The following is a 57,671-nucleotide window of genomic DNA, read 5'->3' on the forward strand; positions in this document are numbered from 1 at the left end:
GGTTTCATAAACACCGCGGGCTGGCATTAGGCATATTGGGCGCGGCTTTCTCCTCCGGCCAGTTAGTGTTCACCCCGCTGCTCATGCAAATCAATGTTCATGAAGGCTGGCGAGCGGCGACGCTGTTTATCGCCGTAGCCTTAGGTTTAGTGGTTTTACCTTTGGTGCTGAAATATTTAAGAGACGATCCCGAATCCAAGGGGTTGCAGCCCTTTGGCGCCAATGGCGTTCATGGAACAGTACTTAAGCCCGATCGACATCCCATGCGATCGGCCATGAGCAGTCCGCAATTCTGGCTGTTGGCTTCGAGTTTTGGCATTTGCGGATTAACCACCTCCGGATTGTTTCAAACCCATTTGATTCCACACGGTATCGAACACGGCTTTACCGAAATGACCATGGCGATGTCGTTAGGGGTCATGGGCGCGGCCGATGTGTTCGGCACTATTTTATCCGGCTGGTTATGCGACCGGTACGGCAAGCGCTGGCCGCTGGCGTTCTATTATGTCGTCAGAGGCGCGACGCTGATCGTTCTGCCGAGCATAGATACGACCGGACAATTAATGCTGTTCTCGATTATTTACGGCATGAATTGGTTGTCCACTATTCCGGCAACCTCAGCTTTGACAGCGGATTTATTCGGGAAACAAAACGTTGGCGTGGTGTTCGGCTGGATCTGTTTTGCCCATCAAATCGGAGCGGCCATTGCTGCTTACAGTGCCGGGTACGTCCATAGTCTGATGGGTGACTACCACCTGGCTTTTGTGGCGTCAGGCCTGTTCGCTTTTGTTGCAACCGGCATCGTTGTTTTTATTAAAGAACCCGGCGGCTAAAAATGAAAATATTGCTGACATAGGCTCAAATGAGGTGACTGGCAGCAAGGCTCGTAACAAGACGCTCAAGTGCTGTTGCGATTTCCCGCCGGCGGTTGGTGTTTCTTGTAAGCGAGCGTTTAAAACGATGGTGGAGAGGCGGGGACGGGTTAGATGGAGCAATGCGGGCGGATCGGACGGTGCCATCGTTCGAGGGTGGCGGGCGGCCGACCCTCGAATGCAAATAGCCCGGAAAGCCGCCCGTCTGGGCTGATTTCCGGGCGAGGCGGTTTTATTCTCTAACCCGGATCAAGTCGTGGCAACTTTTGCACGACGCGCCGAGTTTACCGAATTGCGCTTTGATATCCGCAACATCGCCGTCGTCGGCGACCTTTTGCAATTCGTTGGCTTCCTTAATAAAAGTGGCTTCCAGTTCTTTGACTTCCGCTTGTTTTTGAAAATATTCCGGCTTCAGACGGGTGGGTTTCCAGCCGGTGCCTTGATCGGTGCCGGGGCCGTACAACTGTTCCAGAATGCCGGAATTGGCGGCGGCCGCGATGGCGTTGGCGGCGGCTATCACTTGATCTTTGTTGAAGGTTTCCGGGTGATCGACGGCCTGAGCCTTGATTTTCGCGGTGTTCCAGCCCAGGAAGGAATAGGCGGATTGGCGGAAACGGATTTGTTCTTCTATCGGCCCGGCCAGTGCCGCCGTGGTGACGGCGCTCAGCGCCAGTGCGATAGCCAGTTGGGATTTCATGCGTTGCTCCTATGGGTGATAAAAACTCGGTGTGGGGTTTCGTTCGGTGAAGCCGGGCCTGCGCCTCAGCGGCCGCCGGCTTGCGCCGACCGTACGCCGGCCAACGGCGGCAAATAGCGCAAGGGGTCGCCGCCCCAGACGCTCCAGACCACCGTCGCGGCGATCAGCAAACTGGCGGTCAGCCGCAAGACGCCGGCCGGACGTGCGTCGGCCGGGGCCAGCGAGCGGGGCAGGCGCTTCTTGCCGGTCAGCATCGGCACGACCAGATCGGCTTTTTTGACGCGTTGGTAAAACGCAATCGCCGCGACGTGGGCGCCGACTAAAAACAGCAGGACGTTAACGCTACGGATATGCCAGCCGCTGAGTTTGTCGCTGAAATCCTTGTCGATCAGATCGAACAGCGGGCCTTCGAAAGCGATGTCGTCGTTGGCGAACAAACCGGTACCGACCAGCACCGCCAACACCGTCAGCAACGCGAACACCGCCAGCGCGCCGGCCGGATTGTGACCGACGCCTTGCCAGTCGCCCCGGACGTAAGCCAGCAGGCGGGACAGCGTCGGGAAAAAGTTGACGAAGCGGGCGTGGGTATTGCCGACAAAGCCCCACAGCAGGCGGAACACCACCAGGCCGAGGGTCAGGCTGCCGAAGCGGCAGTGCCAGTCGGTCCATTCGCCGCCGGCCTTGCCGGTCAAATAGGCACCGGTGACCGCCAATACCAACAGCCAATGAAACAGCCGTAATGGCCAATCCCAGACATGTACTTCCACTTTCACGGTAACCTCCGCGCGTTAGCTGTCGCGTAAATAAGCGTTGAAGAAGGCGACAGTGCGGTCCCAGGCCAGTTTGGCGGTACCGGCGTCGTAGCGCGGCGTCGTGTCGTTGTTGAAGCCGTGCTGGACGCCGGCATAGGTGTGGGCTTCGTAATTGGTGCCGGCTTTTTGCAGGGCCGCTTCGAAGGCCGGCCAACCGGCGTTGATGCGGTCGTCGACGCCCGCGTAATGAATCAGCAAGGCGCCCTTGATCTTGGCGACATCCTCGGCCGGCGGCTGGGCGCCGTAGAATGGTACGCCGGCGCTCAGGTCGGGCAATCGGGTCGCCAGGAAGTTGACGATGCCGCCGCCGTAACAAAACCCGACCGCGCCGAGTTTGCCGTTGCCGCCCGGCAGCTTTTTCATCGCTTGCGCGGCGGCCAGAAAATCGTTTTGGGTTTTGGCTTTGTCCAGTTTCTGGAACAGTTCCCTGGCCTTGTCTTCGTCGCCCGGATAGCCGCCCAGCGTGAACAGCGCGTCGGGCGCGAAGGCGATGAAGTTATCCAGCGCCAGCCGGCGGGCGATATCTTCGATGTGCGGGTTCAGCCCGCGATTTTCGTGGATGACCAACACCACCGGCAGTTTGCCCTTGGCGTTGGCCGGTTGCGCCAGATAACCGCGCACCTTGCCATTGCCCTGCGGCGACGGGTATTCCAGGTAACTGGTTTTGATGCGCGGATCGTTGCCGGCCACCTGCTGGGCTTGGGCGAAGCGCGGGTTCAGCGCATCCAGCAAGGCCTCGGCGGTCAGGCCGAGCAGCGCGTATTTGGGGACCGAGGACAGGAACTCGCGGCGGGAAATATCGCCGTGTACGTATTCGTCGAATTTTTTCAAGGCTTCCGGGTGGAAGTCGTTGGCGGTTTGGCGCGCCATGCAGCGTCTCCTAAAAACAAAAAGCCATCCCGGCGCCGTCGCAGTGTCGTTAAGTTAAGCCGTTCGTGGTCAGCTTGTCGAACCATGAACGGCTTAACCATTCGCCCTTCGACAAGCTCAGGACGAACGGTCAATCCTTAACTTAACGGCATTGAGCGCCGGCCGGGATGGGGGTACGGTTATTGGGGGGCGGTCAATACCGCCAGTTTAGTGACGCCGGCCCGTTCGATGGCGGCCATCACCTTGGCGACGACGCCGTATTGCACGCCGTCGTCGGCATTCAGGTTCAGTGCCAGTTCCGGATCGGCGGCCTTGCGGTTTTTCAATTCGGTTTCGACCGCATCGACCGCGTATTCCTGTTTATCGATGAAGACTTTGCCGGTGGCGTCCACGCTCAGGTAGACGGCGGCTTTTTCCTCGGGCGGCGCGGTTTCGGCGGTCTTGGGCAGATTCACGTGGACCGCGTTGGTCAACAGCGGGGCGGTGACGATGAACACCACCAGCAGCACCAGCATCACGTCCACCAGCGGGGTGACGTTGATTTCACCCATCACGTCGTCGTCGCCGCCGTTGTCTTTGGTATTGATGGCCATCAGGCGTGCGCCTCCTTCGCGATTAAGTCTTCATGAGCGGCATCGCGGGTTTTTTTGCCGCCGCCGATTTCAGTCAGTTTGGCGGGCTTCGCGGCGCTGGCGCGCTCGATGACGAAGGCGTTTTTCAGGGCCAGATGCACGAAGTCGATCGCGAAGTCGTCCAGGAAGGCCCAGATCACTTTATTGCGGCGAATGAAGAAGTTGTAGCCGACCACCGCCGGTACCGCGACCGCGATACCGACCGCCGTGGCCACCAAGGCCTCGCCGATCGGGCCGGCGACCACTTCCAGACTGGCCGAGCCGCTTTTGCTGATGTTGGTCAGCGCGCCCATGATGCCCCACACCGTACCGAACAGTCCGACGAACGGCGAGATGCTGCCGATGGTGGCCAGCACGGCCAGGCCGCTTTCCAGCGAGCCGCGTTCTTTTTGCATTTGCTGGCGCAGACGCCGATCCAGCAACTCCTGACGATCCCAGGTATGTTCCAAATCGTGGGTCGAGGCGCCGCTGTCGGTTTCGATCAAGGTCGAAAAGCCGATGCCCGCCACGCGGGCCACCGGACCTTGCTGATCCTGCAATTGGGCGGCGGCCTGAATGTCCGGTGCGCCCCAGAAGCGCTTGCTGAAATTGCGGTTATGGTAGGAAATCCGGATGTGCTGGATGCCCTTGATCAGGATCAGCGCCCAGGTGATCGCGGAAGCGCCGATCAGAGTGTTCAAAGTGCCGTCGACAATGACGGTGGTGGCGATATCGGACATGAAGTACCTCAAGATAAGTTAAAAGTAATCGGAACGGTCACGTAGCCGGCGACCGGCGTCTCGCCGCGCTTGGCCGGCACGAAGGACCATTTGGAAACGGTTTTGACCGCCGCGTCGTCCAGTACCGCTTGGCCGCTGGATTTGACGACGCTGACGCTATCCGGCTTGCCGTTGGGTTGAACGTGGACCTTCATCAGCACTTTGCCTTCCCAACCGCGCTCCTGAGCGATTTCCGGGTATTCGGGCGGCGGGTTGTTCAGGTAGTCGGCGCCGGCCGTCGGCGGCGTGATCTTTTCCTCGACCACCGGCGCCGGCGGTGCCGGTGGAGCAGGAGTCGGCGCGGCGTCGACGATAGGCGCCGGCGTCGGATCGGGTACCGGCGCTTGCTCGACGACCGGCTTCAACACCGGCTTGGGTTTTTCCTTGGGCGGCTTGAGCGGCACGACCTTGGGCTTGGGCGGCGGCGCTTGCACGATCGGCGGCGGAACCACCGGGCGCGGCCGGCTCAAGGTAATTTGCAACTTGGGTTCCGGTTTGGGCGGTTCCACGAAATCCTGCTCCAGCGACGCGCCGCGAAATTGATCCATCGCCGCGCTGTGAATCAGCACCGACAGCACGCCCAGCAAGACATAGTCGAACCATTTGTGGTCGCTGCTCGCGCTACGGTATTGAAAGCCTTGCAAAGCGCCGGCCAGCGGATTCAGCGCCAGCTCGCCGGCCGCCGCGCCGGTCGGCTCCAGCGGTAACAAACCGCCGGCCTGCCAGTTCGACCCGGCCGCGAGCGGCTGAAAATTGTGGCGTGTCGCGAAAAGATTGCTCATGTCGATATTCCTCGTTCATCGGTACGCATTGCTGTGAAAGTCGGCGCGGGGCTGGGTTCTCTGGCCGAGACCTTGCCGGTACCCGACTCGCCGGGCGTTAGCTCGTTCGGCGCGGTGTGTATCACTCGCCACCGCATCGGCGCGGATTTCGGCCGACTTCGCAACGACTTTCGCACGAGGCGTGCCAGCTTGCGCGAATCGCCGCCGAGAGGACGGGTTTTGTTCGGCGGGTTTGGAGACAAGATATTGATTGTTAATGGATACTTTATCCTTGGCCGCTGCTGCGCCCACGGGGTCGGGCGACGCGGTGGAGCGGATCGCGGCTGGGTTCGGTGCTGAACAAGCACCAGATTTTGGGTCTTTCTGTTTGTCGGGTGTTGCTGGATCAACAGTTGTTCGGATCGGGGCTGTTTGACCGAATGAGGTCTGGTCGGTCGCGAATTTAAGCGCCCGGCGCGGGACAGGTTTGGTCGCCGCTAAAGTGCCGCCCATCTGAAAATGTCGGAAATATGCCCGCCAAGCGGTATTGCCCAATCGTCCGCTATTTCGCTAAAACACAAACTCGCTCGCGGGAGCGGTTTCAGCCGCGATTGAGGTCGGCCGGTATTGGACAAGGACTCAAAACGCCTCACGCGCGGCAAGCCAAACATGGGCAACGCATCAGCCCGCCATCCACGCGCTGTAAGTTGTTTATCTGTAAATTCGATTTAATTTTCGAAAATTAACGTTTTATTCGCTATATGGCCGGCTTGTATATTGATCCCGGAACAAGAATTACCGTTTCGCGGGTTTCGAACCGTTGCTCGAAAGTACCGGGACATCGGTGCCGGCATTTGCGCGGCGCGAAGGCGCGATTCGGGCGACTTGTGAACTATTTGATATGCGATGCAACGCTAGCCGGAATCCGGGGGACTTATGACTTTATTGGCTTTTGACGAACAACAATCGCGCTCGCTGGCCTTGTCGGTCAGGGCTAGCGCGTTGGTCTTCGAAGACCCGGTATCGCGGCGCTTGCTGGAACAAATCGAACGGATCGCGCCCAGCGACGCCACGGTATTGATCATCGGCGAAACCGGCACCGGCAAGGAGTTGGTGGCCCGGCATATCCACGCCTTGAGCAAGCGCCACCGGGAAACCTTCGGCGCGTTGAATTGCGCGGCCTTGAGCGAAAACCTGATCGAGAGCGAATTGTTCGGTCACGAACGCGGCTCGTTTACCGGCGCGCTGTCCACCAAGTTGGGCTGGTTCGAGACCGCCAACAAAGGTAGCTTGTTTCTGGACGAAGTCGGCGACTTGCCGCTGGGTTTGCAAGCCAAATTGCTTAGGGTCCTGCAGGAACGCGAAGTGGTCAAGGTCGGCTCGCGCCATCCGGTGCCGGTGGACGTACGCATCATCGCCGCTACCAACGTCAATCTGGAAGACGCGGTCGCCGCTCAGCATTTCCGCGCCGATTTGTATTACCGCTTCAACGTCGCGACGATCCAGTTGGCGCCGTTGCGGGAACGGCCGGGCGACATCCTGCCGCTGACCGAACATTTCCTGAAGATATACGCCGATCGCCTGGGTTACGGCGACGTCAAACTGGCCCCGGCAGCCGAAGTGGCGCTGTTGAATTACGACTGGCCCGGCAATATTCGAGAACTGGAAAACGCCGTGCATCGAGCCTTGCTGGTGTGCCCCGGCAATCGGCTGCGGCCGGAGGACTTCAAGTTGTCCGGGGTGCGTGCCGCCGAGCAAAGCCCGTCGATTTCCACGGTCTCGTTGGAAAACGCGCTGCAGCGTTTGTTCGACCAGACGCCGCCCAAGTTATTTGAAATCATCGAGGAAACCGTGATTCGCTCGGCTTTCGAATACTGCGAGCGGAATCAGGTGCAAACCGCCAAAATGCTGGATATCAGCCGCAACGTGCTGCGCCACAAATTGGGCTTGTACGGCATGCTGCCCGCCAGCCGTCGGGTCAGCGAGCAGGAAGTCGCTTAAGTCATTTTCCCCGGTTCGACGCCGGTGGTGAGCCCGTACATCCCGGACCGATCAACTTCAAAGGTGTTGGCTGGCGCGTTGACTTCCGGCGTGCGGGTCTACGGTTGAGAGTATGTCGGTCGGCATTTTGCGCGGCAGGTCGGGCCTAGATAACACAATCAGAAGCGCGGCGACGATGACGGCATATCGGCGGTGGAGAGCTATTTGGACGATCCGCACGGCGCTTGGGTTTGAGCGCAGGCCGGCGGTGGTGGAGGGCCTCGGTCGGTGGGCGGTCGCTCAGCACGTGCTGCCGATACGGCAGCAGGCGGCGGGTCAGCGGCTGCGGTCGTCGAGATCCGCGTAGAGAGTGTCCACCAGCATCTTAAACCAACGCGGGCGAAACAGCGATACGTACAAACCGATCGAACTGGTGATCGGAATCGGGCCGATGCTGAAGACCATGAACAGGATGAAGACCAGCGCGCATTTGATCCGGGTCGAGGTGGATGGGGTCATCGGCGTTCTCCGAAGTGGTCGATGTGATCGGGACACTACGCCGGACGCCAGCAAATAACAAGCGGCGCCTGGCTTCAGACCTCGGCCCACATTCTGAGCAGGTTGTGGTAGCAGCCGGTCAGATTGACGGCGGGCGCGGTATCGCCGCGGGTGGCGCGCAGTTCCAGGATTGCCATGTCCATTTCGAACAGCAAGCGGCGCTTTTCGGTTTCGCGCACCATGCTTTCTATCCAGAAGAAACTGGCGACGCGCGCGCCGCGCGTCACCGGTTCGACCCGGTGCAGGCTGGAGCCGGGGTATAGCACCATGTCGCCGGCGGCCAGTTTCACGGTGTGTCGGCCGTAAGTATCTTCGATGACCAGTTCGCCGCCGTCGTAACTGTCCGGATCAGTCAGAAACAGCGTGGCCGACAGGTCGGTGCGTACCCGTTGGCCGGTGACCGGACAATGGCGGATCGCATTGTCGATGTGGTCGCCGAAGGTATTGCGCTCGCCGGCGTAGCGGTTGAACAGCGGCGGGAAAATTTGCTTGGGCAGGGCCGCCGACAGAAACAGCGGGCTTTGGTTGAGAGCGTCCCGCACGATGGTCCGCAGCGCCTGGCTTTGCGGACTTTGTTCCGGTAGCTGATCGTTGTTTTTAACTTGAGCCGATTGGCTGCCGGCGGTAATCCGGCCGTCGGTCCACGGCGCGTCGGCCAACAGTTCTCGGCATTGTTGCAAGGCCTGGGCCGACAGCACTTCCGGAATTTCGATCAGCATCGCTTAGCCGCCTATCGCTTGCAGGATAAAAAACGTCGCGAGGGTTAACGAGCCGAAACCCAGCCCGGCGGCGGCCAAGCGGCTGCCGTGCAGGCGGGTCCACAGCAGCGTGCCAGTCACGCTCAGCAAGATCAGGCCGCCGGCCAAGGTATCGATCAACAATACCCAACCGACCCCCATGCCGGTACCTTTGTGCAGATTGTTCAAGGTTTGCAACAGGTTCGCGTCGCTTTGCTTGACCGTGACGAAAGCATTGCCTTCCCAATAGTCCGCCGACAACAGGTGCTGCGGGTTGCGGATGTTGATTTGCCAGGACGCCGGTTGTTGAACCGGCTGATCGTGCCAAATCAGGGTTCGGGCCGGTTCGCGGCGGATTCGGGCGTGGCGGGTGTCCACGCTCAAGGTTTGCCCCAACCACGCGGCCAGCGCCTTCGGGTCGGCGGGGCGGGGGTCGGGCAGCGCCAACTGGATTTCCCGAGGCTCCATGCGGCCGATCGGAATTTTCATCACGTCGCGGTGGTTCAGCAGGATGCCGGTAAAGCCGAACAATAGCCCCAGCGAGGCGCCCCACAGACCGAACCAGGCGTGGGTGCGGCGCAGCCATTTTAAAAAAGCGCCGCGCGAGAGCGAGTGGGGCAGGAATAAATAGCCGCCGTTCGGCTTGTGTTGCGGGCGGCGAGCTGGCGTTGCGGTGGTGTCGGCGGTGGTATTCATGGGCGGGTCGTCGTTAAATTGGAAAGGTTTGCGGATGCCGCCGCCGAACTTGGGTTGTCGAGCATTCGGCGGCGGCAAACAGGCGTATCTTGCGCCGGTCGGGCTGAATTAATACTTAAAACCGACCGTCAATTGTCCGGATACCGGCGTGCCGGGCAAGGCCGAGTTGGTTTGGCCGGATTCGTAATAGACGGTGTCGGTCAGATTGAATACGTTGAGCTGCACGTCGTAATGCTTTTGGTGGTAGGCCACAACCGCATCCAGGCGGGCGTAACCCGGCAATACCGCTTCGTTGACGCTGTCGGCATACCGATGGCTCGCGTAATACACTCCGCCACCGATTTCCCAGTTGTCGGTCAGGTGGTAGGTGGTCCAGGCCACCCCGCTGTGTTCCGGGACGTTCGTCGCGGTCATGCCTTCATAGGACTTCACCTGGCCGCTCACCGAGCCGGTGGCGGTGGTGCTGGATTTGATAATTTTCGCATCCAAATAGGCGTAGGTCAGCGACACATCCCATTTCGGTAGGATTTCGCCGGCCAGACCGGCTTCGAAGCCGTCGGTACGCTGTTCTCCGGCCAGCACTTGCAAGGCGGAGTCGAGCGGCGACGTGGTGCGGGCATTGGTCTTTTCCAAGCGGAATAACGCGGCGGTGGCCGAGAGCTTACCGTCGAACAAGTCGAATTTGGCGCCGATCTCGTAGTTGTTGTTTTGTTCGGGCGGCAGGTTGGCATTGTTCGCCGTTAGACTAAGGCTTTCGGCCGATGGGTTGAAGGATTTGCCGTAACTGAAATAGTAGGATTGCCAATTGGCCGGTTGCCAGACGATGCCGCCGCGCGGACTGAATTGGCTGTCGCTGCGCGAAAAGTTCAATACGCCGAGCCTGTCGTCTTGCTGGGCATCGAACACGTCGTAGCGAGTGCCGCCGAGCAATTTGATTTGCGGGGTGATGTCGAACTGATCCAGCACGTAGCCGGCATAGGTTTGGGTATGGGTTAGTCGGTTGGTGGCCAGTGTGCCGCTGAAGTCGAACGCCGTGCCGGCGGCGCTGGCGGTGACGACGGGATCGAAGATCGAGATGCGGGTGACGCCGGTCGAATTTTTCGATTTGAAATTGTATTCCTCCCAACCGAATTCGCTGCCGAACATCAAAATGTTGTCGTGGCCGAACAGCGGCTTTTTGTAGACGAAGTCGGTTTGGTTGTAGACGTTTTCCTGGGTATTCAAGCGCAAGGCCTGGCTGCGGGCGATCGTGCCGGCATTCGCGCCGCTGTAGGCCGCCGCGCCGGAATACAAATGAGTCAGATAGTTGCGTTCGTAATCGCCGTAGCGGACGGTATTTTTGACCGAAAAATCGCTGGAAAAACGATGGGTCAGCGCCACGGTGGCCACATTGACGTCGGTGTCCAACATCCGATTGTTGACGAAGCCATAATAAGTGTTGATTGGTACGCCTGCCGGCCGTCCTTTGTACATCGGCACGCCGTAGTCGAATACGCCGTCTTCCTGTTGATGGAGCAAATTCAAGGTCAGGTCGGTATCGGCGCTGATGTCCCATTTGAAGGACGGCGCGATGCCCCAGCGGTTGCTGTAGTTGTAGTCGCGGTAGGAATCGGCATCTTGATACATCACATTCAAGCGCGCGGCCAGGTCTTGGTATTTGGTTTCGGCGTCGATCGCGGTCCGCTTGAAGTCGTACAAACCATAGGTGAAGCTGCCGCTGACGCCGGTCTTGCCGGTCGGTTTTTTGAAGACCTGATTGATCACGCCGCCGGTGGCGCCCCGGCCGAACAAGATCGACGAAGCGCCTTTCAGCACTTCGGCGCGCTCGATGAAAAAGGTATCGCGGTTGTATTGGCCATTGTCTTTCACGCCGTCGAGATATTGGTCGGAATTGGCGGCGAAACCGCGCAGCGTGATCGAGTCGCCGGTGCGGCCGCCTTCGCCGGCGGCGATCGTCAAACCGCTGACGTTGCGTAGCGCGTCGCGCAAGTTAAAGGCGTTCTGCGATTCGATCAATTCTTTCTTGACGACGCTGATCGATTGCGGAATGTCGCGGATCGCCATTTCGGTTTTGCTGCCGGTGGTCGAGGTATCGGCCTTGAAGCGGCTCGTCGGTTTGTCGCGTCCGGCTTTGACCTTGACGTCGTCGAGGACGATTTCCTGCTCGCTATCGGCGGTCTGGCCGGCCGGCGGTTCGGCTAGCGCCATGCCGCTCAAGGCCGCGCCAAGTGGCAACAAGGCGCCCAGTCGCCATTTGGCGGCACTGGGCTGGTTTCGGTTTGGATGGGTATCGGGCATAAGTTCCTCTGCAATTGGCATCAAAGTGGTTGGCTGCCTGGCGAGGAACGCTGGGTGGCTAGAGTATTCGCGGCCCGAATCGGCGTATCGTCTCAAGGTCGGTCCGGGCAAAACTTTCATCGCAATTTCACCCGAGAACATCGGAAATCAATTGCTTTCAAATAATAACGATTCTCATTTTATGGGGTTTTCCCGGCTTGTCAACCGGCGTAGGCAGGTGCCTTCCGGGCTAATATGACGGGTGGAATACGGCGAATGAGCTTGGCGGGGGAGGTCAAAGCGTCCTTGACCGGATCCCTGTCAACTGTATTGGGGTCGTGTTTGGGTTGACCAAAACCGTAACATTCCGAGTGTTTTTCCCTATTCCCAAGGGATTTTTCCACATCGAACGTCGAATATCGCCAACCTGAGTAATGGCTATTATTTCAGCGGACTGGCTTCGCACTTTGCGAGCCGCAACGGCATTGCTTATTGAACGCGAATAGACCGTTTCATTAGAGGAGGCAAAAAAATGTCTTTACGTCTTAAATGAGAATAATTATCATCTATCCAACTTCTCAAATTGCCCTGTCACCGTGAAAAGATTTTTCTCATTTTTCAGCAAGACGGAAAGCGTCAAGCTCGCGATAGCGCCAGATGTGTTGGCGGTATTGGTGGAGAAGGGCGAATTGCACGCTACCGATTTCCGCTGTCTGGATTTGGGCTCGAAACAAATCGTCTGGAAGATGTTTTTATCGCTGGCGGTCGCCAAACTTTGCGACCGGCAAACCCGCCACACCTGATTTTTATCAAACCCGAGGAACGACCGATGAGCAAGAAACCCTGTAATCACGAATACCTGGCCGCCACCGAATTCGGCAAGGCGCAAATTTGCCGGGAATGCGGCGTCGTACACTTGCACGTGCAGAATTTGACAATGCGCTTCGAAGTCGCCGATTTTCTTGGATTGGCCGATACGCTGGCTGATGCAGCAATCCAGGCTAGAACCGGCGGAGACAAGGATAAGGCCAAGCTCGCGGCATTTACCGTCATCAAATCAAGCCAGCGCTTGAACTAGGCCTGGCTGATGCGCTACCACCCGCAAGCGTTGATCGTCGCGGCCTTGTCCGCGGCAATCGGCTCCAGCTTCGTCGTTAACATTCTGTTCCCGGAAACCCGCGCGAAGATCCTTGCCGCATTGGCTAGCGATGCCGCGCCCATTGTCTGGCTGGCCTTGCTGTCCGCGCTGATTGCATTGGTGTTTTTCGTGAAAGCCAACAAATCCATCATAGACAAGGTCTTGAGCGGCCGGGCGACGCCAGCCGAAGTCTGGCGTTCGTTCGTCAAGCCCGGCGCCACCCAATTCCGCAAGCGCGATTAGATTATCCCGGCGGACCTCGCCCGCCGGAATTGCTGCCTACCAGTTATAACGCAAACTCGCCAACACGTTGCGGCGGTCGCCGTAGTAGCACGAGCCTTCGCCGCAAGTCGCGACGTACTCGCGGTCGAACAAATTGCTGATATTCACGCCCAGCCGGGCGCCGCGCAGGCGGCGGTCCAGTTTGTCCAATTCGTAATGCACAGAAGCGTCGATCAGCGTGTACGACGGCGCTTTTTGGCTATTGCTCAAATCACCGTAATTGCTGCCGGTATAGCGCACGCCTCCGCCCAGGCCCAATCCTGCCAGCGCACCGCTCGGCTGGGTGTAATCCAGCCATAGCGAGCCTTGAGTTTCCGGTGTGTAGCTAAGTTTCTTGCCGAGTTGGTTGGCCTCGTTGGTTTTGGTGACTTGGCTTTCGATCAGCGCCAAGGCCGCCGTAACGTCTAGGCCCATCTCCAAGCGGGCCTTGCCTTCCAGTTCGATGCCGCGCGAACGCGCCGCGCCGGTCTGGATGCTGAAGCCGACGTGCGCCGGATCTGGGTCCGGCGTCACCACGTTTTGCTGGGTCAACTCGAATGCGGCCAGCGTAATCAAGGCGTTGACGCCGGGCGGTTGGTATTTGACGCCGATTTCGAATTGCTGACCGGTGGTGGGTTTGAACGGCGTGCCGGCGAAGGTGCTGCCGGCGGTGGGCTCGAAAGACTCGGAATAATTGAAGTAGGGTGCGACGCCGCTATCGAACAAATAGCTTAAACCGGTGCGGTAGGTAAACGCGGCGTCGTCCTGGCGGCTGCCGGAGTAGCGGGGCTTGGCGTAATCGACGCTGTCGGTATCCGCATCGTAATAGTCGGTGCGCAAACTGGTGTTGCTGGCCCAGTCGTAGCGTACCCCTATCGTCGCGATCCATTGCTTCCATTGGATTTGGTCCTGACCGTACAAGCCGATCTGGTCCTGCTGCTGGTTGACCAACGTCTCGATTTGCGGCTCGGCAAACGGCTGGCCATACACCGGGCTGTACATATCCAGGTCGCTGGGAGAACCGAAACCGCGCTGGCGGTCGCCGTTGATTTGGCGAAAATCCAAACCCAACAACGCCGTATGCCGCACATCGCCGATGGCGAAATCGGCTTGCGCGTGGTTGTCCAGGGTGAAAGTTCCGGCCTGGTCGCGGTAGAGCCCCGCCAGCCGGCTGACCGTGCGGTAATCGACCGGCACGCTGTCGTTGTCGGTGACAAAACCCAGCGCAAACGTCACCGGATAGTCGCTTTTGACGTCGGCGTAGCGCAGATTTTGCCGCACGGCCCAGTGTCGATTGAAGCGGTGTTCGAAGGCGTAACCGACCGCGAATTGCTCGCGCCGGTAGTGGTCGAAACCGGGCTCGCCGAGGAAGGTGCTGGTCGGCAGCCGGCCGTTGGGATTGCCGACTACGCTGCCTTGGTAAGGCAGAAACTGCATGGTGTTGCCGGCGTCGTCTTTTTGATAATGGCTCAGAAAAGTCAACGAGGTGTTGGCGTCCGGCTGCCAGGTGAAACTGGGCGCGACGAAATAGCGGTCGTCCTTGCTGAAATCGACCTGGCTGTCGCTGCCGCGGCCCAGCGCAGTCAATCGGTATAAAAATTTACCCTGTTCGTCGAGCGGGCCGCTAAAATCCAGCGCTCCCTGTACCCGGCCAAAGCTACCGCCCAACATTTGTAGTTCGTGAAACGGCTGCGCGGTCGGCCGTTTACTGACCATATTGATCAAACCGCCCGGCGGATTTTGGCCGTACAACACCGATGCCGGCCCGCGCAGCACTTCGATGCGTTCCAGGCCGTAGGGGTCTATGCGCAGATTGGCGTAGTTGGCGCCGGCCAGCCGGGTACCGTCCAGATATTGCGGGGCGTCGAAGCCGCGCAGATTGAAATAATCGTCGCGGGTGCTGGGGCCGAACATGCCGGTCAACAAGCCCGGCGTATACGCCACCGCTTGGGTGATGTTCTGCGCGGCGCGGGCCGTGAATTCGGCATTGTCGATCACGCTGATCGCCTGCGGCGTTTCGATCAGCGGCGTATCGGTTTTCGAACCGGCCGTACTGCGCTTGGCGACGTAACCGTTATCCGCCTCGGTTTCCGCTTGCGCTTTAACTTCAATGGCCGGCAGGGTCGTGTCGCTATCGGTTTCGGCGGCGTATAAGCCGGGTTGACTGTGTAAAAAAAGGAGCGTCGCGGCAACTGCCGGCGCGGCACCGTGTGCTTTGGTCAATGACATGGCTTGCTTCACCTTTGGTCGATTTAATAGGTTAGGCTGCCTGGCACGCGGCTGGGTGGCGGTGGCTTGTTGTTACATCGTTTTATTTTCTGTTATTTATGGCTGGATGCTAAACCGCGCCGGGTTTTCTGCTTTCCGGTCGTGGTTCGCAAGCTTACCGTCAGCGCATGTTATCACCAGAGGCAGGGTGGTCAAAATTGTTCACCATTTAAATCCAGTGGGCTCAAAAATCGTGTCCCTCCAGACTTTCCGTCGAAGGTATTCGCTTAGCCATATTCAAACAATGTCGATTTTAGTTTCACCGGCTTTTGATGACATGCGTCGTCGGATCGGAAGGGAAGAACCGTAGCGCGGTATTATTGTTGGAACCCGGCTGCTTGGAAATCGATGCCCAGTTCCGGCTTGCCGGGCCGATGGTCGGGAAGCCGGGCGGGGTTGGCGCAATGGCGCTGAATCTTGCTTTGTAAGCGATTGGAAAATCCAAGGCTGCCCGTGTGGGAACGGCTTCCGTCGCGGCGAAAGCCCCTCCTACGGCCGGTATTGTTCCGCGTCGGGGCGAATTCCGGTTGGTGGTCGCTAAGACGCGGAATACACCGGAAACCGCTTGCACAAAGCCGAGACTTTTTCCCGCACCGAGGCAATCACGCTGTCGTCTTCCAGGTTGTCCATCACGTCGCACATCCATTGGGCGATTTCGCGGACTTCGGCTTCCTTGAAGCCGCGGGTGGTTGGGGCCGGGGTGCCGACGCGGATGCCGCTGGTGACGAACGGCGATTGCGGGTCGTTGGGTACCGCGTTTTTGTTGACGGTAATATGGGCGCGGCCCAACGCGGCGTCGGCGGCTTTGCCGGTAATGCCCTTGGGGATCAGCGACACCAGCATCAAATGGTTGTCGGTGCCCCCGGATACCACGTCGTAGCCGCGTTCGATAAACACCGCAGCCATGACGCGGGCGTTTTTGACCACTTGTTCCTGATAGGCTTTGAATTCCGGGGTCAGCGCTTCCTTGAAGGCCACGGCTTTGGCGGCGATCACGTGCATCAGCGGGCCACCTTGGATACCGGGGAAAATGTTGGAGTTGAGTTTTTTCTCCAGTTCCGGATTGGATTTGCACAAAATCAAACCGCCGCGAGGGCCGCGCAACGATTTATGGGTGGTGCTGGTGACCACGTCGGCGATCGGTACCGGATTGGGATACAGGCCGGCGGCGACCAGGCCGGCGACATGAGCCATGTCCACCACCAAGTACGCACCAACCTTGTCGGCGATGTCGCGGAAACGCTGCCAGTCCCAGATACGGGAATACGCCGAGAAGCCTGCGATGATCATTTTCGGCTTGTGTTCCAAGGCCAGGGCTTCGACTTGCTCATAGTCGATTTCGCCGGTGGCTGGGTTTAGGCCGTATTGAATCGCGTTGTAGATCTTGCCGGAAAAATTGGGTTTGGCGCCGTGGGTCAAATGGCCGCCGTCGGCCAGACTCAAGCCCAGGATGGTGTCGCCGGGTTGCACCAAGGACATGAAGACCGCCATATTGGCTTGCGAACCGGAGTGCGGCTGGACATTGGCGTAATCGGCGCCGAACAAGGCCTTGGCGCGGTCTATGGCCAGTTGCTCGACGACGTCGACATATTCGCAGCCGCCGTAATAGCGTTTTTCCGGGTAACCTTCGGCGTACTTGTTGGTCAGCAAGGTGCCTTGAGCCTCCAGCACCCGCGGGCTGGCGTAGTTTTCGGAGGCAATCAATTCGATGTGATCTTCCTGGCGGCGGCGTTCGTTTGCGATTGCCTGGTTCAGCTCGTCGTCAAAGCCGGCAATGGTCATCGATGCGTTAAACATGGTTTTCTCCTAATCAGGTTCGAGTTATTCGTTGGGATGCAGCAGCAGGATTTGCAGGTCCGCCACATTGGTGCCGGTGGCACCGGTAATCAGCAAATCGTCGGCCGCTTGCAGCGCGGGGTATGAGTCATTATCGGCTAGCCGTGCCGCCGGGTCGAGTCCCGCCGCGCGAATTCTGGTCAAGGTGCCGCCGTCGACGATGGCGCCGGCGGCATCGGTCGGGCCGTCGCGGCCGTCGCTGCCGCCGCTCAACAGCGTCCAGCCGGCTGCCAGACCGATACGCTCGGCGCTAATCGCGAACGCCAGCGCCAGTTCCTGGTTGCGGCCGCCCTTGCCGCTGCCTTGCAAGGTGACCGTGGTTTCGCCGCCGGCGATCAACGCGACCGGCTCGCGGATTTCCGTCATCAGGGCTTTCGCTTTCAATGCCCATTCTTCGGCGACGGCGCTGGCTTCTCCGCACAATTGCGTGCTGTAAAGCTGGGTTCGATAGCCCAGTTCCGCGGCTCTCTGCATTGCCGCGTTCACGCTGATTGTGTTGCCGCCGATCAAGGCGTGGCTGGTGCGAATAAACAGTGGGTCGCCGCTTTTCGGGGTTTCCGGGTGCAAGCCTTGCGCGCCTTGTCGTAAATGGTTTTGGACCGCGAGCGGTATTTGCCGGCCGATGCCGAACGAGTCCAGGATTGCAATCGCATCGGCATAGGTGCTGTCGTCGGGGACGGTCGGGCCGCTGGCGATCGCGCTCAAATCGTCGCCCAGCACATCGGAGAGTATCAAGGCATGCAAGTCGGCCGGCGCGGCGAGTCTGGCTAGGCCGCCGCCCTTGAGTCTGGAAAGATGTTTGCGCACGCAATTGATTTGGCGGATGTCGGCGCCGCAGGCCAATAGCGCTTGAGTGGTGGTGATTTTGTCGGCCAGCGTAAGCGATTCGGCCGGGTAGGCTAGCAAGGCCGAGCCGCCGCCGGACACCATGACCAGCACCAGTTCGCCGGCCTGGGCTTGGGCCAGTCGTCTGGCGACGGTTTTGGCCGCATGCAGGCCCGACGCGTCCGGTAATGGATGGCCGGCACCGAACACCTGGCAGTTTTTCACCAGATCGACGTTATCGTAGTTGGTGACAACGATGCCTTTCTCGGCCAGCCAGGCGTGGGGGATGATTTCCTGGGCGGCATCAGTCATCGCGCAGGCGGCTTTACCGAAGCCGATCAAATGAATGTGCCGCCAGTTGCCGCTACGCAGACCTAAGAATAAGCGCTCGCCGTCGGTTTGCAGATGGCGCTGAACCGCTAGCCGGGGATCGGCGGCGATCACGCCGGCCCGAAAGATTTCGGAGGCTTGCGCGCGAAAGCGGTTGGCAAGAGCCGGCATGGACTGGCGGCGCCTGCTTACGCCATCACTTTGGCGAGGTCGAAAATAATTTCGGCGTCGAAGACCTGTTTGTTGCTTTCGAATAGTTTGGCGATGCAAGCGCGGTGCAAGGCCAGTTTCAGGGTGCCGAAGCCGATGGCGCCCCAGATGATCTTGCCGTGGCGCAATTCGCCTCGGTCCATGACTTCGGTGCCGCCGATACCGACCGGCGGGGTGGCGTTGGCGTCGGCGAGGATTTCCAGGTGCGGATTGTCTTGCCAATGCTCGGGCTTGAGCAGTTCGACGCCGGCCGCGCCGGTGGCCAGCACGATATTCGCATCCTTGACCGCCTCGGCGCGGGCGTCCAGGTCGGCAGCCTCGATAGGCGTCAGGTCAACGTCGAAACGCTCCTTCATCGCGAAGCAGGCTTTTTCGGCGTTGAAAATATGCCGGGAGGTAATCGATACTTGCGCGCCTTCCAGAGCCATCATCGCCGCCGCACGTTGGCCGACCGGGCCGGTGCCGGCCAGAACGACAGCTTTCTTGCCTTTCAGGTTGCCGCTACTGGCGATTTTGGCCACCGCCGCCGCCGCCGTGGTGTTGCTGCCGTTGCTGTCCAGCATCACCGATACCTGAAAGCCGGGGAAAAAGTGCTGTTGCACGGCCGCCAACAAGTTCTGTCCCGCTTCCATATTGCTGCCGCCAATGAAAATCGCGGTGTATTTTTTGTCTTTAGGGGCGCGGGTAAAAATGCAGCCGTCCACCAAGGCGCCGACGTTTTCCGGGGTGAGGCCGCCGTGGCCGATGACATGATCGGCGCCGCCGTCGTATGCGACAACGGTATCGAAAACGGAAGGATGGGTATCGGTATCGAATTGAAATAACAACTTTTTCATTAACCTGCCTGTGTATCGGGAAAGAGAGACGCGGCGCGGCGCGGAATCCGGCGGGCCATTATACAGAAAGTTGGCGGTGCCGCTCGAAAACGGCGACGGCGGCTAGGGGCGGGGAATTGCAGTTGTTTGCCCAAATACTTTATGTCATATTGAAAAGTCGAAAGTCGCCCTCCGGCGCGTGGATGACAGTCTAATAATAACGAGGACCGCGGATGAAAACCCCCATCGATATTGCCGTAACCGGGGCGGCAGGCCAAATCAGTTACTCTCTGTTGTTTCGGTTGGCGTCCGGCGAATTGCTGGGGCCGGAGCAACCCATCGTGTTGCGCTTGCTGGAAGTGCCTCAGGCCATGCAAACCTTGCAAGGTGTAGTCATGGAACTGAACGACTGCGCCTATCCCTTGCTGCAAAAAATTGTCATGACCGACGATCCGAAAGTGGCGTTCGATAACATCGATTATGCGTTTTTGGTGGGTGCCAAACCACGCGGTCCCGGCATGTTGCGCGCCGATTTGCTGAAGGACAACGCCGAGATTTTCCGGGTGCAGGGGAGGGCGCTGAACGAATACGCCAGTCGCCGCGTGAAAGTCTTGGTGACCGGCAATCCGGCCAATACCAACGCGCTGATCGCGATCAGCAATGCGCCCGACTTGGGGCCGGATTGCTTTACCGCGATGGCGATGCTGGATCATAAGCGAGCGATCGGACAATTGGCCGAAAAGTGCGGTGTAATCAGCCGCGACATCAAAAACGTCATGGTCTGGGGCAATCATTCCTGCACGCAGTATCCGGATTTGCATCACGCCAAGGTCAAGGGGTTGGATGCGTTGTCGCTGGTGGAACGCGAGTGGTTTGTTAACGAGTTCATTCCGACCGTGCAACATCGCGGCACGGAAGTGATAAAAGTACGAGGTCAGTCCAGCGCGGCTTCCGCTGCACATGCGGCGATCGAACACATGCGGATTTGGGCGCACGGCACCGAGATTGACGACTGGGTCAGCATGGCGGTGGCCTCCGACGGCAGTTACGGTATCGAGGAAGGCTTGGTGTATTCGTTTCCGGTGACCGTCGCGGACGGCCGGATTAGCATCGTCAAGGCTCTTGATCTCAACGAATTTAGTTTGGAGCGCTTGCGCTTGAACGAAGCGGAGCTAAAAGAGGAGAGACAGGCTGTCAAACACTTGCTGTAAATTTGGAGTCGGCCTGGGCCGGCTTCCGATCCGGCCGGGCGGCCGCCCGCTGAAGGTGCCGCCATCCGTGGCGGCTTTTGTTAACGCGGTGTTCGGGTGGCGCGACCCTAGGCGCTACCGTTAACTGTAACGCCTATAGAGAACTCAAGCGGCCGACAGGCGACGGCGGTTGACGCCGATCATGCCGGCGATCGCGCTGCCGAACAGCCAGACGGCGCCGGGGACTGGTACCGGTGATGTCGCAAGATCCAATTTGTAGCCCGCGACACCGCTATTCCAGCGGTCGAAACCCACGCCGCCCAGATACAGCGAGTAGACTTTGCCGGCTTCGGCGATAAAGGTGTAGCCGATGGTATCGGTGACGTTGTCGCTATGACCGATATTGGTCAGGCCGGTGGTGCCGAACGGATTTTCGGCGGTAAAGGGTTTTGCCGGAGTGCAACCTGGGCAGTTCCAGGAGCCGTGGTGGCTGTAGTTACCGGTATTGGTATCCATGCCTTCGAACACGGTGACGCCGAAGCGGCTGAACAAACTATTGGTCGTGGACAAGTTGATCGTAACTTTTTGGGTAACGTCGGAGCTGATCAGGCCGATGTCGGTTTGATGTCTCCAACCGGTTGGGCCATTGACAGTGGCTTGGCCTTGCGCATTCAAGCCGTTGTCGTTCCAGGCACCGCCGCCGGTGTCGATTTCAGCTTGCGTGAAGCCGGTAACGGTACCCGCGTACTTGGCGGAATCGGCGGCGGAAATCACCGCGCTGTCGCCTGCTCCGCTCAATTGCACGGCCCAGTTCAAGTGAGAGGAGCCGCTGTAACTATACGGCAGCGCATTGCCGGTGGTGCCTACCCAGGGTACCAATGTACCTTTGTTGCCTTGGCTTTCCGGACCGGTCGCCACGCTGTCAACGTCGGCGCCGTCGAACGTGCGAGTCCAGCCATCGGTCGCGGAAGTATCGGTGGTGGTAAAGGTGTTGTACATCGTTGTGGACGCGGCTGCCGAGCCGCTCAGAGCAGTGCCGGCGATGACCAATCCAATGGCTTTGGCTAATACGGATTTCATAAGACTTACCCTTGTTTTTTGCAAAATAAATTTAAGCGAATCTTGGTTGTCAAGGATCGGCTGATCGGAGCCTTGGCGTTGTTTCGCTTAATACATTAGGCAATCCTTATGCCAACCCCGGAAAGCCATGTAAGACGCGGCTTACAAGCGATCGGGGGTTGCCAAGAATTTTGAAACTGCGGCATATCACGCAGTCATGGCGTGATATGCCGCACTTTTTTAGAGGTAGTTCTCGTAATGAATTGCTGACTCATGTTAGCTGGCCGCTGGTTTTCATCAGGGACAAGGTTACAGGGTATCAGCAAGGACGGCGGCCGAGGGTGCGTTCGAGTCCTTGGGTCGCCGATGGGGGACGTCGATCTACCGGTCGCGCCGCCGGCAAGGCGTTAGAAGTCGCTCGACCGGTCGTTCGTAGCATGGAACGGGAGAACGCCGTCAACCTTGGAAGGTCGATTTCGCAGCCATCGTGTCAGCACAGGCTTACCGATCGTTTGCTGTTGCGTTGGCCGGCCGATTCGCGAGAGCGCTTTATCGCGCGGTTGTTCGCGGCGCGGCTTCGGTTTGAGCTTGTGCGTCCGGCACGATCTGCCAACCGCCGCCCAGCGCCTTATAGACTGCCGCCAGTGCGGTCGCGGTGGCGGTTTGGCTTTGCGCCAGCAGATTTTGGTTTGCCAGCAGTTGTCGGTCGGCTTCCAACACCGTCAAAAAGTCGGAGACGCCCTCGCGGTAACGCAAGCGCGCCAACTCTACGGCTTTTTCGCTGGCTTTGGCGGCGGTGGTCAATTCGGCGCGGCGGACCCGCTCCTGGTTATACGCGACCAACGCATTCTCGGTTTCCTCCAGGGCCAGCAACACGGTTTGCTGATATTGCGCCAGACTGGCTTCGCTACTGGCATCCGCGGCCTTGATCCGCGCGTAGACTCGGCCTAGATCGAAGGCCGCCCAACTGATTTTCGGGCCGACCGAATACGATTCCGACCCCGGCGCGACGACATTGGACAAGGTACTGGCTTCCAGAGACAGATTGCCGACGAAGGTTACGCGCGGGAACAGGTCGGCGGTGGCGACGCCGATTTGCGCGGTCGCCGCCGCCAGATTGCGTTCGGCGACCCGGATGTCGGGCCGGCGTTGCAGCAACTGGCCGGGGTCGCCGATCTGAATCGTCTCGGGCGCCGTCGGTAGCGGCTTGTCCGGCGACAGTTCGCCGGTCAACGCATCGGGCAGGCGTCCGGTCAACACGCTCAAGCGGTGGATAGTCCGGCTGATCGCGGCTTCCAGATTGGGTATCGCCGCTCGGGTGTTGGCCAATTGCGCTTCGGCTTGGTTGGTATCCAGTTCGGTGCCGCGGCCGTTGATCAGTCTAACCTGAGTCAGTTCCAGTGTTTGGCGTTGGTTTTCGGCGTTATCGCGGTTGATGGCTAGCTGGTGCTGCAAGCCGCGCAACTCGAAATAATTGCGCGCCACTTCGGCGATTAGACTGACGCCGACATCGCGTAGCGTGGCTTGCTCCGCCTCGGTTTGGTCGTTGCTGGCCTCGACGCCGCGCCGCACCCGGCCGAACACGTCCAGCTCCCAGGACGCGTCGAAACCCATGTTGTACAGCTTCAGTTCGCGAGGTACGAAGGCCCGGTTGTTCAGCGCCGAGGTGCTGCGCTTTTGCTCGGTGTAATTGGCGTGGGAAGTCACGGTCGGCAACAGATTTAGGCCGGATTCCAAATACAAAGCCCTGGCTTGTTCCAGATTGGCGCGGGCGGCCGCTAGGTCGTAATTGTGTTCAACCGCAGTATTGACCAAGTCCTGTAACTGGCTGTCGCCGAATAAGGTCCACCAGTGGACTTCGACATCGCCGGCGGCGAACTGCGGACCCTGGGCATTGGCGAAGCCGGCCGGCAGTTCGGTGGTCGGCGTTTGGTAATCCGGGCCGACCGCGCAGCCTGGCAAATAGGCGGCGAATAGCAAAGCGGGTAGCGGTCGCAAGACTATTGAGAAAATCGCTTTAGGCATCGTGTTCTCCCTGCGCGGGGCTAGAGGGGTGGGTCGGTTTCAAACGCTGGGCGATCGCTTGCACCGTCACGTAAAACACCGGCGTCAGCAGCAGGCCGAACACGGTCACGCCGATCATGCCGCTGAATACCGCGGTCCCCAACAGGCGCCGGGATTCCGCGCCGGCGCCGCTGGCGACGACCAGCGGAAACACCCCCATGATAAAGGCGAACGAGGTCATCAAAATCGGCCGCAAACGGATGCGGGCGGCCTCGACCGCCGCGTCGAAGCGGTTCAAGCCCGATTCTTGCCGGTGTTTGGCGAATTCGACGATCAAAATCGCGTTCTTGCTGGCTAGGCCCACCAGCACGATGAAACCGATCTGGGTGAAGATGTTGTTATCCATGCCGGCTAACCAGACTCCGGTCATCGACGACAGGATACACATCGGCACGATCAAAATGACCGCGAACGGCAAGGACCAGCTTTCGTACTGAGCAGCCAGCGCCAGGAATACAAAGACGACGCTGAGCGGAAACACCAGCAGCGCCACGTTGCCGGCCAAGACTTGCTGCAGGCTCAACTCGGTCCATTCGAAGTCGAAGCCGGGCGGCAGCGAGGACTTTAGCAATTGGCTCATCACCGAGATGGCCTGGCCCGAACTGACGCCGGGCAAGGTAGCGCCGTTGATTTCGGCGGCCGGATACATGTTGTAGCGGGTGATCTTATCAGGACCGCTGATTTCCTCGACCTTGGCCAATGCGCCGAGCGGCACCATGCCGCCGGTCTGGTTGCGAGTTTTCAGCTCGGCGATGTCCTTGGGTTTCATTCGAAACTCGGCGTCGGCTTGGGCGACTACTTGGTAGGTGCGGCCGAAAGCGTTGAAGTCATTGACGTATAGCGAACCCAGATAGATTTGCAGCGTGTTGAAAATATCGCTTAGCGGCACGTCCATTGATTTGGCGCGGGCGCGATCGACATCGACAAACAATTGCGGCACGCCGGCCCTGAAGGTGGTGAACAAGCCCACCAAACCCGGTTGCTGATTGCCTTGGCCTATCATTTCGTTGGCGGTTTGCTGCAATGCGGCTATGCCGGCGTTGTTACGGTCCTGGATTTGCAATTTAAAGCCGCCGACCGAACTCATGCCGCGAATCGGCGGCGGCTCGAACACCGCGATGTAGGCGTCGCCGATGCCGGACAAGCGTTGACCTAAGGTTTTGACCAATTTGCTGGCGTGCAGGTCGGGCCGGCCGGCGCGAGCGTCGAAACCGTCCAGCCGGGCGAACATTGTCGCGACGTTGGACTGGTTGGCGCCGGTCAGAATCGACCAACCGGCGTAGGCGTTGACGTGAGCGACGCCCTCGGTTTCCAACATGATTTTGGTGGCTTTTTGCACGACGTCCTGGGTGCGGCCGAGCGCCGCCGCATCCGGCAACTGCGCGTATAGAATCAGATAGCCTTGATCCTGCTGAGGAATAAAGCCGGTCGGCACTTTTTCGAAGGCCAGGAAGTTCAAGCCGTTCAGGCCGACGTATAGGATCAGCACCACCGCCGTGGTCCGTATCATTCGGCTGACCAGTTTGGAATAACCGACGCTGATCCGATCGAAAAAGCGGTTGAACGGTACGAAAAACCAGCCGAAGGTTTTATCCACCAAACGGGTAAACCAGTCTTTGTCGCCGTGGGCGCGGTCGAGCAACAGCGCACACAAGGCCGGACTTAAGGTCAGCGAGTTAAACGCGGAAATCACCGTCGAGACCGCGATCGTCAGCGCGAACTGCTTGTAAAACGCCCCGGACACGCCGGTGATGAAGGCGGTCGGCACGAATACCGCCACCAATACCAACGCGGTGGCGATAATCGGCCCAACCACTTCGCGCATCGCCAGTTTGGTGGCTTCGCGGGCGCGCAGGCCTTCGGCGATATGGCGCTCGACGTTTTCGACGACGACGATGGCATCGTCGACGACGATACCGATCGCCAACACCAAACCGAACAACGACAAGGTATTCAGCGATAAGCCCAGCGCGGCCATCACGCCGAAGGTGCCGATCAGCGACACCGGCACCGCCAGCAGCGGAATCACCGCCGCCCGCCAGTTTTGCAGGAACACGATGACGACCAACACCACCAGCAGCAAGGCCTCGAACAAGGTTTTGACCACGGCATCTATCGATTGCTGCACGAACACCACGGTGTCGTAAACCAGGATGTAATCCAGGCCCTCGGGGAAGCGGGTTTTCAACTCTTCCATCGCCTTGACCACCGCTGCCTTGGTTTCCAGCGCGTTGGAGCCGGGCAGTTGGAACATCGCCAGACCGACGGTGGGTTCGCCGTCCAGATACAGGCCGGCGTTGTAATCCTTGGCGCCCAACTCGATGCGGGCCACGTCTTTCAGACGGGTGATCTCGCCGTTCTTGTCCTGCTTGATGACGATGTCGCCGAACTGTTCGGGTTCGGTCAAGCGGCCCAGGGTACTGATCGTATATTGGTAAGCGGTCTCGCCGGCCGCCGGTTGTTGGCCGACCACGCCGGCCGCGACCTGGACGTTCTGCTCGCGGACCGCACTGACTACGTCGTTGGCAGTCAGGTTGCGGGCGGCGATTTGCTCGGGATTCAGCCACAGACGCATGCTGTAATCGCGAGCGCCGAACACCAAAATATCGCCGACACCCGGTAAACGCGCCAGCGTGTCGCGGATTTGCAGCAGGGCGTAGTTGCTCAGATAGACGCTGTCGTAGCGTTTGTCCGGCGAGACCAGATTGACGACCAGACTCAAATCGGGGCTGCGCTTTTTAACGCTGATGCCTTGCCGGCGCACTTCTTCCGGCAAGCGCGGCTCGGCCAACGCAACCCGGTTTTGGACCAGCACCTGAGCCTTGTCCAGATTGGTGCCGGGTTTGAAGGTGATGGTCAGAGACAAGTTGCCGCTGTTGGTCGAGTTCGACGACATATACAACATATCCTCGACGCCGTTGACCTCTTGTTCGATCGGCGTCGCCACCGTTTCGGCGACGACGCTGGCGTTGGCGCCAGGGTAGCTGGTGCTGACCACGACCGTCGGCGGGGCGATTTCCGGATATTGGGCGATCGGCAGGCCGATCAGCGCCAAGCCGCCGACCAACACGATCAAGATCGAAAGTACCGACGCGAATATCGGCCGGTCGATGAAAAAGCGGGTGAAATTTCCCATGGCTTAGGTTCCTTGTCCCGAGTTCAGGGCGATGCGTTCCGGATTAACCTTGGTGCCGGGCCGCAGCTTTTGCTGGCCTTCGACGACGACCCACTCGCCGGCCCGCAAGCCGTCGCTGATCACGCGCATTTCGCCGATCCGCGCGCCCGGCGTGACCTTGCGGTATTCGACTTGTTGTTCCTGATTCATCACCCATACGAAGCGCTGGGCTTGGTCGGTGCCGACGGCTCTATCGGGTATCAGCAACGCGTCGTAGGGCGCGCCGCCTTGCACGCGCATCCGGGCGAACAAGCCCGGACTGAGCAGTTCGTCGGGATTGGCGAATACGCCGCGCAGGGCGATCGTGCCGGTGGCGCGGTTTTCCTGCGGCGCCACGTAATCGAGCTGGCCGCGATGCGGGAAGCCGGATTCGTCAGCTACCGCCACTTCGGCCGGCGTGCCTTTCAGTTCGGCCGCGCCGGGCTTGCGTTGCAAGGCCTGGCGCCGGTATTTCAATAAGGATTGCTCGTCGGCATCGACATAGACATAGACCGGATCGATCGAGGTCACGTTGGTCAACACCGTTACGTCGCCGCCGGTGACCAGATTGCCGGCGGTCAGCATTTCCCGGCCCACCCGGCCGGCGATCGGTGCGCGGATCTCGCAGTATTCGACGTTGAGGCGGGCGGCGTAGACGTTGGCTTCGGCCGATTGCACCGCACCGTCCGCTTCGCGCCAGCCTTTGGCGCGGGTGTCGTATTCTTCGGTGGAAATCGCCTTGGCCTTGACCAGGTTTTCGGCGCGGCTCCAGTCGTTCTTGGCCAGTTCGCGCTTGGATTTGGCGCGCTCCAGTTCGGCGATGGCGTAGTTTAGTTGGGCCTTATAGGGCCGGGCATCGATGACGAACAGCAAGTCGCCCTTGTTGACCTTGGCGCCGGCCGTGAAATTGACCTTTTCCAGATAACCGCCAACTCGGGCACGGACTTCCACCGAGCTGATCGCTTCGACCCGGCCGGTATACTCGTCCCACTCGGTGACGCTCTGGGCCAGCGGCTGAGCGGCTTTGACGGCGGCCGGCGGCGGCGCGCCATTGGCGGCATTGCCGGTTTCGCCGCAACCGCTGAGTAAAAACTGCAGCAAGGCCAGTAGTGCCAGCACGCCAGGCGTGAACGGTGTCGAGAAAAATACGGCGGATTTTGCCGGCGGGACCGAGGGCTGATTTATTCGTGTCATGGCGGTTAACGCTCCTGCGCTATCTAAAACGGTAATACATATTACCGTTAAGTCTAGGGTATCATCTTGGTTCGAGTCAACTGAATTTATTGGGTTTTACCGATGGTGAAATGCGGACGCCCTCCCAAGGGCGCTGAGCAACAAAGCCGCGACCGCGTATTGGACGCGGCGCTGCAATTATTCCTGGAACACGGCTACGGCAACTTGGCCATGGAAACCATTGCTCGTGACGCCAGGGTATCGCTACGCACCATCTATAACGAATTCGGCGGCAAGGCCGGCTTGTTCGGAGCCTTGATCAAGCGTTGCAGCGACCGCATTATCGACACGTTGGCCGGCGACATAGTTCCGGAGGTGGCGCTGGTCGAATTCGGCACGCAATTCTTGTTTCGGGTATCGCGCCCGGAAGTGGTCAGGATGCGGGCCATTCTGATCGGCGAATCGCCGCGCTTTCCCGATCTCGCCATTCAATTCTACGAGCATGGCCCGCGCCGCACGTTGGACTTGTTGAGCCGTTACTTTTCCACGCAGCAGCAGCTGGGCCGAATTCGGCCGGGCGACCCGGAGTTTTTGGCCGGCCAGTTCGTCAGTGCCTTGCGCAACGAGCGCTTTCAGCGCCTACAACTCGGTCTGGAACCGACGCCGGACGAGGCGCAGGTCGAAGCTTGGGTCCGGCAATCCTGCGAATTGTTTTTGCGCGGTTGCGCGACCGGCTCCGGATAAGTCTAACGCATCATGCGAGGCGAGCCGTAGCGCTGGACGGTTTGAGGTTAAAAACAATGAAATAAACCTGATAAAACTCAGGATATGTTCCCGAGTCTGACCAGGTCGCCGCCGTCGATAATGCCGGGCTTTTATCCACTACCGGTCATTACGATGCAAAAATTGCTACTCTCCTTCGGTGCGCTGCTACTGTCCAATTCCGTTCTGGCGCACGGTCCGACCCCGCAAAAAGCCAAGGAAAGCGTCACTATTCAGGCGCCGGTCGCCAAGGTTTGGGAAGCGGTCAAAAATTTCGACGACATCGGCCAATGGCATCCCGATTTGAAAGCCGCCGAAGGCGACGGCAAAAATGCCAGCGGCGGCACCCGCAAACTCACCTTTCAAAACGGTGAAAGCGTCGTCGAGGAACTGGATTACTACAGCGAGCCCGAGCACGAATACAGCTATCGCTTGAAAGCCGAAAACGTCAAGGCCTTCCCGACCAGTTCGCACACCGTCGATTTGAAAGTCGCCCCCGGCGATGGCGCCGACAGTAGCGTGGTGACCGTGAAAAGCCGGTTTTATCGCGGCGACACCGGCAACACCCCGCCGGAAAACCTCAGCGACGAAGCCGCCGTCAGGGCCATGACTCAATTTATCAAGGACGGTTTGAGCGGGTTGAAGGCCAAGCTCGAGAAATAGTCGTTCCGCGACTGCGGCGGCACTTCGTGGTATCGAAAGCGGTGCCGCGAGACTTGGTTACACATGCCGGCGAACCGGGGCGTTGCCGGTTTGCCGAAAGCATTGCCTCGTCCCTCCCTACAACGATGGTTGCTTAGTGCTACGTCGTTCCGGCATGGATTGCCGGACCCGTTGGAGCGCGGAGCGAATCCAGACGCCAAGGACGGATTTAAGCCATACCATCCATGGCACTGGATGCCCGATTCCCGGCGGGCATGACGGTCTTGAACAAATCTGACAAAGTAGAATTACGTCGTTTTTAAAAACCAGAGTAAGGACACTTTGCTGGCGATACGCCCGGATTCGCACAAAAATTGCGTGTTCCGGGGAGTCGAGAATGGAGCCGGATCGATTTGCGGCGAGTCGGTCGAAAGAACGTGGCTCGGTCGAGCGATTTTAAGCTTGCCATCACACTTAGAACACCGGTTGCGGGGCATGGTTAAAATTCAACCTTAAGCGAGCCCAGGAACGTGCGCGGCGCTCCCGGAATGATGTCCGCGCGCGGAATCGCCGAATCGATAGCGTCGGTACCGACGTAATAAATCTTGTCCAGCAGATTGTTGACGTTGAATTGCGCGGTCATCGTCGATCCCATCGCGCGAAAGCGGTAACTGATCGCGCTATCCACCCGCACATACCCCGGCAGTTGCACGCTGTTTTCCTTGTCGCCCTGTCGCACGCCCGCCAGGAAAGCGCCGGCTGCCAAGCTCAGACCGCGCAGTGGTTCGGCATCCACTTCGTAACGAGTCCAGATACTGCCGGAATGGCGCGGCGCCAGCGGCAGTTGATGGCCTTGATTGCCGTCGTTGTCCTGGGTGATCTTGGTGTCGGTCCAGGCGTAGGCGGCGTTGATGCTGAGATTGTCGGTCAGTTTGCCGTTCAGATCGAACTCCAAACCTCGGCTGCGCGCGGCGCCGATCGCGGATTGGTCGGTCAAGTCGGCGACGGTTTGGGTATTGGCGGTGAGTACGTTGCGTTTTTCCAAGTGATAAAACGCCAAATTCGCCGTTAGGCGGCCGTCCCAAAATTCGCTTTTGATACCGGTTTCGAATTGCGAGGAGGTTTCCGGCGCAAAAGGCCGGCCGTCCGCCGAGCGGCCGTTGTTGGTACCGAAGGCCGCGTTAAAATTGCCGAAGATCGACAACCAAGGCAGCGGCTTGTACAAAATGCCGACGCGAGGGCTGAAACGTTCGGTACGGTTGTAACTGAAATTGGCTTGCGCCGCGCTGAGCGAATCCGCAAAATTGTCGCCCCGCCCAGTCTCGGCCCAATCGTGGCGGCCGCCGCCGGTCAGAAACAGGTTGTTCAGCAACTGAATCTGATCTTGAAAATACACGCCGTGCCAGCGGTCCTTCATGACGCTGACTTGGCGAAAATCGCCCCAACCCGCAAAATCCACCAAGTCGACCGGTAATGCCGGAAATACCGGATTGAAAATATCCACCGCCGCGAACGGCGAGGTATCGAAGGCGTGGAAGCGGTAGAGGCTTTCCTTTTGGAAATAGTCGTACCCCAACAATACCTCATGTTTTAACCCGCCAGTCCGGAATTTGCCGGTCAGCGACAAGTCCGATGCGTAAAACGCCTGATCGTCGGTCTGGCCGACGCCGTTCCGGAACACGCGACGGTTGTCGTCCAGCAAAAATACTGGCTTGATGGCCCGGTCCATATAGGTTTTGTGCGGTACCGCCATGAAATGATGGCGGACGGTCCAGTTGTCGTCGAATTGATGATGCCAATTCAGATTGATCGCCAACTGGTCCTGATTGTCCAGCGGGTCTTTAGGATCGTTGAGAAAGCGACTAATGGGAATGTTGGCGGGGCGATTAAGCACGGCAGGTATGCCGTCGTCGCGTTGGAAGTCGTCGTTTTGAAACTCCAGACCGAGACTAAGCTCGGTGCGGTCTGACGGCCGCCACGTCAAAGTCGGCGCCACCAATACCCGTTCCATCGACACGTAATCGCGAAACGAATTGTTGTCCTGATAGGCGATGTTCAAGCGGTAAAGCAAGGTTTTGTCGGCGTTTAGCGGACCGCCGAAATCCAAATGAGTGCGATAGAAATCGTAGGAACCGAATTGCTGTTCGATGGAATGGTAGTCGCGGTCCAAGGCTTGTTTGGTGACTATATTGACCAAACCGCCAGGCTGGCCACGGCCGTACAACATCGCCGACGGCCCTTTCAACACCTCGATCCGCTCCAGATTGGCGGTGTCGAAGTTAAATCCCTCCAAGCGCATACCGTTCCGGAAAACCGCCGAATCGCCGACAAAGCCGCGTAGCACGAATACGTTGTAAACGCCACCGTCGACCGGCATGAAACCCACGCCGCTGACGGTTTCCACCGCTTGCTGCAGCGAATTGGCTTTTCGGTCGTTAATGACGGCGCGCGGAACCACTTGTACCGAGAACGGCGTATCGATGATCGGCGTATCGGTTTTGGTGGCGGTTTGAGTGTTGGGTAAGCCGTAGTCCGGATTGTGGGGATCGTCCGCGGCATAAACCGGCGTGCCCAATACGGTTACCGGTGGCATCGCGGCGGGCGCTAAATCTAAGTGGCTGGCGCCGGGCTTATGGCGCGCATCCTGGCTCAACACCACCGCCTGTGGTGTCGTAAACCGAAAGTTCAGTCCGCTACCGCTCAGCAATTGTTTCAAGGCTGGTTCCGGTTCTAGGCGGCCGGCGAGGGCTGGGGCGTGCAAACCGTGCGTCAGTTCTTCGTTGAATGCGATGCGGATTCCGGTGGCTTGCGAATAGGCCAACAAGGATTGCGACAGGCTCTGCGCGGGGATGGCGAATTCCACCGGTTCGGCGGCGGCCGGTCGCGCGGCGAGAACGGCGGCCACGGCGAGGCTTAACGGCAAGCGGGGCGAAAAATCCATAAAAACTCCTTTTGCGAAATTCGTGGTTATTTAGAGCCGGTCTTGGCCCTTGAGAAATAAGACGAAACGCAAAATCGGAATTTTCAAATTATTTTTGCTCGATCGATTCGGCTGGGTTTGGGAGACGGCTCTAGCGGGATGTGTTTGGGTTGAGATGCGGATTACGCGGATGCGGCCGGGTCTACGCTTCGGCTCCGCTCAGCGAACGGTTCGGCCCCGCTCAGCGAACGGTTTGGCTCCGATCAATGAACTGTTTGGTTAGGCTCATGGAACGGTTCGACGTTTCGGTTCAACGCGGCGAGGAAGTTGGCGGTGACGGGACGTATTCGATCGGATCAGACTGTGTACTCGCGCGCTGTTCGAGTTTGGAAGAGTCGCAAGTTATTCGATCCAGGAGACGCACAGGCTGATTGATAGGGCCGCCGGCTCAACTGAGCCGCCGAGCGGGCTGAGAAGGCTTGCCGTTGGCTGAATGTAGTCGCTACGGGCTGAGAGGGCTTGCCGTTGGCCGAGCGTAGTCGCTGCGAGCTGACAGGGGGGTGCCGTTGGCTGAGAGGGGGCACCGGTGGCTGAGCGGAGTCGAAGCCCCGGTCCTTAGGCGCTGCTCGGCGAGAGAGAAAACCTCGTAACCGGCGTTTTGGCGGAAGACTTATCCGCGCCGCAAGAATACCCAGCGTCCGGCAAGTTGGTAGGCGTGCAAGCCCAAGCTTTCGGTGATTAGAGCCAGCGCTTCGTCCGGACGGCTGGTGTCGAAAATGCCGCTCAGGCGAAGTTGTTCCAAATCCCGTTCGGCCAGAAAAATCCGGCCGCGCCGGTAGCGGTTGAGTTCGGCCACCACTTCCGAAAGCGGCCGGTTGAAATACTGTAGTTGTTGTCGGTGCCAGGCCGATGCGGTAGTGGTGTCGGCCTCGGCGTTAACCGGTTCCAAACCCTCCCCGAAGCCGACGGCGGTGCCTTCCGCCAACATCGGCAGGTGCGCGCCGTTCGCCAAGTCTATGCGCACCGCATGTTCGTAAACCGTGACCTCGGTGCGGTCGTCTTGTTCGGCGACGTCAAAGGCGGTGCCTAGCGCGCGCACCGTGCCTTGCCCTGTACTTACCTCGAACGGCCGGTCGGCGTTGGCGGCGACCCGGCACCAGATCTTGCCGCGGTGCAGCTCCAGTAGCCGGCGGGTGTCGCTGTAATGCACCGAAACGGCGGTATCGGTATCCAGCAACAGTTGCGAGCCGTCCGCTAACGCCACGGCCAACTGTTGGCCAGGCGCGGTGCGATGATCGGCCAGCCAGAGGCCAAGCTGGTTGCTCGACAAGACCGCCGCGATCAGAACGCTAGCCGCCAGCCCCAAGTGTTGAATTCCGAATCTGCGAGGCGAACGGTGGGCGTCGCTGAGCGAAGCTGTAGCTATCGGCGCGGCCACGACGCCCAGTTGGGCGATGTCCCGCCACAAGGCTTGCGCCCGCCGCCAAGCTTCGTGATGCGTGGGATCGGCGCGCAGCCAGTCTTGAAACGCGGCGCGGTGACCGGCGTTCGCCTCGCCGGAGCTGATCAAGGTCAACCAATACAAGGCTTGTTCGTCGGCCGGGCCGGCCGGCAGTTCCGGGAAACCGTTCGCACCGGTGAGGCGGGCATCCGTTGGATCGGTGTGTTCTGATTCGGCCGACATCGTGGCTTAATCCGGCATGCGTTTCTGGCAGAACGATAGGGCTTCGTTCAGATATTTGAAGATGCTGTTATAGGCCAGTCCGGTGACTTGGCTGATTTCGGTGAACGATAAATGTTGAATGTGGCGCATCACGAAAATCTGGCGATTTTTCTCTGGCATTTCGGCAATGATGCGTTCCAACATCGCCATGCGCTGGCGGGCGGCGATCGTGTCCTCCGGCGATGGCGCCGGATCGATCAATTCCGGCCACGCCTCGAACTCGATCCGCCGGTCGTCGGCGCGGCGTTGCTGGCGGATGTGGTCTATGGTTTGGTTGGCCGCCATTTTGTACAGAAACGCCCGTGGGTTTTGCACCTGATGACGCTCCAGGTAGTTGGAAAAGCGCATGAAGCAATCGTGCAAGATATCCAATGCCGTTTCCGGACAATCGATCCGTTGCTTGATGAAACGCAGCAATTCGTCTCGGTGCAGGGCCAACAATTCGGCGGCGATCGGCTTGGACATGGGCATCTTCCTGATTCGTGGTTTTTTAGCTTATCCCGTTTGTCGGGAGGCTTTCAAGTGGGTTGCGCTTTTCCTCAATTCCCTCAAACTCAACGTCGGGTTCAAAAGGGTGGCGGGAATTCAAGATGGCATAGGGTGAGACTGAACGGCTATTGGCTATTAGCCGCGACAGAAGGCGTCTTGCGCGGAGGTATTTCTATCGCACGTCTATCGGGATCGAGCCCGCGTTGAGACAGGCCAGCGGCCCCTTCGGCCGAGCGCCGAAGGGGCCGCGCGGGACTTAGGCGTAATACAGTTTGCGCAACTCCAACATCGACGGGGCGCTGAGTTCCTTGCCATCGCTGGCGCGGGTGACGCTGTACACGGTTTTCAGCAACGTGATTTCCTCGCCGGCGGCGGCGTATCCGACCACGTGGTGGGCGACGTCCAGATTCCGGCGTTGCAGGCCGCCGTTCAGACTGTTGAAGTCGGCAATCATGCCGGCGTGAGGCGGATTCATCACCGCACCCCACCAGGGCAACTGTCCGACGTCGTGCGCCCAGGTGTCGCCGATGGATTCCGGCGGCAGGCAGCGTTCGACCAGCAAGTCGCCGATCACCGCGTATTGTTTGCGACTGATTTTCGCGGGTTCTTCGCCCACGGTGTCGCGGCATTCCAGAACTTCGCCATTAACGAAGCTGTCGGTTGCCGGAATGGTTTTGTTCCATTGGCCGTCTAAATTTTTGTGTTCGAACATATTGCCTCTCTCTAGGTTTAATGGAATGAAGAGCTGGCCCGGTTTGGGGGATTGCCGTTTGCCGGTAAGAAAACCGACAATTTGGCGGCGAGCCGGGTATTTACAGATCGAAATTAGCAAAATCGCGGCCAATTTTCGCGAGCGGCTGGATGGTTTTTTTTGGAATTTAAGTGACTGAAATTAAAGTGTTTACTTTCTAAATCCGCGTAAATGTTGCGGTTTTTAGGTGGGATTTAGACGTTCCCGCTGCGATGTGGGGTAGCCGATGGCCGCGACAAATTGGCGGTTTTGCGACAAGCGGCGATTGCTTTATCGAACCCGAGCGCATCGAGGTCAGCGCAACAAATTGACTTGTACGTTGACCAACATCCGAGTCGAGATTTGTCTGGGGCCGATGAAACTGCCCGATACCGGCGGCACGGTTTCCGGATTGCGGGCCACGGCGACCGCGATATGGCGGTTTCCGGTCATTTGGCCGACGGTCGGGTCGAAGCCTTGCCAACCTATCCCCGGAAAATAAACTTCGGCCCAGGCGTGGGTCGAGGCATTGCCGGCTTCTGTCGCCGGAGCGTGCAGATAGCCGCTGACGAAGCGGCTGGCCAGACCCAGCGAGCGGCAGGCTTCGATAAACAGCGTGGCGTAGTCGCGGCACGAGCCGCTGCCCAGATGCAGCGTGCGGAGCGGCGATTGCACGCCGGCTTCCTCACGGATTCGGTATTGGAATTTGTCGTGTATGGCCCGGTTCAAGGTGGTTTGCAAGTTCAGCGCGTTCAGCGTCTGGACTTTCAGACCGATTTCGCGCAGCCAACATTGCAACGCGGGCTGGTCCTGCTGAAAAATCGGCCGCTGGTAGGCCGCCAAGTCCGCTAATTCGCCTGCCTCGTAGCCAAAAGGGCCGGCGAGAGGAAAGTCGTCGGCACCGATGTCGCGTACCGGATCTTCGTAGTGCTGGATGACGACGTCGCTGCCGATGCGCAGCCGGTTGGAGGTTTGCTGAAAACGCACCAAAGCCAGCGAGTTGTCGAACACGTCGCGGTACCACTGGATGGCGTAAGTGGGGCTGATGTCCAGCCGCGACGATTCGATGCGCACGTCGTGGCCTTCGCGTGGCCGCAGCAACAGCCGATGACAGTTTAGCGTGACCGGCTGCGAAAACAGATATTCGGTAACGTGCTGTATCCGTAGCCGTTGCACGCCGTCATTCCCGCGCGTTGGCTAAACGCTCGACGCCGACCGCCATCCGGGTTGGAAATAGCGGCGGGCCGAATTGAGTGAATACGGCCACGTCGGCGGCATCGTGACCGTAGGCAACGATCACGCGGCCGCCGCGCGGTTCCCGCTGGGTTGGATCGAAGGCATACCAACGGCCGCCCACATAGGCTTCGAACCAGGCGTGAAAATCCATCGGCCGCAAGCCGTACAGGTAACCGACCACCATCCGCGCCGGGATGCACAGAGCTCGACACAAGGCAATGCCCAGATGCGCTAAATCCCGGCAGACGCCTTCGCCGGCCAGATTGACTTCCACCGCCGAAAGTTGGGACAGGCCGGCCGCCGGATTGAAGCGAATATTGGCGCGCAGCCAGCCATTGACGGCGTCCACTTGGTCGTAGCCCGGCGTGTAACCTCGGACGATCTCTTGCGCTAGGTCGATGAAGCGGTCCGATTCGCAATAGCGCGACGGCAGCAAATAGGTCAAGACCGTGTCGGGCAAGGTTTGCACTTCCTCGAACGGCGCGCCGGGCGCGACGTCGACTTGTTCGGAGGTGCGAATGTCGGCGTTGGTATGGATAGACAGAATCCCCGGCGGCGCGATCAAGCGCTGGCAAAGATTACCGTAACCGTCGGTGTATTCCAGAACCTGAACCGTCGGCTTGATCGTGTAGAACTCGCTGGAAATCCATTGATTCGCGCCGCTACGTGGCCGCAACATTAGAATAAACGGCGTGGGAACGCCAACTTCAAAACAGATGTCGCAACTGGTTCGCAGCCACATGATTCTCGCCCCGTTGGAAATCAATTGAGTCCGCAGTTTACGTGAATGTGCCCGGCACGGATATAGAAACCGATCGGATGACGGTCGAGCGTGCTTAGGCCCCGCGGCAAGCTTCGCGTTTTCAGGTCGTGCGGGTAGGGAATCGCCGCGCGTCGATTTTAACGGCGGCTGGCCGTACAATTTCGGTTTTTGGGCTGTTGGATAGCGATGATCGAAACCCTTTTAATCGAGCGGCAAAGTGCTCAGCGGTACAGGCGCAGTCCGGCCGACTCATTGACCTCTAGAAGCAAATCGGCGAGATCGCCAGCGGCGCTCGAAGGGCAGTCGGTATCGCATCGACCCGGCGGGCGCCGATGAACGGCGGCTTCGTTGACGTTTGGCAGGGGCGTTTGGATTTGCCCGAAGCGGTCACGATTCGGCTGGCCGAAGTGTTAAGCGAGGACGAGCGCGCCAGAGCCGCCGCGTTCAAGTTTGCGCATTTGCGCGATCGCTACGTGGTCGGGCGCGGTTTGCTCCGGCAAACCCTGGCCAGCTATACCGGTAGCGATCCGGCCGGATTGCGCTTCCGGGTCGGCGAATTCGGCAAGCCGGCCTTGTCCGGCGGGCCGGGCTTCAATGTCTCGCATACCGCCGACGCCTTATTAATCGCGGTCGCCGACGCGGCCGACATCGGTATCGACATCGAGGCGGTCAAGCCAGCCAGAGATTTGTCCGGCTTGGCGGAACGCTGTTTTTCGGTAGACGAGTATGCGGTTTGGCTGAGCTTGGCGGAGTCCGAGCGCGTCGCGGCGTTTTACCGTTTATGGACCAAGAAAGAAGCCTTCGTCAAGGCAGTCGGTCGCGGAATCGCGCTGGGCGTGGAGCTCTGCGAGTTCGATGTAACGGCGGGCGGCGGGCTGCGCAAGGTGCCGGACGAATACGGACCGGTCGAAGCCTGGCGGGTCGAGGAGCTGGACGCCGGTGCTGATTTTAGCGCGGCGCTGGTCGGCCCGGCCCGGGCCTACCGCTTGCGACGACTGTTGCTGGCCGACGGGTATGGCGGCGGCATTTAATGCGCAACATCGAACGGGGTGTTATACACAAAACTTGTGGATAACTCTGTAGGCAAGCCGTTAAGTGTGAGGCTAATTTTCTGAAAAATAAAAGAAATGATCAAATTGATCGAATATTGGTCAGCGCCGGGGCTTAAGGCGGAGGGTTTTTAATAAGTTGCTGAAATTTAAAGACTGAAATTGGCCTGTAACCTAGGCCGTATGGCAGATTCGAGTAAGGAGTCGCGATTTTTCCCAGCTTGTGCTCAACATCCTTGGATAAGCGCGAGAAATTCACAAAACTTGTGGATAACGCTGTCGTTAAGTCGTTTATGACGGTGATAAGTCACTGATGCGTATGATTTTCCGTTAAATTGGTTATTTTTTAGACAACTGGTTCATCGGCGGCTATGGTTGTTGACGTGTTCACGGAGGGCTGTGGGGCGTATTCCGATCAATCGTGCCCCCTGTCCCGATACAAATCCGGCCGGATTTTGTCGTTGCGTGCGGTGAGGTAAGGAAGCGCCCGGAATAATTGCACCGCGTCTCGAACGGTGGTAAGCGCCCAAGCGTACCGCTGGTTTAATTCCGCTAGAGGCAATCCATGCCGCCAAAAAGCAATGGCTCGTCGATGCGGCTGTCGGGCCGAGAGGGGGGGCAAAGTGTCTTTTAGCCTGGCGCTAGGATCGACACCATTGAGTTTGACGGTGCCGAGCAGGGTTTTAATGTCGGCGGCACGTTGGCCGGCATCGACGCAAAACGTCACGATATTTTCATCGCAAGATGGCTATTGGATTCGATCGGGTCCTCGGCATGGACCTTAATCGTACGGCAGCGCAACATCTGTTTGCACACTTCAGAAGATGCCTGCGGATGAAATCCGGAACGCGGTTGGGATGAACGGCTTTTCCCAACCGCGTTTGGTCTAGTGACGTCCGCCGTCCGACGGCCGTCGCCGGGCGGGGTCGGTTATTCGCAGCTCAGCGACGGATCGTTGCAATACGCCACGTTTTCCCACTGGAATGGCTGGGACTTTCTCGGATCGATGGTCAGGCGCAACCACTCCGACGGCGCGGTAGTGGAGCCTTGCACGGTAATACGGGTCAAGTTGGGCACCGCTTGGGTGTGGTGAATCACGCCGGTGGCGCTGCTGGGGTCGGCCAGCGGCCGGTCGGAACCGTAGACGTGCGAATCGCCGTTCAATAACAATACTTGACCACGAAAATCATCCGTTAAGTCGGCCAGTTTTTGCACGATCGGCGTGTAGGCGGAGAGTTCGTTGGTTGTGGCGGTGATGGCGGCCGGGTCCCACATGTCGGCTTGAATCGCGATGACGACGGCGCGGGCATGGTCTTTTTTCGCTTTCTTGAAGGTCGCTTCCAGCCAGCGCAAGTCTGCGGCGGTGCGTTCGGCCACTTCCTGATCCTGAGCGGCTTGATTGGCGAAAGTGCCGGCCCACGGCAGAGTGTCGTTATTCGAGCCAGGTACGTTCAAGGTGGCGAACACGACTTTGCCTTGTTGCCACATCGCGTTTTCGACAAATTGCGCGTCGCTTGGAAAGCTTGGGTCGAAGGCGCGCGCCTGACTGACGACTTGGGCTTCTTTACCTAAGGTAACACCCGGTTTCGCAAAAAACAGTCCGCGCACGCTGGCCAGTTCTTTTAAAGGGTCGCCGCTTTTGAATTGCTTGGATTTTTGGCAATCGGTCCATTCGTTGTCGCCTGGCGTATAGACGACGGGCTTATCGAATTGCTGAAATTGGTAAAAAATCTTTTGGTTGTAGCCCGGATTGGACAGCGGAATCGGCGGCAGGATGTCGGCGCTGGTGCAAGGCATGCTGCCGGCGTGAATGTCGCCCACGTGGATCAAGCGGCTGACCGCCGGGTCGGCGTTCACCGAGTCGATCAGCAAATGTGCATTGTCCAGCAGTAACGGGTTGTACGGCCAATCGCCGATGACCGCGATCGTGACCGGCCGGTCGGCATTATCGTCATCGCGTCGGTCGCTGTCGGCGTTGGCCGACGCGGCAAACACCAGGCTGGCGGCAGATAGCGCGGTAGCCCATGTCAGTTGGTTGAGGGTCAAAAATCGAGCATTCATCTGGGGGGGGCCTTTATTAATGGTTTTCGACGGGGACCGAGCGCGCGCTTGAAGCAGAAAGCCATGTCGGCGTCTGGCCAACAATAGGCCAATCGATTTGGCGGGCGAACGGGGCCGGAATCCGTTCACGAGACGGATGGCTTAGATGGTAGGGTGGGCATATTGCAAACAGATGACAAGGTCCGCCGAAGGAGGGGGCCGCGCTCGACCGGGGATTTGCGGGGGATAGGGCACGCCGCTGAATTTTACGGCGCGTTCGTCGGACTTAGGCCGCGCCGAATCCGCCGCCGCCCGGCGTTTCGATGACTAAGTTGTCGCCGGCTTGGACCTGGACTTCGGCTCGGCCGGGCAGGATTTGTTCGCCGCCGTCGGCGCGTAACAAACGGTTGACGCCAAGGGCGCCCGGTGCGCCGCCGTGCAGCCCGAACGGCGGCAGGCGCCGATGGCTGGACAGCAGTGAAACCCGCATCGCTTCGCGAAATTCGATGCGGCGAATCGCGCCGTTGCCGCCGCGATATAGTCCGTCGCCGCCGCTGCCGGGACGTATCGCGAATGCTTGCAGTACCACCGGAAACCGCTGTTCCAAGACTTCCGGATCGGTGATGCGCGAGTTGGTCATGTGGGTATGCACGGCGTCGGCGCCGTGAAAGCCGGCCCCGGCGCCGGCCCCACCGCACAAGGTTTCATAATATTGATAATCCTGGTTGCCGAAGGTCAGATTGTTCATCGTGCCTTGCGAGCCGGCCAGCACGCCGAGCGCGCCGTATAGCGCATCGACCACGTATTGCGAGGTTTCGACGTTGCCGGCGACCACGGCGGCGGGCGGGCGCGGATTCAGCAGGCAGCCGGCCGGAATCACGATGTCCAACGGCTTCAGACAACCGGCGTTGAGCGGGATGTCGTCGTGCAGTAGGGTACGAAACACATACAGTACGGCGGCCTTGCAGACCGCCGCCGGCGCATTGAAATTGTCCGCCAGTTGCGGCGAGGTGCCGCTGAAATCGATGCGGGCGGTGCGCGCGGCCCGGTCTACCGTGATCGCGACCGCGATTTTCGCGCCCTGATCCAGTTCGTATTCGAAACGGCCGTCGGTTAGCGTTGCCAACAGCGCGCGGACGCAGGCTTCGGCGTGGTCTCGCACATGGCGCATGTAGGCGTTGACTACCGGCAGGCCATAGCTGGCGATCAGCGCGGCCAATTCCTCGGCGCCCTTGCGGTTGGCGGCGATCTGGGCTTGCAGGTCGGCCAGGTTTTGCTCGGGATTGCGGGCTGGATGGCGATGGTCGCTCAGCCAGACCCGAATCGTGGTTTCCTGGAATTCGCCGCGCGCCAGGATTTTCAGGCCGGCGCTGCACACGCCTTCATCGTCGATATCGCGGCTGTGGGCCGGCATCGAGCCGGGCGAAATGCCGCCGACGTCGGCATGGTGGCCGCGCGAGGCGACGAAGAACAGTAACTCGCGGCCGGCAGCGTCGAACACCGGCGTGACCACGGTGATGTCGGGCAAGTGGGTGCCGCCGGCATAAGGCGAATTCAGCAGAAAGGCCTCGCCCGGCTCGAAGCGGCCGGCCTGATCCCGTAACAACGCAAGCACGCTTTCGCCCATCGAACCCAGATGCACCGGAATGTGGGGCGCGTTGGCGATCAAATTGGCGTCGGCGTCGAACAGCGCGCAGGAAAAGTCCAGGCGTTCCTTGATGTTGACCGAATGCGCGGTGTTTTGCAGCACGAAGCCCATCTGTTCGGCGACCGACATGAAGCGCTGGTTGAATATCGCCAGCAGCACCGGATCGGGGCGGGCTGCCGCGTCGGATATTTTTGCCGCGTCGCGGCCGGTTGACGGTTCGGCGCTAGCCGAGGCCGGGCAGGCTTGCAAGAGCAGATCCCCGCCGGCCAGCCGTTGCGCCCGCCAACCGGGCTCGACGACGATGGTCGAGGTCGGCTCCAGCACGACGGCCGGGCCGGTCAGGGTTTGGTCCGCCGCCAGATTTTCGCGTCGGTAGACCGGCGCGGCGTGCCACGCGTCCCGGCTGAAAATTCGGGTGAAGCTACCTGGCCGGCCATCGCGCGGTTCGGCGTCGGCCGGTGCGGCCGCGCTGCGCTGTTCGGCGCCGGCAATGCATTCGACTTCGATCGTGGCGATACAAATCGGCCGGTCGGCGTAACAAAAGCCGAAGCGGCTTCGATAGCGTTGTTCGAAACCGGCCAGAACTAGCGGTGCCGGACCGGATTCGACGCTCAAGGCGGTGTCGCTGCCTTGGTAACGCAAGCTCAGGCGACGTTCGCGAACCGGCTCCGGATCGGCAACGCCTTGCTCGCGCAGCTCGGCCAGGGCTTGACCTTCCAGGGCCAGAAAAAGTTGATCCAGTTCGGCGGCGTCGATGTCGTCCCAGCGTCGTTCCAAAGCCCGTTGTTTCAAGACCCGAAAATCCGCCAAACCCATGCCGTAGGCCGACAATACCCCGGCCAGCGGATGCAGCAACACGCGCGGCATGCCCAGGCGTTCGGCCAGCAAACAGGCGTGCTGGGCGCCGGCGGCGCCGTAGCAACACAAGGCGTATTCGCCGAGGTGATAACCTTTTTGCACCGAGATTTTCTGGATCGCCTCGGCCATGTTTTCGATCGCGACGCTGAGAAAGCCTGCGGCGACTTGTTCAGGGCCGCGTCGGTCGCCGGTTTCGCGATGAATGCGCTCGGCCAGCTCGGCAAACAAGGTTTTCACCCGGTCAAGGTCTGGCGGCAAATCGCCGTTCGGACCGAACACCGCCGGAAAGTCGGGGAGTTTGCCGAGCAGCAGATTGGCATCGGTGACGGTCAGCGGACCGCCGTGCCGATAGCAGGCCGGACCGGGATTGGCGCCGGCCGAGTCGGGTCCGACCTGGTAGCGTAGGCCGTCGAAATGCAGAATCGAGCCGCCGCCGGCCGCGACGGTATGGATCGCCATCATCGGCACCCGGATGCGCGCGCCGGCGATTTCGCTGTCGCAGCTCCGCTCCAGCTCGCCGGCATAGTGCGCCACATCGGTCGAGGTGCCGCCCATGTCGAAGGCGATGATCTTGGACAAACCGGCCCGCCGCGCCACCGCGACCGCGCCGATCAGGCCGCCGGCCGGGCCGGACAAGATGCAGTCCTTGCCTTGAAAGTCGGCGGCGCGCACCAGGCCGCCGTTGGATTGCATGAACCACAGCCGGGCGTTGGGGTCGTGGTCGGCCAGACCATGTTCGACTTGTTCGACATAACGGCGCAGCACCGGCGACAAGTAAGCGTCCACCACGGTGGTATCGCCGCGAGCGACGAACTTCGGCAAGGGGCTGACTTGGTGAGACAGCGAGATCTGCTTAAAGCCGACGGCCACGGCGAGTTCGCCCAGCGCCAACTCGTGGGCCGGATAACGCCAGGCGTGCATCAACACGATGGCGACGGCGCGCAGGCCTTGCCGGTAAAGCGCTTGCAATTGCTCCCTGGCCCGGTCGCGATCCAGCGCCTGCAACTCGCTGCCGTCGGCGGCCGTACGGGCGTCGATTTCGACGACGCAAGCGTATAACGGCTCCGGGCGGCGGATGTCGAGCGCGAAAATATCCGGCCGGTTCTGGTAAGCGATGCGCAAACAGTCGCGGTAGCCTTGGTTGACCAGCAAGGCCAGCGGTTCGCCTCGGCGTTCCAACAAAGCGTTGGTACCGACCGTCGTGCCCATTTTGACATTGGCGATGCGGCGATCGGCGGCGCCGTCCAAAATATCGCGAATACCTTGCAAGGCTGCGTCCCGATAGCGCTCCGGATGGTCCGACAGCAGTTTGCGGGTGACGATGTCGCCGTCGGCCGAGCAGGCGACGATGTCGGTAAAGGTGCCGCCTCTATCGATCCAGAATTGCCAGCCTGCTGCCATCGAAATCCGCCCAGAAGAAATTGCCGATCAAAAATTGCGTCACTTTATGTGATGATAGTCGGTTTAAGAAAGGGTCCGCCGGCCGGATTCGTCAACGATATGCGGCGAATCCGGCCGGCAGGCGCAATAATAATCACTGGAGAGGGGGAGTGCGTGGAAACTTTGTTCGATATCGCTTTGCTGGCCATTGCGGCGTATGCCGCCAGGGCCTATTTGCTGTTGCCGGAGACGGTGCAGGATAGAGACATCTTTCCGAGCCGGGCGGCGACTTTCGTGACCCGCTTGGTGCGTGAGCAAAACCTTCGCGACGTGCCTGCCGATCGAGCCAAACCGATTTCGATCGCCGGTTCGGCCGCGGAGGCAGATGCGGTGGAGATCGTCGAAAACCCGGCCGCCGAGTTGACAACGGCGATCGAGGAAACCGCCCTTGTCGAGACGCCGGCCGAGTCGGCGACGGTAACCGATGATGTTGAAACGATGGCCGAAGCGGCACCGCGCGTGCCGGAAGACTCCATCTTGAGCCGCCATTATTTCGCGCGACTGCTGGCTGAAAAAGCCGCGCTGGCAAATCCGTATCCGACCGAGTCGGTGCTGCGCCGGCACTATCGGCAACGTCTGGATGCGCTGCTTGATCTGAAGGCGTCGGACTCCGAGAGCGCTAGCGACCATGATGTAATTGAAGCAGCGCCCGATTTCGCCGATGAATCGGCGAATCTTGAGCTTGCGGATGGCGGTGCCAGCGTTTCGGTCGCCGTCCCAACCGATTCGGTGTTGAGACGGCATTTTCTGGCGCAGCTACAACGGGAACTTGAGGCCGAATGGCCGGATAGTCCGACCGATTCGGTTTTAAAGCGCCATCGCCAACAGTGGTTGGAAGCGAAAATCGCCGCCCAACTTGGCGAATAATCCGAGCTGATCCGACAGGCCCGTCGGCGCCGAATAAGACGCCGACGGCGCTAGTCTGCGATTAAACCGCTTGCGGCGCGGTTTGTTTACGCTTGCCGGTGCCGAGCAGGCCCAACAAACCGCTCAAAAATAGCCAGGTGGCGCCCGGCAGCGGTACCGCGGAAACGCCGGTCAACGAAAAAGCTTGGTTGAACGGGGTGCCGCCGACAATATCGGTGCCGATCCGCAGCCAGTCGGGGGCCAGGTTTTCATCGCGTATCCAGGATTGCAGATCCGGCGAGAACGGCCCGCTGCCGCCAACGATGGGTTTGGCCGCCGATAACCACAGAAAATTGCCGTTCTTCAACTCCACCTGCGGCACGAAAAAGTAGTGATCGGCGTCCAGCGTGATGGCTTGGCTGAAATCGATATTAAAGCTGATTTCCCGACCGCTGACGGCGCCTTCGCCGCCGGTGGTTTGGTTCGGTAGCGGGTGAATGCCGTTCAACACCGAGTTGGCGGCGGTGGCGACATCGCCGAGCACGCTGACGCTGTAGCTCAGCGTGTTATCGGCCGAACCGCGCGATTCGAATGCCACGTCGGCGGGTGAATTGACCCGGGTCGGGACCCGGCCGGACGGCGGATTGACCGAGTCTTTATCGAAAACCCGGTAAATTTCCACATTGACCTTGGCAATGTCGGCCAAGGTGGCGCCATTCGCCAATAAGCCGGTGAAACTGGCCTGGCGAAGTTGGGTTTTCTCGGCCAGGATGAAATCGTCGGCCGATTCGATCTCCAGGGCTCCGGCTTGGGCGCCGACAGCGATTCTAAAGTCGGGGTCGCCGGTGCTGAAGCTAAAGGCCGAGGCTTCGTAAGACGTCGCGAACAAAGCGGACAAGGTCAGGACGGGAATGAATTTGTATTGCATGGTCGTTCTCCTAAATTGTAATGAGTCATGATGAGACGGAGTCTCCGATACCGAAACTGCTGACAGCTTCTGGCAATGACTATTGCGAGCAGCGTGCCAAGTCTGCTTTCGAAAATTAATTTTTGATTTTCATTGGTTTAGCCGAGACTGGCCTTGGATTTTTCCTGGCCGAGTCCGCGACGAAAGTTGCGGCGTTTTAGCCGAAATCCGCGGCGGACGCCGGTCGACGCCGGCTGACCTCATGCGTCGGCAAGGTGGACGCGGCAACTTTCGTCGCAGGGGTGTCCGCGGCGGTTTAATCATCGAAGGGGGTAGGGCTGTGCCGATTCGAAGTAACCATCATTCGCCGCATCCGGAAAAGCCAGCGGAGCGGCAAGCGTGAACCGGAAACGGTATCCGGGTATTTTGGCGATAGGCTGGCTCAGTCTCGCTTGCGCGGCTCTGGCGCGGGCGGAAGTACTGCCGACATTGCTGCCGCTGCCGACGACGGTTGGCGGAGATCCAAACCGTATTGCGCTGGGACAACGTTTGTTTCACGAGCCCAAGCTGTCCGAGCAGGCTACCCGCTCTTGCGCCAGTTGCCATCCGCTCGATGCCGGCGGCATGGACGGCAAAGCCCGCGCTGCATCGGCGGATGGCGCGGCGGTTTTGCGCAATACCCCCAGTTTGTTCAACGTGGCGTTCAATTACTTTTTCAATTGGGACGGCGTCGTGACGACGCTGGAAGCGCATACCGAAAAAGTCATGTTGAATCCGAATATCATGAATGCCAAATGGCCGGGGGTGATCGCGCGCTTGGCCGGCGAGGCCGATTATGTCGTGGCCTTCGCCAACGCGTATCCGGACGGATTGACGCCGGCCAACGTCGTCGATGCCGTGACCAGTTTCGAGCGCAGTCTGGTGACGCCGAACGCCCGTTTCGATCGCTTTCTGCGCGGCGACAGCGCGGCGTTGAGCGCCGAAGAACAACAGGGTTACCGTTTGTTCAACGATCTGGGCTGCGTGGCCTGCCATCAAGGTATCAATCTGGGCGGCAATTTGTTCCAAAAGTTCGGCGTGTTCGGCGCGCCGCCCAGCGAGGCCGATGCCATCGACGCCGGTCGCTATCTGGTCACCGGCAATCCCAGGGACAACGGCGTGTTTCGCGTGCCCAGTTTGCGCAACGTCGCCGCGACGGCACCCTATTTTCACGACGGCCGCGCCGCCGATCTGGAGACCGCGGTCAGTACGATGGCCAAATACCAGCTCGGCAAGCCGCTGGCCGCGCGGCAACGCGATTTGCTGGTCCAGTTTCTACGTAGTTTGACCGGCGAATATCGGGGTAAATCGGTACTCGCCGAGCCTCCCGCCAAACCATGACCGGCTTTTCTTGGAAACCCAGGTTGATCGTCGCCGCCCTGGTCAGTGCGATTACTTATCTTTGGATACAGAGCGCCAATCCGGAATTGGAACGGCGCGATCGCTTGCAGGCGACGCTGCGGATCATCGAATTGCGCGACGCCGAATTGATGCGCGACATCTTGCTGACCAGGGCCGGATTGCTAACCAATTACGACGCATTGACCCGGACCGGCCAAGCCTTGCTGAGTTTGTCGCGGAGTCTGCGCGACGAGCTGGCGGCTTCGGCAAACCCCGCGCCACGTCGGATGAGCGATTTGGCGGGCGGTTTGTCCGCCACGATACAGGACCGGCTGACGCGGATCGAATATCTGAAATCGGACAATGCCTTGTTGCGCAATTCGGTGATGTCCTTCAATGAGATCGGTAGAAACCTTCAGGTAAGCGCCAAGCCGGCCGAAAGCGCCAGGCTCACCAATTTGTGGCGGTTGATGGCCGGCTTTTTAGACAAGGCCGGATCGGGCACCGCTCTGGAGCTCGAACAGGAGCTGGAGCGTTTATCCGGGCTGAATTCCCTGTCCGACGATTATCAGGTGTTGCTTGCCCACGGCCGATTGATTGTCGAGGTTTTGCCCAAGGTTGACGCGGCGTTGCAATCCATCATCGGCCAGCCGATTTTGAGCCGGATCGACGATTTGCAACACGCTTTACACCTCTACGGCGACGGCGCCGAACGGCGCGCCGAAAACTTTCGGTTGGCGCTGTATCTGGTGGCGGTGCTGTTGGCGGCTTATCTGTTGTATCAGTTCGCGTTGTTAAGGTCGCATACCTTGGCGTTGCGTAGGACGCACGCCAGTTTGAAACAGGAGATAGGCGAACGCTTGCAGGCGGAGTCCTGGTTGCGGGAAAGCGAGGCCCGCTTGCGGGCTATTACCGATTCGGCGCGCGAAGCGATCGTTTCGGTGGATGCCGGCGGCAACCTCGTTTCCTGGAACCGGGGCGCGGCGTTAATGTTCGGGGAGGCTGCCGAAGAGGCCCTCGGGACGTCGAGCCAACGTTTCTGGATGGCGATACAAGCGCAATTGCAAGCGGAAGCCGATGCGACCGACCGGATGATAAATCCAATCACCGAATCGCTTGGAATACGTCGGGACGGTGAGACGTTTCCGATCGAAGTCTCACTCTCCCATTGGACCCGAGGCGAGGAGCGCTTTTCGACCGCGATTATTCGGGACATCAGCGCACGCAGACAATTGGAAGCGGTGGCCAGACAACAGGAGCTGCAACTGATACAAGCCAACAAAATGACCGCTTTGGGCACTTTGGTATCCGGGGTCGCGCACGAAATCAACAATCCAAATCAACTGATTTTGTTGAACGCCGGTTTGCTGGCCGATATTTGGAGCGACGCGCTGGAGATTTTGGACGATCGCTACCGGGCCGGCGGCGAGTTCTCGTTGGCCGGTTTGCCGTATACCGAGTTGCGCGCTAGCGCCGGCGTCTTGATAGACGACATCGGAGACGGTGCCAAACGCATCGAGCGCATCGTGGCCGACCTGAAACATTATGCCCGTCCGCAAACCGAACAGGCGGGCGCCGCATTTTCGCTGAACGAGGCGGTGGAGCGCGCGGTTCGTTTGGTCAAGCACTTGATCGCCCGCAAAACCGAGTGTTTCGAAATCCGCTTGGATTCGGCGCTACCGCCGCTGCAAGGCGACCCGCGGCAGGTGGAACAAGTCGTCGTGAATTTATTGATTAACGGGCTGGACGCTCTAACCGATACCGACCAGACGCTCGGCGTAGCAACCCGCCGGCTGGACGACGAGGGCGAGGTCTGCGTCGAGGTCACGGATCAGGGGGGCGGGATTTCCCCAGAACACATTCAGCAACTGTGCGACCCGTTCTTTACGACCAAGCAAGCGTGCGGCGGTACCGGATTGGGTCTTGCGATCAGCGCTTCGCTGATGCGCGCCCACGGTGGCCGCTTGAACTTTTCGTCCGAACCGGGGCGGGGCACGGTGGCCCAAGCGATTTTTCCGGTCAACTCTAAACCCCGGTCGGCGGCCGAACATGCGGACTAAAGCGTTAAATCCGTTACCGATTTTATTGGTCGACGACGAATCCCAGATACTGCATAGCGCCAGTTTGGTCTTGCGCGGCGCCGGCCATGCCGAGGTATTGACGCTGGACGACAGCCGAGCGGTTTTACCGTTGTTGGCCGAACGGCCGGTTGGTGTGATCGTGCTGGACTTGACGATGCCGCATCTGTCCGGATTGGCGTTGCTGGCCTCGATTGCCGCCGAATATCCGGAGATCGCCGTGATCGTGATGACCGCCACCAACGATTTGCCGACTGCGGTGGAGTGCATGCGTAACGGCGCCAGCGACTATTTGCTGAAACCGGTCGAGCGCGATTGTTTGGTTGCCGCGGTACGCCGAGCCGTCGAAGCGCGATTGCTGCGAGCCGAGTTGCTGTCGTTGAAAGACTGCTTGCTGGCCAACCAGCCGCACCAGCCGAGCCGCTTCGAAGAAATCGTTACCCAAAGTCCGGCGATGTTTGCGATTTTTCGTTACATCGAAGCCGTCGCCGCGTCGCCGCAACCGGTGTTGATCAGCGGCGAAACCGGCACCGGCAAGGAATTGATCGCCCGCGCCCTGCATCGGCAGTCCGGCCGGCCCGGCGAATTGGTGGCGGTGAACGTTGCCGGATTGGACGACAACCTGTTTGCCGACACCTTGTTCGGCCATGCGAAAGGTTCGTTTACCGGCGCGGAGCGCGCGCGCGACGGTTTGATCGCCAGTACCGGCGACGGTACATTGTTTCTGGATGAAATCGGCGACTTGAGCATCGCTTCGCAAGTCAAATTGTTACGCTTGCTGCAGGATGGCTCTTACTATCCGATTGGCGCGGACCGGCCGCGCCAGAGCCGGGCGCGCATCGTGGTCGCCACTCACTGCGACGTCAAGCGCCAAGCCGAACAGGGCGGGTTTCGCAAGGATTTGTACTTCCGGCTGCGTACCCATCATATTCAATTGCCGCCGCTCCGCGAACGCCGCGAGGATTTGCCGCAACTGGCCTTGCATTTTGTCGAGAAAGCGGCGGCTAGCCTTGGCAGGCCGGCGCCGAACGTGCCGCCGGCATTGTTTCAATGGTTGGAGAATTACCGTTTTCCGGGCAATATCCGCGAGTTGGAAGGCTTGTTGTTCGATGCGGTCGCTCGCAGTCAGGGTGCGGTGCTATCGTTGCAAAGCGTGAAGGACGCGATCGCCGACGAAGGCTTCGGCAATCGGTCGGGCGACGCCGCCGGGGAATTTGCCGCGCCGGCCGCCGAATTTCCGGAGCGCCTGCCGACCTTGAAAGAAGCCGAGGAAGCCTTGATCGGCGAGGCCTTGCGCCGTGCCCAGGGTAATCAGGGCGTTGCCGCCGGCTTGCTGGGTATTAGTCGGCAAGCCCTGAATAAACGTTTGATTCGGCGCGACGCGGATGGCTTTTGACCGGCCGCTTGCCCCGAATGGCGAACCGGCGCGGCCCGGACAAAAAAGGGAGGCCTAGGCCTCCCTCGTTTTACTCCGCCAGACGGCGCGAATTAACGGTCGGTGCGTTTGTAGACGACGCGGCGGTTGTAAGCGCGGCCCTCGTCGGTTTCGTTGGTATCGACCGGTTGCGATTCGCCGAAACCTTCCGCGGTCAAACGTTTGCCGTCGACGCCTTGTTTGATCAACTCGTTTCTGACCGCGTTGGCGCGGCGTTGCGACAGTTTTTCGTTATAGGCGTCGCTGCCGTAGCTGTCGGTATGACCTTGAATCTCGACCGTCAGGCCGGGGTTCAGTTTCATCACTTCGACCGCGTTTTGGATCAGCGGGTGGTATTTGGATTTGATGTCGGACTTGTCGAAGTCGAACAATACGCCGCGGAACGCCCAGCAACCGTCTTTATCGACGATCGCGCCTTTCGGGGTGTCGGGGCATTTGTCGGCGCAGTTGTTGACGCCGTCCTTATCGTCGTCCTGTTTCGAGCAGTCGGCGACGGCGGGTGGAGTGCCGGCTTTCAGGAATACGTTTTTAACGAAGTCGCTCATGTCTTTCGGAGAGCTGATCGCATCGGCCGTGGTCGAAAAGCCGCAACCGCCGGCATCGGCGATTTGTTGCAATTCGGCTTGCCCGGCGGCGTCTTCGTCGTTACCGACCCACACCGTGTAGATGCATAAGCGGTCGCCGTACTGAGCTTTCAGGGCGGCGGCGGCCGGGGCGGGCGAGGACTCTTCGATGCCGTCGCTCAATACGATCAGCGCCAAATTGCCGGTGCCGCCGGCCAGGTCTTGGTTGGTCGCTTCCAACGCGGTTGCCAACGGGGTACCGCCGCTGGAACAGGTCAACGAACTTAGCGAGCTTTCGAAACCGGCTTGAGTGTAGCTTTGCAGCGGCTGGTTCAACTTAGTCGCGCTCCAATCCAGGCAAGGGCCGAAACCGAAGCTGCGCAGGCCGGAAGTCAACGGGATGCTGGGAATGGATTTGTTGAATTTGTTGAGCAGGTTTTTCTCGACATCAAGTTTGGTACCGCTGTATTCGGCAGAATTGACGAAGGTGCGGCTCATCGAAGAGGACGAATCGTTGACGACCAGGAAGCTATTGGTTTTCTGAACCAGTTTTCCGGATTTGACCAAGGCGTTCAGGTCTTCGGGTTGGAATGCCTGGAAGGTATTGCTCGATTGAGTCGCGCAACCGGACAAAATAGCGCCCGCCAAGCCGGCCGTAACGAGTAAGGTTTTTTTCATGGTGGAATTCTCCTGTTGTTATTCTTGGTAGCGGCAAGGCCGAGTTTGGATGCCTTGGGTGCTTAAGTCTAACATCAAACCCTTATTTTTTTGTACTACGTTCACCTGGATGCGGGGCCATGAAATAATGTAGGTTTGCGAATGGCCTTTTTGGGGGGAATGATGGGCAGATTGATAGGGTTATGTTTGATATTGCTGCAACTGTCGTCAGCTTGGGCGGACGAGGTTTTGCAAGCCGCCGAACAAGGCAGTCCACAGGCGCAAGCCAAGCTGGCATCCTTGTATTTATTGGGCCGGGACGGTTACGAGAAGAACGAGAAACTTGCCGCCGAATGGATGGAGAAGGCTGCCAAGCAGGGCATCGTCGACGCGCAGGTGGTCATGGGGGCATTGTACGATCGCGGCCTGGGTGTGACCGGCGATACCGATAAGGCGACCCAGTGGTACGAAAAAGCCGCCGCGCAGGGCCATGCGACTTCGTTGGCGATCTTGGGTCGCAACGACGCCGCCAAGGGCAGCGTGCAATTCAATTATCAGGCGATGCGCTTGAATGCCGCGCGATCGATACCGACCGAATACGCTAAAAGATTTTTAACCAGTAAATAAGTGAAGATGAGTATTAGAACCCGATTTGCACCGAGTCCGACCGGTTACCTGCACGTGGGCGGCGCCCGAACCGCGCTGTTTTCCTGGTTGTACGCCCGCAAGCATGGGGGCAAGTTTATCTTGCGGATCGAAGACACCGATTTGGAGCGCTCCAGCCAGGAATCGGTCAATGCGATTCTGGAAGGCATGACCTGGCTGGGACTGGAATACGACGAGGGGCCGTTTTACCAAACCCATCGCTTCGATCGCTACAAGGAAGTCATTCAACAATTGCTCGATCAGGGCGATGCCTATTATTGCTATTGCAGCCGTGAAGAACTGGATGCGTTGCGAGAGCAACAAATGGCGGATAAGGAAAAGCCGCGCTACAACGGCAAATGTCGGGATAGCGCCGATCAGCCGGAACGGGAAAGAGTGGTGCGGTTTCGCAATCCGGATCACGGCGACGTGGTGATCGAAGATTTGGTCAAGGGCCGGATTGTGGTTGCCAATAAGGAGCTGGATGACTTAATCGTCGCCCGTTCCGACGGCACGCCGACCTACAATCTGACCGTCGTCGTCGACGACATGGATATGGGCGTGACTCATGTGATTCGCGGCGACGACCACGTCAACAACACCCCCCGGCAAATCAATATTCTAAAGGCGCTTGACGCAACCTTGCCGGTCTACGCGCACGTACCGATGATCTTGGGTTCCGACGGCGCGCGCTTGTCGAAACGTCACGGCGCGGTTAGCGTGATGCAATACCGCAACGACGGTTATCTGCCGGAAGCCTTGCTGAATTATCTGGTACGGCTAGGCTGGTCGCACGGCGATCAGGAGTTGTTTTCGATCGACGAGATGATTGCCTTGTTCGAGCTGGAGAAGGTCAATGTCTCCGCGTCGACCTTCAATACCGACAAGCTAATCTGGTTGAACCACCAGTACATCATGAGCAGCGACCCGGCCCATGTCGCTCGGCATCTGGCTTGGCACATGGGCGAGCGGGGTATCGATCCGGTAACCGGCCCGGCCTTGATCGACGTCGTCAAGTTGCAACGGGAGCGTTGCAAGACGTTGGTGCAGATGGCCGATGAGAGTCTGTATTTTTATCGGGACTTCGATAGTTACGACGACAAGGCTGTCAAAAAGAACTTCAAGCCCGGCGTCGAGGACGTGTTACAGGCGGTGTGGTCCGGTTTCGACGCCTTGGCGGATTGGTCGGCCGAGCCCTTGCATCAAGTGGTGCTGGATACCGCCGAAAAGTTGCAACTGAATCTCGGCAAGGTCGCGCAACCTTTGCGCGTCGCGGTTTGCGGCGGCGCGGTGTCGCCGGCCATCGATGCGACGCTGGCCTTGCTGGGCCGCGAAAAAACCCTGGATCGGATTGCGCGCGCGATCAAATTTATCGAAGATCACGAAAATTGATAGACAGAGATTTTTAAGTCTGTATAATAGTCGGAATCAGCTACGGGGCCATAGCTCAGCTGGGAGAGCGCTTGCATGGCATGCAAGAGGTCAGGAGTTCGATCCTCCTTGGCTCCACCAATAGTTGATTTCGTCTTAGTCCCCATCGTCTAGTGGCCTAGGACACCGCCCTTTCACGGCGGTAACCGGGGTTCGAACCCCCGTGGGGACGCCAACGCACTCGGTGTGTTGTTCGAAAAGCAATTCTAAAATCCGCAGTAAAAATGTTCTTGGTCCCCATCGTCTAGTGGCCTAGGACACCGCCCTTTCACGGCGGTAACCGGGGTTCGAACCCCCGTGGGGACGCCACTTCTTGCAAACCTCGCTGGTACGCGCGAGAACGGTCTAAACCCGGTTCCGGGCTGAGTTGTCGCGAGCGACCACCCCATTCGCTATTTGCTCGTGCGTTTCTACAAACACCCCTCCCAGAAATTCCGGTAACCGATAGACGCTAGCTGGCGGATGTGTGGCGACCGGTTCGGTGTGGGGCCTAGGGATTCAGCGCGGATTGGAGCAGTGACACTAGGGGTCTTGGGAGCTAGGCGTTTCCAGTTTGGATAAGCCTAACTGCGGTACCGCCCATTCCGATCCTGCTACCGATAAGTGCCCGCCGTCTTTGTAAATCGACGTGCCGTCCGCCAACCGCGTTCGACAGTATCCATCCTCGCATAAAATATCGTCGAAGCGCAGTAAACTACTCCGACTGCGTTGTTGGACTTCGGTCAAGCTGTCGATAATGCCGCGCTGATAGACTTGGTGTTCTTCGAAGCGAAAATTGCAGTCGTGACGGCCAAGCACCAGCAAGCCGCTTTGCTTGTGTCGCCAACATTCGCCGACATCGAACCCAGGTCTGGGGGGCGGGGCGATCAATACCGGTATTTTGCCGCTAGCGGTCAGTCTGGCGAGTGTGGCCAACATTTGTTCTACCGCGAGCGCGCGGTTGCCGACGATTTTTTTGCCTTGATAAAATTGCGTCAGTTCGCCTTCGTCGAAATAGCCGGAGTAGGGCGAACTCATGATCACGTAACGGATCGACGGACTGGATTCGATAAAGCGGATGGCTTTTTCATTGAAAGCCAGACAGCGTTCGGCCCAAGTTTCATCGTAATTTTTGTCCAGCGAAGCCAGACCCAGGATTGGCGCGCAGGCTGCCATCGTAATTTGGATCATCGATTCGGCGATCGGTTTTTCGTTTTGCAAGCCGGGTATCAAATGCATCGTGTAACTATCGCCCCACAGCGCGTAGACCGGTTGCGCGGCGGAGCTGCATTGTTCCGGGTGCTCGAACACCAAACTGCCCGCGGAGCAAGCCTGCTTTAAGCCCCAATTCGGCGTCCTCGAGGTAGGTTTGGCGGCGGAGCCATTCCATGACCTGAGTAAATCGGCGGATAGCGGTGTTATAACCACCAACAGCGACGCGGCGGCCAGCCATTTAAAGGTCTTATTTCGATTGACTTGCCAGCCGTAGCGGAAGCGCTGTTCCACGTATTCGAATTGTAGATAAGCCAGCACCAGTGCGGCGAGCAACAGCAGGTATTTGACGTATAACGGGACGGCGTCGAGATAGGCGGTTCTGGCCAATGCAAATAGCGGCCAATGTACCAGATAGAGCGAATACGACCAGTCGCCCAGTTTTTCGACGGCGCGGGTCAGTAAATTTTGTGCTAGCCAGTCGCTATTGCCGGCGATCAGCACGGCCGTGGCCATCACCACTAGCAGCGCATCAATGCGGGGATGGGCGCTATCGATAGGCGCGGCGCATAAATAGCCAATCAGCAGCAAGGCCGGTAGTTTGACACGCTTGGTAACGTTTAAGGCAGGGGCTTTCAACATGCGCCAAGCCAGCAACGATCCGGTCAGCATCTCCCAAGCGCGGGTGGGTAGGAAAAAAAAGGCGGCAGTCGGCGAGTCGAGTTCGGGCAAGCGCCAATAACTCAGCCTAAAACTGACGAAAATCAAGCACAGGCTCAGACTGAGCAAGGTCGCGACTGCCAGTGCCGGAAAACGCCAGCGGGGCCTGATCAAATAAAGCATCAGTGGAATGCACAAGTAATATTGTTCTTCGACCGACAACGACCAGGTATGCAGTAGCGGCTTACTTTCCGCCGCGGTTTCGAAATAACCGGACTGAAACGGCAATACGATATTGGCGGTAAAGGTGACGGTCCCGATCAGTTGCTTAACGAAGTCGTCCCACTGTTCAGCGCTCAGCACCGTCGCGCCGAGCAGGCTGGTAAAAATCAACGTGCAATAGGCGGCGGGCAACAGCCTTTTGGCGCGTCTGGCATAAAAGCGCAGGAAGGAAAATCGGTCGGCGGCCAGGTCCCGCAGGATAATCGACGTGATTAAATAGCCGGAAATCACGAAAAACACGTCCACGCCCAGATAGCCGCCGCTGAGCGGAACGACTTCCGAGTGGAAAATCAGCACGGCGAGGATCGCGATGCCGCGCAAAAACTGTATGTCGGGACGCACGGACGTGGTTTTCATGGCCGGCAAAGCTGGAGCAATGATTATAGGAATCCTGGGATTGGCTTACTCAGGCGTCTTGACGTTTCCTCCGTGCAAGCCGCATTCTTTCTTGGTGGCTTCTTCCCACCACCAGCGGCCGGCGCGTTCATGCTGATTGGGCAAAACCGGCCGGGTACAGGGCTCGCATCCGATACTGATATAGCCGTGTTGGTGCAAGTCGTTGAACGGCACCTGATAAGCCTCGATGTAATCCCAAACCTGTGCCGACGACCAATTCAGCAGCGGATTGAATTTGATTAGCTGCTTACCAGGTCCGGAAAAGCCGGCGTCCAGTTGCACTTCCGGAATATAGCCGCGCGTGTCCACGCTTTGATCCTTGCGTTGGCCGGTGATCCAGGCATCCAAGCTAGCCAACTTGCGTTTCAACGGTTCGACCTTGCGGATGCCGCAGCATTGTTGGTGGCCCTCATCGTAAAAACTGAACAAGCCTTTTTCCTTGACGAAGGCTTCCAGACTGACGTAATCGGGGCTGAGAATCTCGATCGCGATGCCGTAATGCTTGCGTACCCGGTCGATAAAGCGGTAAGTCTCGGGATGCAGCCGGCCGGTATCCAGCGAAAACACCTGTATGTCTTTTCTGATTTGCAGGGCCAGATCGATCAATACCACATCCTCGGCACCGCTGAATGAAATGGCGATATTGTCGAAATGGGCCAGCGCGGTTTTCAGGATGGTGCGGGGATTCTTGCCTTGTAGTTCGGATTCAGCGGTAGTAAGGTCGAATGCGGTCATCGGTTCAGCTCTGGGCGAAATAACGGGATAAATATTCGTCGAAGTCCAACGTGTCCGAGGCTTCGATGTCGCGTTGTTTTTGTAGCGAAGCGGCGGCCATCGCCTCGAATTGTTGCTGGGTCGCATCGTCCAGCGGTTCGGCATTGAAATAATGCTTGTGCAGCGCCGATGTATTGCTGGCGAAACAGCCGA

The 57,671-nt window shown here is 59.1% G+C and carries 47 protein-coding genes and 3 tRNA genes (2 of these 50 cut by a window edge); 18 read left to right on the forward strand and 32 right to left on the reverse strand.

Going from position 1 to position 57,671, the window contains the following annotated elements; all coding sequences use genetic code 11:
- Positions 1-833: the 3' portion of an MFS transporter gene (locus ACQE3E_RS10155; RefSeq protein ID WP_427501591.1), read on the forward strand. Its footprint begins 421 nt before the window's first position; the window shows 833 of its 1,254 coding nt (coding positions 422-1,254); its start codon lies beyond the left edge, outside the window; its stop codon occupies positions 831-833.
- Between the two features lie 271 nt (positions 834-1,104).
- On the opposite strand, the gene ACQE3E_RS10160 is transcribed toward ACQE3E_RS10155, so the two are convergent.
- The 7 genes from ACQE3E_RS10160 to ACQE3E_RS10190 all read right to left on the reverse strand — a co-directional run bounded on the left by ACQE3E_RS10160 (position 1,105) and on the right by ACQE3E_RS10190 (position 5,915).
- Positions 1,105-1,569, reverse strand: coding sequence for a c-type cytochrome (locus tag ACQE3E_RS10160; RefSeq protein ID WP_064025579.1), 465 nt, complete (start codon positions 1,567-1,569; stop codon positions 1,105-1,107).
- A gap of 65 nt (positions 1,570-1,634) precedes the next feature.
- A complete protein-coding gene (locus ACQE3E_RS10165) occupies positions 1,635-2,342 on the reverse strand; it encodes a cytochrome b/b6 domain-containing protein (RefSeq protein WP_427501592.1) in 708 nt (235 codons plus the stop codon).
- 15 nt (positions 2,343-2,357) lie between these two features.
- A complete protein-coding gene (locus ACQE3E_RS10170; protein ID WP_427501593.1) occupies positions 2,358-3,251 on the reverse strand; it encodes a dienelactone hydrolase family protein in 894 nt (297 codons plus the stop codon).
- Between the two features lie 179 nt (positions 3,252-3,430).
- A complete protein-coding gene (locus tag ACQE3E_RS10175; RefSeq protein WP_071160691.1) occupies positions 3,431-3,844 on the reverse strand; it encodes an ExbD/TolR family protein in 414 nt (137 codons plus the stop codon).
- On the reverse strand, positions 3,844-4,602 hold the full coding sequence (locus tag ACQE3E_RS10180) for a MotA/TolQ/ExbB proton channel family protein (RefSeq protein ID WP_427501594.1): 759 nt from the start codon (positions 4,600-4,602) through the stop codon (positions 3,844-3,846). The genes ACQE3E_RS10175 and ACQE3E_RS10180 overlap by 1 nt, the downstream gene beginning before the upstream one ends.
- An 8-nt stretch (positions 4,603-4,610) precedes the next feature.
- Positions 4,611-5,423 (reverse strand): energy transducer TonB, encoded by an 813-nt coding sequence (locus tag ACQE3E_RS10185; RefSeq protein WP_427501595.1) that lies wholly within the window; start codon positions 5,421-5,423, stop codon positions 4,611-4,613.
- A 15-nt stretch (positions 5,424-5,438) separates the two neighbouring features.
- Positions 5,439-5,915 (reverse strand): hypothetical protein, encoded by a 477-nt coding sequence (locus ACQE3E_RS10190; RefSeq protein ID WP_427501596.1) that lies wholly within the window; start codon positions 5,913-5,915, stop codon positions 5,439-5,441.
- Positions 5,916-6,338: 423 nt separating this feature from the next.
- Here ACQE3E_RS10190 and ACQE3E_RS10195 point away from each other — a divergent pair, with 423 nt between their 5' ends.
- Positions 6,339-7,403: a sigma-54 interaction domain-containing protein gene (locus ACQE3E_RS10195; RefSeq protein WP_427501597.1), complete on the forward strand. Its 1,065-nt coding sequence runs from the start codon at positions 6,339-6,341 to the stop codon at positions 7,401-7,403.
- Between the two features lie 315 nt (positions 7,404-7,718).
- Here the strand turns inward: ACQE3E_RS10195 and ACQE3E_RS10200 are convergent, their stop codons facing one another.
- The 4 genes from ACQE3E_RS10200 to ACQE3E_RS10215 all read right to left on the reverse strand — a co-directional run bounded on the left by ACQE3E_RS10200 (position 7,719) and on the right by ACQE3E_RS10215 (position 11,671).
- Positions 7,719-7,901: a hypothetical protein gene (locus tag ACQE3E_RS10200; RefSeq protein ID WP_313728122.1), complete on the reverse strand. Its 183-nt coding sequence runs from the start codon at positions 7,899-7,901 to the stop codon at positions 7,719-7,721.
- A 74-nt stretch (positions 7,902-7,975) separates the two neighbouring features.
- Entirely contained in the window at positions 7,976-8,659 is a 684-nt protein-coding gene (locus tag ACQE3E_RS10205; RefSeq protein ID WP_313728121.1) for a Fe2+-dependent dioxygenase, read from the reverse strand.
- Positions 8,660-8,662: 3 nt separating this feature from the next.
- Positions 8,663-9,373 (reverse strand): PepSY-associated TM helix domain-containing protein, encoded by a 711-nt coding sequence (locus ACQE3E_RS10210; RefSeq protein ID WP_313728120.1) that lies wholly within the window; start codon positions 9,371-9,373, stop codon positions 8,663-8,665.
- Positions 9,374-9,481: 108 nt separating this feature from the next.
- Positions 9,482-11,671 (reverse strand): TonB-dependent receptor, encoded by a 2,190-nt coding sequence (locus ACQE3E_RS10215; protein WP_313728119.1) that lies wholly within the window; start codon positions 11,669-11,671, stop codon positions 9,482-9,484.
- Between the two features lie 575 nt (positions 11,672-12,246).
- Between ACQE3E_RS10215 and ACQE3E_RS10220 the strand changes: the two genes are divergently transcribed.
- From ACQE3E_RS10220 to ACQE3E_RS10230, 3 genes are read left to right on the forward strand one after another with little or no spacing between them, the layout of a single operon-like run.
- On the forward strand, positions 12,247-12,453 hold the full coding sequence (locus ACQE3E_RS10220) for a hypothetical protein (RefSeq protein WP_064025604.1): 207 nt from the start codon (positions 12,247-12,249) through the stop codon (positions 12,451-12,453).
- A 26-nt stretch (positions 12,454-12,479) separates the two neighbouring features.
- Complete coding sequence (locus ACQE3E_RS10225; protein WP_313728118.1) at positions 12,480-12,728, forward strand: hypothetical protein; 249 nt, start codon at positions 12,480-12,482, stop codon at positions 12,726-12,728.
- A 9-nt stretch (positions 12,729-12,737) separates the two neighbouring features.
- Positions 12,738-13,031: a hypothetical protein gene (locus tag ACQE3E_RS10230; protein WP_281023083.1), complete on the forward strand. Its 294-nt coding sequence runs from the start codon at positions 12,738-12,740 to the stop codon at positions 13,029-13,031.
- A 36-nt stretch (positions 13,032-13,067) separates the two neighbouring features.
- On the opposite strand, the gene ACQE3E_RS10235 is transcribed toward ACQE3E_RS10230, so the two are convergent.
- The 4 genes from ACQE3E_RS10235 to ACQE3E_RS10250 form a co-directional block, all read right to left on the reverse strand.
- Positions 13,068-15,278, reverse strand: a complete 2,211-nt coding sequence (locus tag ACQE3E_RS10235) for a TonB-dependent siderophore receptor (RefSeq protein WP_427501598.1) — start codon at positions 15,276-15,278, stop codon at positions 13,068-13,070.
- Between the two features lie 576 nt (positions 15,279-15,854).
- The gene (gene glyA / locus ACQE3E_RS10240) at positions 15,855-17,114 is read right to left on the reverse strand and encodes a serine hydroxymethyltransferase (RefSeq protein WP_281023085.1); all 1,260 of its coding nucleotides are present in this window, start codon (positions 17,112-17,114) and stop codon (positions 15,855-15,857) included.
- A 24-nt stretch (positions 17,115-17,138) separates the two neighbouring features.
- Positions 17,139-18,479: a glycerate kinase type-2 family protein gene (locus tag ACQE3E_RS10245; RefSeq protein ID WP_427501599.1), complete on the reverse strand. Its 1,341-nt coding sequence runs from the start codon at positions 18,477-18,479 to the stop codon at positions 17,139-17,141.
- Positions 18,480-18,496: 17 nt separating this feature from the next.
- Positions 18,497-19,354, reverse strand: coding sequence for an NADP-dependent methylenetetrahydromethanopterin/methylenetetrahydrofolate dehydrogenase (locus tag ACQE3E_RS10250; protein ID WP_313728114.1), 858 nt, complete (start codon positions 19,352-19,354; stop codon positions 18,497-18,499).
- A gap of 212 nt (positions 19,355-19,566) precedes the next feature.
- On the opposite strand from ACQE3E_RS10250, the gene ACQE3E_RS10255 reads away from it, so the two are divergent.
- Positions 19,567-20,544, forward strand: a complete 978-nt coding sequence (locus ACQE3E_RS10255) for a malate dehydrogenase (RefSeq protein ID WP_313728113.1) — start codon at positions 19,567-19,569, stop codon at positions 20,542-20,544.
- Between the two features lie 144 nt (positions 20,545-20,688).
- Here the strand turns inward: ACQE3E_RS10255 and ACQE3E_RS10260 are convergent, their stop codons facing one another.
- The 4 genes from ACQE3E_RS10260 to ACQE3E_RS10275 form a co-directional block, all read right to left on the reverse strand.
- Entirely contained in the window at positions 20,689-21,603 is a 915-nt protein-coding gene (locus ACQE3E_RS10260) for a hypothetical protein (protein WP_064025621.1), read from the reverse strand.
- 528 nt (positions 21,604-22,131) lie between these two features.
- Positions 22,132-23,607: an efflux transporter outer membrane subunit gene (locus ACQE3E_RS10265; RefSeq protein WP_313728112.1), complete on the reverse strand. Its 1,476-nt coding sequence runs from the start codon at positions 23,605-23,607 to the stop codon at positions 22,132-22,134.
- Complete coding sequence (locus ACQE3E_RS10270; protein WP_071160679.1) at positions 23,600-26,782, reverse strand: efflux RND transporter permease subunit; 3,183 nt, start codon at positions 26,780-26,782, stop codon at positions 23,600-23,602. The genes ACQE3E_RS10265 and ACQE3E_RS10270 overlap by 8 nt, the downstream gene beginning before the upstream one ends.
- A 3-nt stretch (positions 26,783-26,785) precedes the next feature.
- The gene (locus ACQE3E_RS10275; RefSeq protein ID WP_313728111.1) at positions 26,786-27,994 is read right to left on the reverse strand and encodes an efflux RND transporter periplasmic adaptor subunit; all 1,209 of its coding nucleotides are present in this window, start codon (positions 27,992-27,994) and stop codon (positions 26,786-26,788) included.
- Positions 27,995-28,096: 102 nt separating this feature from the next.
- Here ACQE3E_RS10275 and ACQE3E_RS10280 point away from each other — a divergent pair, with 102 nt between their 5' ends.
- Both ACQE3E_RS10280 and ACQE3E_RS10285 read left to right on the forward strand, forming a co-directional pair.
- Entirely contained in the window at positions 28,097-28,717 is a 621-nt protein-coding gene (locus ACQE3E_RS10280; RefSeq protein WP_064025625.1) for a TetR/AcrR family transcriptional regulator, read from the forward strand.
- Between the two features lie 153 nt (positions 28,718-28,870).
- Positions 28,871-29,398 carry an SRPBCC family protein gene (locus ACQE3E_RS10285; RefSeq protein ID WP_071160677.1) on the forward strand — a complete coding sequence of 176 codons (528 nt, stop codon included), beginning with the start codon at positions 28,871-28,873 and terminating at the stop codon, positions 29,396-29,398.
- Positions 29,399-29,876: 478 nt separating this feature from the next.
- Here ACQE3E_RS10285 and ACQE3E_RS10290 read toward each other — a convergent pair whose 3' ends face one another.
- From ACQE3E_RS10290 to ACQE3E_RS10315, 6 genes are all read right to left on the reverse strand, one after another.
- Positions 29,877-32,318: a TonB-dependent siderophore receptor gene (locus tag ACQE3E_RS10290; protein WP_313728110.1), complete on the reverse strand. Its 2,442-nt coding sequence runs from the start codon at positions 32,316-32,318 to the stop codon at positions 29,877-29,879.
- A 649-nt stretch (positions 32,319-32,967) separates the two neighbouring features.
- Positions 32,968-33,981 carry a FecR family protein gene (locus tag ACQE3E_RS10295; protein ID WP_313728109.1) on the reverse strand — a complete coding sequence of 338 codons (1,014 nt, stop codon included), beginning with the start codon at positions 33,979-33,981 and terminating at the stop codon, positions 32,968-32,970.
- Between the two features lie 6 nt (positions 33,982-33,987).
- Complete coding sequence (locus ACQE3E_RS10300; RefSeq protein WP_168030527.1) at positions 33,988-34,485, reverse strand: RNA polymerase sigma factor; 498 nt, start codon at positions 34,483-34,485, stop codon at positions 33,988-33,990.
- A 280-nt stretch (positions 34,486-34,765) separates the two neighbouring features.
- Complete coding sequence (locus ACQE3E_RS10305) at positions 34,766-35,221, reverse strand: hypothetical protein (protein WP_064026144.1); 456 nt, start codon at positions 35,219-35,221, stop codon at positions 34,766-34,768.
- 333 nt (positions 35,222-35,554) lie between these two features.
- The gene (locus tag ACQE3E_RS10310; protein WP_064026146.1) at positions 35,555-36,415 is read right to left on the reverse strand and encodes a transglutaminase family protein; all 861 of its coding nucleotides are present in this window, start codon (positions 36,413-36,415) and stop codon (positions 35,555-35,557) included.
- Between the two features lie 4 nt (positions 36,416-36,419).
- Entirely contained in the window at positions 36,420-37,217 is a 798-nt protein-coding gene (locus ACQE3E_RS10315; RefSeq protein WP_064026148.1) for a transglutaminase domain-containing protein, read from the reverse strand.
- Positions 37,218-37,570: 353 nt separating this feature from the next.
- Between ACQE3E_RS10315 and ACQE3E_RS10320 the strand changes: the two genes are divergently transcribed.
- The gene (locus tag ACQE3E_RS10320; protein WP_168030531.1) at positions 37,571-38,269 is read left to right on the forward strand and encodes a 4'-phosphopantetheinyl transferase family protein; all 699 of its coding nucleotides are present in this window, start codon (positions 37,571-37,573) and stop codon (positions 38,267-38,269) included.
- Positions 38,270-39,217: 948 nt separating this feature from the next.
- Here the strand turns inward: ACQE3E_RS10320 and ACQE3E_RS10325 are convergent.
- Both ACQE3E_RS10325 and ACQE3E_RS10330 read right to left on the reverse strand, forming a co-directional pair.
- Positions 39,218-40,348: a hypothetical protein gene (locus ACQE3E_RS10325; RefSeq protein WP_313728108.1), complete on the reverse strand. Its 1,131-nt coding sequence runs from the start codon at positions 40,346-40,348 to the stop codon at positions 39,218-39,220.
- Positions 40,349-40,613: 265 nt separating this feature from the next.
- The gene (locus ACQE3E_RS10330; RefSeq protein ID WP_313728107.1) at positions 40,614-44,234 is read right to left on the reverse strand and encodes a hydantoinase B/oxoprolinase family protein; all 3,621 of its coding nucleotides are present in this window, start codon (positions 44,232-44,234) and stop codon (positions 40,614-40,616) included.
- 153 nt (positions 44,235-44,387) lie between these two features.
- On the opposite strand from ACQE3E_RS10330, the gene ACQE3E_RS10335 reads away from it, so the two are divergent.
- Positions 44,388-45,140: a hypothetical protein gene (locus ACQE3E_RS10335; protein ID WP_313728106.1), complete on the forward strand. Its 753-nt coding sequence runs from the start codon at positions 44,388-44,390 to the stop codon at positions 45,138-45,140.
- A gap of 61 nt (positions 45,141-45,201) precedes the next feature.
- On the opposite strand, the gene ACQE3E_RS10340 is transcribed toward ACQE3E_RS10335, so the two are convergent.
- A complete protein-coding gene (locus tag ACQE3E_RS10340) occupies positions 45,202-46,047 on the reverse strand; it encodes a PEP-CTERM sorting domain-containing protein (protein WP_427501600.1) in 846 nt (281 codons plus the stop codon).
- Between the two features lie 378 nt (positions 46,048-46,425).
- Here ACQE3E_RS10340 and ACQE3E_RS10345 point away from each other — a divergent pair, with 378 nt between their 5' ends.
- From ACQE3E_RS10345 to ACQE3E_RS10355, 3 genes are read left to right on the forward strand one after another with little or no spacing between them, the layout of a single operon-like run.
- On the forward strand, positions 46,426-47,406 hold the full coding sequence (locus tag ACQE3E_RS10345) for a cytochrome-c peroxidase (RefSeq protein ID WP_313728104.1): 981 nt from the start codon (positions 46,426-46,428) through the stop codon (positions 47,404-47,406).
- Complete coding sequence (locus ACQE3E_RS10350; protein ID WP_427501601.1) at positions 47,403-49,466, forward strand: DAHL domain-containing protein; 2,064 nt, start codon at positions 47,403-47,405, stop codon at positions 49,464-49,466. Before ACQE3E_RS10345 ends, ACQE3E_RS10350 begins: the two co-directional genes overlap by 4 nt.
- On the forward strand, positions 49,456-50,880 hold the full coding sequence (locus ACQE3E_RS10355) for a sigma-54-dependent transcriptional regulator (protein WP_313728102.1): 1,425 nt from the start codon (positions 49,456-49,458) through the stop codon (positions 50,878-50,880). The genes ACQE3E_RS10350 and ACQE3E_RS10355 overlap by 11 nt, the downstream gene beginning before the upstream one ends.
- A gap of 92 nt (positions 50,881-50,972) precedes the next feature.
- On the opposite strand, the gene ACQE3E_RS10360 is transcribed toward ACQE3E_RS10355, so the two are convergent.
- Positions 50,973-52,160: an OmpA family protein gene (locus ACQE3E_RS10360; RefSeq protein WP_313728101.1), complete on the reverse strand. Its 1,188-nt coding sequence runs from the start codon at positions 52,158-52,160 to the stop codon at positions 50,973-50,975.
- Positions 52,161-52,319: 159 nt separating this feature from the next.
- On the opposite strand from ACQE3E_RS10360, the gene ACQE3E_RS10365 reads away from it, so the two are divergent.
- The 5 genes from ACQE3E_RS10365 (at position 52,320) to ACQE3E_RS10385 (ending at position 54,524) form a co-directional block, all read left to right on the forward strand.
- Positions 52,320-52,766: a tetratricopeptide repeat protein gene (locus tag ACQE3E_RS10365; protein WP_427501602.1), complete on the forward strand. Its 447-nt coding sequence runs from the start codon at positions 52,320-52,322 to the stop codon at positions 52,764-52,766.
- Between the two features lie 6 nt (positions 52,767-52,772).
- On the forward strand, positions 52,773-54,176 hold the full coding sequence (gltX, locus tag ACQE3E_RS10370; RefSeq protein ID WP_313728099.1) for a glutamate--tRNA ligase: 1,404 nt from the start codon (positions 52,773-52,775) through the stop codon (positions 54,174-54,176).
- Positions 54,177-54,220: 44 nt separating this feature from the next.
- A tRNA-Ala gene (locus tag ACQE3E_RS10375) sits at positions 54,221-54,296 on the forward strand.
- An 18-nt stretch (positions 54,297-54,314) separates the two neighbouring features.
- Positions 54,315-54,390, forward strand: a tRNA-Glu gene (locus ACQE3E_RS10380).
- Between the two features lie 58 nt (positions 54,391-54,448).
- Positions 54,449-54,524 (forward strand) — tRNA-Glu (locus ACQE3E_RS10385).
- Positions 54,525-54,737: 213 nt separating this feature from the next.
- Here ACQE3E_RS10385 and ACQE3E_RS10390 read toward each other — a convergent pair.
- The 3 genes in view from ACQE3E_RS10390 to gshA are tightly spaced (at most 45 nt apart) and all read right to left on the reverse strand, a layout consistent with a single transcriptional unit that may run on beyond the window.
- Positions 54,738-56,705 carry an acyltransferase family protein gene (locus tag ACQE3E_RS10390; RefSeq protein WP_313728098.1) on the reverse strand — a complete coding sequence of 656 codons (1,968 nt, stop codon included), beginning with the start codon at positions 56,703-56,705 and terminating at the stop codon, positions 54,738-54,740.
- A 45-nt stretch (positions 56,706-56,750) separates the two neighbouring features.
- The gene (locus tag ACQE3E_RS10395) at positions 56,751-57,479 is read right to left on the reverse strand and encodes a phosphoadenylyl-sulfate reductase (protein WP_313728097.1); all 729 of its coding nucleotides are present in this window, start codon (positions 57,477-57,479) and stop codon (positions 56,751-56,753) included.
- A gap of 4 nt (positions 57,480-57,483) precedes the next feature.
- Positions 57,484-57,671, reverse strand: partial view of a glutamate--cysteine ligase gene (gene gshA / locus ACQE3E_RS10400; RefSeq protein WP_313728096.1) — the final stretch only. The gene runs 1,399 nt beyond the window's last position; 188 of the gene's 1,587 nt are visible here — the last part of the coding sequence; its start codon lies beyond the right edge, outside the window; its stop codon occupies positions 57,484-57,486.

It is taken from the genome of Methylomonas sp. MED-D (assembly GCF_050276835.1).
Classification (GTDB): Bacteria; Pseudomonadota; Gammaproteobacteria; order Methylococcales; family Methylomonadaceae; genus Methylomonas; species Methylomonas koyamae_A.

Coding starts and splice junctions, on each gene's coding strand:
- ACQE3E_RS10160 (WP_064025579.1), bottom strand. CDS start 1,569: ATGAAATCCCAACTGGCTATCGCACTGGCGCTGAGCGCCGTCACCACG.
- ACQE3E_RS10170 (WP_427501593.1), bottom strand. CDS start 3,251: ATGGCGCGCCAAACCGCCAACGACTTCCACCCGGAAGCCTTGAAAAAA.
- ACQE3E_RS10175 (WP_071160691.1), bottom strand. CDS start 3,844: ATGGCCATCAATACCAAAGACAACGGCGGCGACGACGACGTGATGGGT.
- ACQE3E_RS10180 (WP_427501594.1), bottom strand. CDS start 4,602: ATGTCCGATATCGCCACCACCGTCATTGTCGACGGCACTTTGAACACT.
- ACQE3E_RS10185 (WP_427501595.1), bottom strand. CDS start 5,423: ATGAGCAATCTTTTCGCGACACGCCACAATTTTCAGCCGCTCGCGGCC.
- ACQE3E_RS10190 (WP_427501596.1), bottom strand. CDS start 5,915: ATGGGCGGCACTTTAGCGGCGACCAAACCTGTCCCGCGCCGGGCGCTT.
- ACQE3E_RS10195 (WP_427501597.1), top strand. CDS start 6,339: ATGACTTTATTGGCTTTTGACGAACAACAATCGCGCTCGCTGGCCTTG.
- ACQE3E_RS10200 (WP_313728122.1), bottom strand. CDS start 7,901: ATGACCCCATCCACCTCGACCCGGATCAAATGCGCGCTGGTCTTCATC.
- ACQE3E_RS10205 (WP_313728121.1), bottom strand. CDS start 8,659: ATGCTGATCGAAATTCCGGAAGTGCTGTCGGCCCAGGCCTTGCAACAA.
- ACQE3E_RS10210 (WP_313728120.1), bottom strand. CDS start 9,373: ATGAATACCACCGCCGACACCACCGCAACGCCAGCTCGCCGCCCGCAA.
- ACQE3E_RS10215 (WP_313728119.1), bottom strand. CDS start 11,671: ATGCCCGATACCCATCCAAACCGAAACCAGCCCAGTGCCGCCAAATGG.
- ACQE3E_RS10225 (WP_313728118.1), top strand. CDS start 12,480: ATGAGCAAGAAACCCTGTAATCACGAATACCTGGCCGCCACCGAATTC.
- ACQE3E_RS10230 (WP_281023083.1), top strand. CDS start 12,738: ATGCGCTACCACCCGCAAGCGTTGATCGTCGCGGCCTTGTCCGCGGCA.
- ACQE3E_RS10235 (WP_427501598.1), bottom strand. CDS start 15,278: ATGTCATTGACCAAAGCACACGGTGCCGCGCCGGCAGTTGCCGCGACG.
- glyA (WP_281023085.1), bottom strand. CDS start 17,114: ATGTTTAACGCATCGATGACCATTGCCGGCTTTGACGACGAGCTGAAC.
- ACQE3E_RS10245 (WP_427501599.1), bottom strand. CDS start 18,479: ATGCCGGCTCTTGCCAACCGCTTTCGCGCGCAAGCCTCCGAAATCTTT.
- ACQE3E_RS10250 (WP_313728114.1), bottom strand. CDS start 19,354: ATGAAAAAGTTGTTATTTCAATTCGATACCGATACCCATCCTTCCGTT.
- ACQE3E_RS10255 (WP_313728113.1), top strand. CDS start 19,567: ATGAAAACCCCCATCGATATTGCCGTAACCGGGGCGGCAGGCCAAATC.
- ACQE3E_RS10260 (WP_064025621.1), bottom strand. CDS start 21,603: ATGAAATCCGTATTAGCCAAAGCCATTGGATTGGTCATCGCCGGCACT.
- ACQE3E_RS10265 (WP_313728112.1), bottom strand. CDS start 23,607: ATGCCTAAAGCGATTTTCTCAATAGTCTTGCGACCGCTACCCGCTTTG.
- ACQE3E_RS10270 (WP_071160679.1), bottom strand. CDS start 26,782: ATGGGAAATTTCACCCGCTTTTTCATCGACCGGCCGATATTCGCGTCG.
- ACQE3E_RS10275 (WP_313728111.1), bottom strand. CDS start 27,994: ATGACACGAATAAATCAGCCCTCGGTCCCGCCGGCAAAATCCGCCGTA.
- ACQE3E_RS10280 (WP_064025625.1), top strand. CDS start 28,097: ATGGTGAAATGCGGACGCCCTCCCAAGGGCGCTGAGCAACAAAGCCGC.
- ACQE3E_RS10285 (WP_071160677.1), top strand. CDS start 28,871: ATGCAAAAATTGCTACTCTCCTTCGGTGCGCTGCTACTGTCCAATTCC.
- ACQE3E_RS10290 (WP_313728110.1), bottom strand. CDS start 32,318: ATGGATTTTTCGCCCCGCTTGCCGTTAAGCCTCGCCGTGGCCGCCGTT.
- ACQE3E_RS10295 (WP_313728109.1), bottom strand. CDS start 33,981: ATGTCGGCCGAATCAGAACACACCGATCCAACGGATGCCCGCCTCACC.
- ACQE3E_RS10300 (WP_168030527.1), bottom strand. CDS start 34,485: ATGTCCAAGCCGATCGCCGCCGAATTGTTGGCCCTGCACCGAGACGAA.
- ACQE3E_RS10305 (WP_064026144.1), bottom strand. CDS start 35,221: ATGTTCGAACACAAAAATTTAGACGGCCAATGGAACAAAACCATTCCG.
- ACQE3E_RS10315 (WP_064026148.1), bottom strand. CDS start 37,217: ATGTGGCTGCGAACCAGTTGCGACATCTGTTTTGAAGTTGGCGTTCCC.
- ACQE3E_RS10320 (WP_168030531.1), top strand. CDS start 37,571: ATGAACGGCGGCTTCGTTGACGTTTGGCAGGGGCGTTTGGATTTGCCC.
- ACQE3E_RS10325 (WP_313728108.1), bottom strand. CDS start 40,348: ATGAATGCTCGATTTTTGACCCTCAACCAACTGACATGGGCTACCGCG.
- ACQE3E_RS10330 (WP_313728107.1), bottom strand. CDS start 44,234: ATGGCAGCAGGCTGGCAATTCTGGATCGATAGAGGCGGCACCTTTACC.
- ACQE3E_RS10340 (WP_427501600.1), bottom strand. CDS start 46,047: ATGCAATACAAATTCATTCCCGTCCTGACCTTGTCCGCTTTGTTCGCG.
- ACQE3E_RS10350 (WP_427501601.1), top strand. CDS start 47,403: ATGACCGGCTTTTCTTGGAAACCCAGGTTGATCGTCGCCGCCCTGGTC.
- ACQE3E_RS10355 (WP_313728102.1), top strand. CDS start 49,456: ATGCGGACTAAAGCGTTAAATCCGTTACCGATTTTATTGGTCGACGAC.
- ACQE3E_RS10360 (WP_313728101.1), bottom strand. CDS start 52,160: ATGAAAAAAACCTTACTCGTTACGGCCGGCTTGGCGGGCGCTATTTTG.
- ACQE3E_RS10365 (WP_427501602.1), top strand. CDS start 52,320: ATGATGGGCAGATTGATAGGGTTATGTTTGATATTGCTGCAACTGTCG.
- gltX (WP_313728099.1), top strand. CDS start 52,773: ATGAGTATTAGAACCCGATTTGCACCGAGTCCGACCGGTTACCTGCAC.
- ACQE3E_RS10390 (WP_313728098.1), bottom strand. CDS start 56,705: ATGAAAACCACGTCCGTGCGTCCCGACATACAGTTTTTGCGCGGCATC.
- ACQE3E_RS10395 (WP_313728097.1), bottom strand. CDS start 57,479: ATGACCGCATTCGACCTTACTACCGCTGAATCCGAACTACAAGGCAAG.